Annotated in this window: 50 protein-coding genes, 1 tRNA gene and 1 pseudogene; 40 read left to right on the top strand and 12 right to left on the bottom strand. The window is 64.4% G+C overall.

Annotated elements, in window-relative coordinates:
* Positions 1-208 precede the first annotated feature (208 nt).
* Together B5F19_RS18315 and B5F19_RS09040 are read right to left on the bottom strand one after the other, a co-directional pair.
* Positions 209-346: pseudogene (locus B5F19_RS18315) on the bottom strand (hypothetical protein); the annotation flags it as partial.
* Positions 347-460: 114 nt separating this feature from the next.
* Positions 461-775, bottom strand: coding sequence for a biotin/lipoyl-containing protein (locus tag B5F19_RS09040; RefSeq protein WP_242972762.1), 315 nt, complete (start codon positions 773-775; stop codon positions 461-463).
* Here B5F19_RS09040 and B5F19_RS09035 point away from each other — a divergent pair.
* From B5F19_RS09035 to B5F19_RS09025, 3 genes are all read left to right on the top strand, one after another.
* Complete coding sequence (locus B5F19_RS09035) at positions 762-953, top strand: biotin/lipoyl-containing protein (RefSeq protein ID WP_242972760.1); 192 nt, start codon at positions 762-764, stop codon at positions 951-953. The two genes, B5F19_RS09040 and B5F19_RS09035, sit on opposite strands and share 14 nt — an antisense overlap.
* Positions 954-1,072: 119 nt before the next feature.
* Positions 1,073-2,245: a sodium ion-translocating decarboxylase subunit beta gene (locus B5F19_RS09030; RefSeq protein WP_087289776.1), complete on the top strand. Its 1,173-nt coding sequence runs from the start codon at positions 1,073-1,075 to the stop codon at positions 2,243-2,245.
* A gap of 621 nt (positions 2,246-2,866) precedes the next feature.
* Entirely contained in the window at positions 2,867-7,282 is a 4,416-nt protein-coding gene (locus B5F19_RS09025) for an acyl-CoA dehydratase activase (protein ID WP_087289781.1), read from the top strand.
* 72 nt (positions 7,283-7,354) lie between these two features.
* Here B5F19_RS09025 and B5F19_RS09020 read toward each other — a convergent pair whose 3' ends face one another.
* Positions 7,355-9,067 carry a glutamine--tRNA ligase/YqeY domain fusion protein gene (locus B5F19_RS09020; protein WP_087289775.1) on the bottom strand — a complete coding sequence of 571 codons (1,713 nt, stop codon included), beginning with the start codon at positions 9,065-9,067 and terminating at the stop codon, positions 7,355-7,357.
* A 250-nt stretch (positions 9,068-9,317) separates the two neighbouring features.
* On the opposite strand from B5F19_RS09020, the gene B5F19_RS09015 reads away from it, so the two are divergent.
* The 17 genes from B5F19_RS09015 (at position 9,318) to B5F19_RS08935 (ending at position 25,453) form a co-directional block, all read left to right on the top strand.
* Positions 9,318-10,496 carry a DUF4118 domain-containing protein gene (locus tag B5F19_RS09015; protein WP_087289774.1) on the top strand — a complete coding sequence of 393 codons (1,179 nt, stop codon included), beginning with the start codon at positions 9,318-9,320 and terminating at the stop codon, positions 10,494-10,496.
* Positions 10,489-11,193, top strand: coding sequence for a response regulator transcription factor (locus tag B5F19_RS09010; RefSeq protein WP_191342466.1), 705 nt, complete (start codon positions 10,489-10,491; stop codon positions 11,191-11,193). The genes B5F19_RS09015 and B5F19_RS09010 overlap by 8 nt, the downstream gene beginning before the upstream one ends.
* Before the next feature lie 259 nt (positions 11,194-11,452).
* Positions 11,453-11,689: an acyl carrier protein gene (acpP, locus tag B5F19_RS09005; protein WP_087289772.1), complete on the top strand. Its 237-nt coding sequence runs from the start codon at positions 11,453-11,455 to the stop codon at positions 11,687-11,689.
* Positions 11,690-11,720: 31 nt separating this feature from the next.
* Positions 11,721-12,173: an acetyl-CoA carboxylase biotin carboxyl carrier protein gene (gene accB, locus B5F19_RS09000; RefSeq protein WP_087289771.1), complete on the top strand. Its 453-nt coding sequence runs from the start codon at positions 11,721-11,723 to the stop codon at positions 12,171-12,173.
* Complete coding sequence (gene accC, locus B5F19_RS08995; protein ID WP_087289770.1) at positions 12,173-13,540, top strand: acetyl-CoA carboxylase biotin carboxylase subunit; 1,368 nt, start codon at positions 12,173-12,175, stop codon at positions 13,538-13,540. Before accB ends, accC begins: the two co-directional genes overlap by 1 nt.
* Before the next feature lies 1 nt (position 13,541).
* Positions 13,542-14,426 (top strand): acetyl-CoA carboxylase, carboxyltransferase subunit beta, encoded by an 885-nt coding sequence (gene accD / locus B5F19_RS08990; protein ID WP_087289769.1) that lies wholly within the window; start codon positions 13,542-13,544, stop codon positions 14,424-14,426.
* A complete protein-coding gene (locus B5F19_RS08985) occupies positions 14,423-15,232 on the top strand; it encodes an acetyl-CoA carboxylase carboxyltransferase subunit alpha (protein WP_087289768.1) in 810 nt (269 codons plus the stop codon). The genes accD and B5F19_RS08985 overlap by 4 nt, the downstream gene beginning before the upstream one ends.
* Complete coding sequence (locus tag B5F19_RS08980) at positions 15,229-16,188, top strand: beta-ketoacyl-ACP synthase III (RefSeq protein WP_087289767.1); 960 nt, start codon at positions 15,229-15,231, stop codon at positions 16,186-16,188. Before B5F19_RS08985 ends, B5F19_RS08980 begins: the two co-directional genes overlap by 4 nt.
* A 1-nt stretch (position 16,189) precedes the next feature.
* Positions 16,190-17,128, top strand: coding sequence for a nitronate monooxygenase (locus B5F19_RS08975; RefSeq protein WP_087289766.1), 939 nt, complete (start codon positions 16,190-16,192; stop codon positions 17,126-17,128).
* A gap of 109 nt (positions 17,129-17,237) precedes the next feature.
* A complete protein-coding gene (gene fabD / locus B5F19_RS08970) occupies positions 17,238-18,176 on the top strand; it encodes an ACP S-malonyltransferase (protein ID WP_087289765.1) in 939 nt (312 codons plus the stop codon).
* Positions 18,173-18,916, top strand: a complete 744-nt coding sequence (gene fabG, locus B5F19_RS08965; RefSeq protein ID WP_087289764.1) for a 3-oxoacyl-[acyl-carrier-protein] reductase — start codon at positions 18,173-18,175, stop codon at positions 18,914-18,916. Before fabD ends, fabG begins: the two co-directional genes overlap by 4 nt.
* A gap of 22 nt (positions 18,917-18,938) precedes the next feature.
* Positions 18,939-20,180 carry a beta-ketoacyl-ACP synthase II gene (gene fabF / locus B5F19_RS08960; RefSeq protein ID WP_087289780.1) on the top strand — a complete coding sequence of 414 codons (1,242 nt, stop codon included), beginning with the start codon at positions 18,939-18,941 and terminating at the stop codon, positions 20,178-20,180.
* Between the two features lie 3 nt (positions 20,181-20,183).
* A complete protein-coding gene (fabZ, locus tag B5F19_RS08955; RefSeq protein WP_087289763.1) occupies positions 20,184-20,609 on the top strand; it encodes a 3-hydroxyacyl-ACP dehydratase FabZ in 426 nt (141 codons plus the stop codon).
* A gap of 71 nt (positions 20,610-20,680) precedes the next feature.
* The gene (locus B5F19_RS08950) at positions 20,681-21,148 is read left to right on the top strand and encodes a MarR family transcriptional regulator (RefSeq protein WP_087289762.1); all 468 of its coding nucleotides are present in this window, start codon (positions 20,681-20,683) and stop codon (positions 21,146-21,148) included.
* A gap of 823 nt (positions 21,149-21,971) precedes the next feature.
* Positions 21,972-23,780, top strand: coding sequence for an FtsW/RodA/SpoVE family cell cycle protein (locus B5F19_RS08945; protein WP_343219424.1), 1,809 nt, complete (start codon positions 21,972-21,974; stop codon positions 23,778-23,780).
* Positions 23,767-25,137, top strand: coding sequence for a penicillin-binding transpeptidase domain-containing protein (locus B5F19_RS08940; protein WP_087289760.1), 1,371 nt, complete (start codon positions 23,767-23,769; stop codon positions 25,135-25,137). Before B5F19_RS08945 ends, B5F19_RS08940 begins: the two co-directional genes overlap by 14 nt.
* A 229-nt stretch (positions 25,138-25,366) precedes the next feature.
* Positions 25,367-25,453, top strand: a tRNA-Leu gene (locus B5F19_RS08935).
* Between the two features lie 217 nt (positions 25,454-25,670).
* Here B5F19_RS08935 and B5F19_RS08930 read toward each other — a convergent pair.
* Positions 25,671-25,991 (bottom strand): multidrug efflux SMR transporter, encoded by a 321-nt coding sequence (locus B5F19_RS08930; RefSeq protein WP_087289759.1) that lies wholly within the window; start codon positions 25,989-25,991, stop codon positions 25,671-25,673.
* Between the two features lie 384 nt (positions 25,992-26,375).
* A complete protein-coding gene (locus B5F19_RS08925; protein WP_087289758.1) occupies positions 26,376-27,446 on the bottom strand; it encodes a GntR family transcriptional regulator in 1,071 nt (356 codons plus the stop codon).
* A 550-nt stretch (positions 27,447-27,996) separates the two neighbouring features.
* Here B5F19_RS08925 and B5F19_RS08920 point away from each other — a divergent pair.
* The 11 genes from B5F19_RS08920 (at position 27,997) to B5F19_RS08870 (ending at position 40,826) form a co-directional block, all read left to right on the top strand.
* Positions 27,997-29,085 carry an ABC transporter substrate-binding protein gene (locus B5F19_RS08920; protein WP_087289757.1) on the top strand — a complete coding sequence of 363 codons (1,089 nt, stop codon included), beginning with the start codon at positions 27,997-27,999 and terminating at the stop codon, positions 29,083-29,085.
* Positions 29,086-29,206: 121 nt separating this feature from the next.
* Complete coding sequence (locus tag B5F19_RS08915; protein WP_087289756.1) at positions 29,207-30,730, top strand: sugar ABC transporter ATP-binding protein; 1,524 nt, start codon at positions 29,207-29,209, stop codon at positions 30,728-30,730.
* Positions 30,723-31,799 (top strand): ABC transporter permease, encoded by a 1,077-nt coding sequence (locus B5F19_RS08910; protein ID WP_087289755.1) that lies wholly within the window; start codon positions 30,723-30,725, stop codon positions 31,797-31,799. The genes B5F19_RS08915 and B5F19_RS08910 overlap by 8 nt, the downstream gene beginning before the upstream one ends.
* Positions 31,796-32,842: a sugar ABC transporter permease YjfF gene (locus B5F19_RS08905; RefSeq protein ID WP_087289754.1), complete on the top strand. Its 1,047-nt coding sequence runs from the start codon at positions 31,796-31,798 to the stop codon at positions 32,840-32,842. Before B5F19_RS08910 ends, B5F19_RS08905 begins: the two co-directional genes overlap by 4 nt.
* A 15-nt stretch (positions 32,843-32,857) precedes the next feature.
* Entirely contained in the window at positions 32,858-34,447 is a 1,590-nt protein-coding gene (locus B5F19_RS08900) for an FGGY-family carbohydrate kinase (protein WP_087289753.1), read from the top strand.
* Positions 34,448-34,593: 146 nt separating this feature from the next.
* Entirely contained in the window at positions 34,594-36,075 is a 1,482-nt protein-coding gene (gene araA, locus B5F19_RS08895) for an L-arabinose isomerase (protein WP_087289752.1), read from the top strand.
* 81 nt (positions 36,076-36,156) lie between these two features.
* Positions 36,157-36,855, top strand: coding sequence for an L-ribulose-5-phosphate 4-epimerase (gene araD / locus B5F19_RS08890; protein ID WP_087289751.1), 699 nt, complete (start codon positions 36,157-36,159; stop codon positions 36,853-36,855).
* A gap of 20 nt (positions 36,856-36,875) precedes the next feature.
* Complete coding sequence (locus B5F19_RS08885) at positions 36,876-37,922, top strand: aldose epimerase family protein (RefSeq protein WP_087289750.1); 1,047 nt, start codon at positions 36,876-36,878, stop codon at positions 37,920-37,922.
* A 22-nt stretch (positions 37,923-37,944) separates the two neighbouring features.
* The gene (locus B5F19_RS08880; protein ID WP_087289749.1) at positions 37,945-38,790 is read left to right on the top strand and encodes a transketolase; all 846 of its coding nucleotides are present in this window, start codon (positions 37,945-37,947) and stop codon (positions 38,788-38,790) included.
* Position 38,791: 1 nt separating this feature from the next.
* Positions 38,792-39,727: a transketolase family protein gene (locus B5F19_RS08875; RefSeq protein WP_087289748.1), complete on the top strand. Its 936-nt coding sequence runs from the start codon at positions 38,792-38,794 to the stop codon at positions 39,725-39,727.
* A gap of 598 nt (positions 39,728-40,325) precedes the next feature.
* Positions 40,326-40,826, top strand: coding sequence for a hypothetical protein (locus B5F19_RS08870; RefSeq protein ID WP_242972759.1), 501 nt, complete (start codon positions 40,326-40,328; stop codon positions 40,824-40,826).
* A 489-nt stretch (positions 40,827-41,315) separates the two neighbouring features.
* Here the strand turns inward: B5F19_RS08870 and B5F19_RS08865 are convergent, their stop codons facing one another.
* Positions 41,316-41,843 carry a nucleoside recognition domain-containing protein gene (locus tag B5F19_RS08865; protein ID WP_242972758.1) on the bottom strand — a complete coding sequence of 176 codons (528 nt, stop codon included), beginning with the start codon at positions 41,841-41,843 and terminating at the stop codon, positions 41,316-41,318.
* Between the two features lie 2 nt (positions 41,844-41,845).
* Entirely contained in the window at positions 41,846-42,424 is a 579-nt protein-coding gene (locus tag B5F19_RS08860; RefSeq protein WP_087289746.1) for a nucleoside recognition domain-containing protein, read from the bottom strand.
* A gap of 269 nt (positions 42,425-42,693) precedes the next feature.
* Between B5F19_RS08860 and B5F19_RS08855 the strand changes: the two genes are divergently transcribed.
* Complete coding sequence (locus B5F19_RS08855; RefSeq protein WP_087289745.1) at positions 42,694-42,948, top strand: AbrB/MazE/SpoVT family DNA-binding domain-containing protein; 255 nt, start codon at positions 42,694-42,696, stop codon at positions 42,946-42,948.
* 135 nt (positions 42,949-43,083) lie between these two features.
* Here the strand turns inward: B5F19_RS08855 and purF are convergent, their stop codons facing one another.
* Complete coding sequence (gene purF / locus B5F19_RS08850; protein ID WP_087289744.1) at positions 43,084-44,460, bottom strand: amidophosphoribosyltransferase; 1,377 nt, start codon at positions 44,458-44,460, stop codon at positions 43,084-43,086.
* Between the two features lie 203 nt (positions 44,461-44,663).
* On the opposite strand from purF, the gene B5F19_RS08845 reads away from it, so the two are divergent.
* Complete coding sequence (locus tag B5F19_RS08845) at positions 44,664-45,095, top strand: hypothetical protein (RefSeq protein ID WP_087289743.1); 432 nt, start codon at positions 44,664-44,666, stop codon at positions 45,093-45,095.
* Positions 45,096-45,137: 42 nt separating this feature from the next.
* On the opposite strand, the gene B5F19_RS18195 is transcribed toward B5F19_RS08845, so the two are convergent.
* The 3 genes from B5F19_RS18195 to B5F19_RS08835 all read right to left on the bottom strand — a co-directional run bounded on the left by B5F19_RS18195 (position 45,138) and on the right by B5F19_RS08835 (position 47,988).
* Complete coding sequence (locus B5F19_RS18195; RefSeq protein ID WP_255378400.1) at positions 45,138-45,269, bottom strand: hypothetical protein; 132 nt, start codon at positions 45,267-45,269, stop codon at positions 45,138-45,140.
* 174 nt (positions 45,270-45,443) lie between these two features.
* A complete protein-coding gene (locus tag B5F19_RS08840) occupies positions 45,444-46,763 on the bottom strand; it encodes a putative ABC transporter permease (protein ID WP_087289742.1) in 1,320 nt (439 codons plus the stop codon).
* Positions 46,764-46,836: 73 nt separating this feature from the next.
* A complete protein-coding gene (locus tag B5F19_RS08835; protein ID WP_087289741.1) occupies positions 46,837-47,988 on the bottom strand; it encodes an alanyl-tRNA editing protein in 1,152 nt (383 codons plus the stop codon).
* Between the two features lie 211 nt (positions 47,989-48,199).
* On the opposite strand from B5F19_RS08835, the gene B5F19_RS08830 reads away from it, so the two are divergent.
* The 4 genes from B5F19_RS08830 to B5F19_RS08815 all read left to right on the top strand — a co-directional run bounded on the left by B5F19_RS08830 (position 48,200) and on the right by B5F19_RS08815 (position 52,985).
* A complete protein-coding gene (locus B5F19_RS08830; protein WP_087289740.1) occupies positions 48,200-50,377 on the top strand; it encodes a DUF4261 domain-containing protein in 2,178 nt (725 codons plus the stop codon).
* 97 nt (positions 50,378-50,474) lie between these two features.
* A complete protein-coding gene (locus B5F19_RS08825) occupies positions 50,475-50,756 on the top strand; it encodes a YabP/YqfC family sporulation protein (RefSeq protein WP_087289739.1) in 282 nt (93 codons plus the stop codon).
* Between the two features lie 10 nt (positions 50,757-50,766).
* Positions 50,767-51,996, top strand: a complete 1,230-nt coding sequence (locus B5F19_RS08820) for a sporulation protein YqfD (protein ID WP_087289738.1) — start codon at positions 50,767-50,769, stop codon at positions 51,994-51,996.
* Positions 51,997-52,010: 14 nt separating this feature from the next.
* The gene (locus tag B5F19_RS08815) at positions 52,011-52,985 is read left to right on the top strand and encodes a PhoH family protein (RefSeq protein ID WP_087289737.1); all 975 of its coding nucleotides are present in this window, start codon (positions 52,011-52,013) and stop codon (positions 52,983-52,985) included.
* 873 nt (positions 52,986-53,858) lie between these two features.
* On the opposite strand, the gene B5F19_RS08810 is transcribed toward B5F19_RS08815, so the two are convergent.
* Positions 53,859-54,125 (bottom strand): hypothetical protein, encoded by a 267-nt coding sequence (locus tag B5F19_RS08810; RefSeq protein ID WP_087289736.1) that lies wholly within the window; start codon positions 54,123-54,125, stop codon positions 53,859-53,861.
* A gap of 85 nt (positions 54,126-54,210) precedes the next feature.
* On the opposite strand from B5F19_RS08810, the gene B5F19_RS08805 reads away from it, so the two are divergent.
* The 3 genes from B5F19_RS08805 to B5F19_RS08795 are packed head-to-tail and all read left to right on the top strand — an operon-like array spanning position 54,211 to position 55,975.
* On the top strand, positions 54,211-54,441 hold the full coding sequence (locus B5F19_RS08805; protein ID WP_087289735.1) for a helix-turn-helix transcriptional regulator: 231 nt from the start codon (positions 54,211-54,213) through the stop codon (positions 54,439-54,441).
* A 38-nt stretch (positions 54,442-54,479) separates the two neighbouring features.
* Positions 54,480-55,658 carry a hypothetical protein gene (locus B5F19_RS08800; protein ID WP_087289734.1) on the top strand — a complete coding sequence of 393 codons (1,179 nt, stop codon included), beginning with the start codon at positions 54,480-54,482 and terminating at the stop codon, positions 55,656-55,658.
* Positions 55,655-55,975: a hypothetical protein gene (locus tag B5F19_RS08795; RefSeq protein WP_087289733.1), complete on the top strand. Its 321-nt coding sequence runs from the start codon at positions 55,655-55,657 to the stop codon at positions 55,973-55,975. Before B5F19_RS08800 ends, B5F19_RS08795 begins: the two co-directional genes overlap by 4 nt.
* The last annotated feature ends 322 nt before the right edge of the window (positions 55,976-56,297 follow it).

Here is a 56,297-nt window from a genome sequence, read left to right as displayed (position 1 = left end):
CTGATGTGTATAAGCGACAGGGGGCGGGAGCCGGAGCGGGAGCAGCCGCAGGGGCCGGGGCGGGCGCGGGAGCCGCGGGAGCGGCAGCCACAGGGGCGGCCGCGGGGGCGGCGCTTACATTGGTGATGCGGAAGGAGTTGGGGGACATCCCGGACTCCTCAGCGATGGCGGCCATCATCACGGCCACCAGCTCGCCCTCATCCACCGCGGGGGCGGCGGGCGCGGGGGCGGGAGCGGCAGGCGCATGCTTTGTCACCGGCGCGGGGGCGGGCTCTTCCTTCCGGCCCTCCAGCAGGCTGACCAGCTTGGAGTTGATCCGGATGACCAGGGCCAGAATGGCCAGCATCAGGAAGACGACTACCAGACCGCACACGGCCACCATGATGGCCTCGGTGGGCGCCATGGCGCTAAAGGGATCTAAGATCGCGTTTTCAGCATTCGGCATGGATCATGTACCCCCTTAACCCAGGGTGACCAGCAGATCGTCGGTGTTGACGGTAGCGCCGGTGGACACGGCGATGGCCTTCACGGTGCCGTCCACAGGAGCGGACACCTCGATCTCCATCTTCATGGCCTCCAGAACGATCAGCACGTCGCCGGCCTTCACGCTCTGGCCCACGGTGCACTCGATCTTGAAGATGCTGCCGGGCATGGGGCTGTTCACCGGGGTCTCGCCGGCGCCCACAGAGACAGGAGCGGCGGCAGGAGCGGGAGCAGCTCCCGTCTCTGTGGGCGCCGGCGAGACCCCGGTGAACAGCCCCATGCCCGGCAGCATCTTCAAGGTGGAGTGCACCGTGGGCCAGAGCGTGAAGGCCGGCGACGTGCTGATCGTTCTGGAGGCCATGAAGATGGAGATCGAGGTGTCCGCCCCCGTGGACGGCACTGTCAAGGCCATCGCCGTGTCCACCGGCGCCACCGTCAACACCGACGATCTGCTGGTGACTCTGGGGTAAAAGCGCTTTCCTCCCCCCGCGAACGGCACTGTGAGAGGCAGAACTCTCTCAGTGGGTACATCCGTCTTTGCCGGTGACCGGTCTGGTCACTTCGGTTGAGTTATGAAAAGGAGTATAGAATGGAGTTTTTTTCCGAGGTAATGACTGCGATTTTGGGGAGCTCCGGCTTTGCTGCCATTCCCACAGACTGGCGGCAGCTGCTCATGATCGTAATCGCATGTGTCCTGTTGTATCTTGGTATCGGCAAGGGGTTTGAGCCCCTGCTGCTGGTGCCCATCGCCTTTGGTATGCTACTGGCCAACCTGCCGCTGACCGGACTGTTCAACGAGCCGGTGGTGGATGCAGCTACCCACACAGGCAGCGTTGGCTTTATGTGGGTCATCTATCAGGGCGTCCAGTACGCCATTTACCCGTCCATCATCTTTATGGGGATCGGGGCGATGACGGACTTCGGCCCTCTGCTGGCCAATCCCATGTCCCTGCTGCTGGGCGCGGCCGCCCAGCTGGGCATCTTCACCGCCTTCCTGCTGGCCCTGGTGCTGGGCTTCACCCCGGCTCAGGCGGCGGCCATCGGCGTCATCGGCGGCGCGGACGGCCCCACGGCCATTCTCACCGCCTCCAAGCTGGCGACCAACCCGGTGAATTTGCTCCCGGCCATTGCCATCGCGGCTTACTCGTACATGGCGCTGATTCCCCTGATCCAGCCCCCCATTATGAAGCTGCTCACCACCAAGGAGATGCGCAAGGTCAAAATGACCCAGCTCCGTCCTGTCTCCAAAACCGAAAAGATCATTTTCCCCGTCCTGGTCACGATCTTTGTCATCCTGCTGGTGCCTGACACCGCCCCTCTGATCGGTATGCTCATGCTGGGCAACCTGTTCCGGGAGTGCGGCGTGTGCGACCGCCTGTCCGATACCGCGCAGAACGCGCTGATGAACATTGTCACCATCGCGCTGGGCCTGTCGGTGGGCTTCAAGGCCACCTATGACTCCTTCCTGACCTGGGATACGATCAAGATTATCCTGCTGGGCCTGCTGGCGTTCTGCCTGTCCACGGCCGGCGGCGTGATTTTCGGCGACATCATGTACTTTGCCACCGGCGGCAAGGTGAATCCCCTCATCGGCTCCGCCGGCGTGTCCGCCGTCCCCATGGCCGCCCGTGTGTCTCAGGTAGTGGGCCAGAAGGAGAACCCCTCCAACTTCCTGCTGATGCACGCCATGGGCCCCAACGTGGCCGGCGTCATCGGCTCCGCGGTCGCCGCGGGCTTTATGATCAAGGTCTTTGGCGGCTGACCGCTGGAAGGCAGTCCCGGCACATCCGAAGTCTGATATTGGCTTCCTCCGCTTCTGGGTAACAGAAGCGGGGGAAGCCTTCTTTTTTCAAGCAATGCCGCCAAAATCGGGCCGTTCCCATAGGGCGGCTCTCTGCCAGTATTCAGCGCCGCATGTCCCGGTCCGAGGATCAATTCAAAGCTGCGGGAACGGAAGGGGGAACCAGTTGCGGACTTCCCAAATTTGTATTATAATATGTATTGAAATGAGGGGCGTTTTCCCGGAAAAGCAAAAATTTGACCGGACTATTTTGCCGGACAGCGGAGACAGACGGACCATTTGCCAAGCCGCACCGCCGTGCCGGCGGGGGTGGTCAATTTCCCTAAGGCGGGCGGCTGACGGCCGGGATTCTTTGTCTCAAACAATCATAGCGCCGGAAAACCGTTTTTATGGGAAACAAAAATTTACGCTTTCTGAACACCTGAGGCAGACTCCTTGATGCGATTCTAACGGAAAAGGTATGTAAAATGATATCTAAGCATACATAAAACAGGAACAGGGGAGCGCCCCCTGACGCGCAGTCCAAATACGGTCTGTACCGCCTGAGCGTTTCGGGCGGGCATGAAAGAATTCGAGGGAAACATGAGCAAAGAGAGAACCATTCTTCAAGTTGGTATTGACGTAGGGTCTACCACCACCAAAATCGCCGCCCTGGACGTAAAGTCCCGGCGGGTGATCTATTCCGACTATCAGCGGCACCACGCCGACCAGATCAAGAGCGTCTCCGACGCTCTTTGGAAGCTCTATGGGCGTTTTCCGGACGCCCAGTTCCACCTGGCCCTCACCGGGTCGGGGGCCAAGCGGCTGGGGGACGCCCTGGGCGTGCCCTATGTCCAGGAGGTGGTGGCCAACTCCATCGCCCTGCGCTCCAAGTATGAGGATGTGGGCACCGCCATCGAGCTGGGCGGCCAGGACGCCAAGATCATCTTCTTCCGGAAGAACGCCGGCTCCGGCCAGCTGGAAGTGGCGGACATGCGCATGAACGGCAGCTGCGCCGGAGGCACCGGCGCTTTTATTGACGAGGTGGCCGCCATCCTCCACGTGTCCATCGAGGAGTTTGACGCCCTGGCGGCCAAGGGGGACTGCGTCTACGACGTGTCCGGCCGGTGCGGCGTGTACGCCAAGACCGACATCCAGCCCCTGCTGAACCAGGGGGTGTCCAAGGAGAATCTGGCCCTCTCCGCCTTCCACGCCATCGCCAAGCAGACCATCGGCGGCCTGGCCCAGGGCCTGGAGATCAAAAAGCCGGTGGCCTTTGAGGGCGGCCCCCTCACCTTCAACCCCACCCTGATCCGGGTGTTCGCCCAGCGGCTGGAGCTCGCCCCCGAGGACATCCTGGTCCCGGAGCGCCCGGAGCTGATGATGGCCTACGGCGCGGCCCTGTCCCTGGAGACCCTGTACGCCGGACAGGACACCCAGGTCCGCCCGGAGCGGATCATGGACGGCCTTCAGCATGTAAAAGAGACGGCCGGAGAGGGGGAGAAGGGCCAGCCCTTCTTTGAAAGCCAGGAGGAGCGCCGGGCCTTTGAGGAGAAGCACGCCCTGCCCCTCTGGGAGCCCATCCGGCTCCGCCCGGGACAGAAGGTGCGGGCCTACCTGGGCATCGACTCGGGCAGCACCACCACCAAGTTCGTCCTCATGGACGAGGAGGAGAACATCCTGGACTCCTTCTACTCCCCCAACCAGGGGGCGCCCCTGGACGTGGCGAAAAAGGCCCTGCTGGAGCTGCGGGACCGGTACCGCAGCGCGGGGGCGGAGCTGGAGATCCTGGGGGTGGGCACCACCGGCTACGGGGAGCAGCTCTTTGCCAACGCCTTCTCCGCCGAGTGCCACGTGGTGGAGACGGTGGCCCACGCCCGGGCTGCCGCCAAGTATGTGCCCAACGCCACCTTCCTGCTGGACATCGGCGGCCAGGACATGAAGGCCATCTGGCTCTCTAACGGGGTCATCACCAACATTGTGGTCAACGAGGCCTGCTCCTCCGGCTGCGGCTCCTTTTTGGAGAACTTCGCCGCCTCCCTGCATATCCCGGTGGACCAGATCGCCCAGGCGGCCTTTGACGCCCAGAACCCCGCCCAGCTGGGCAGCCGGTGCACCGTCTTTATGAACAGCAGCATCGTCACCGAGCAGCGCAACGGCAAGCTGCCCGGGGACATCATGGCGGGATTGTGCCGGTCCATCATTGAGAACGTCTTTACCAAGGTCATCCGCATCTCCAACCTGGACTCCCTGGGGGACACCATCGTGGTCCAGGGGGGCACCTTCCGCAACGACGCGGTGCTCCGGGCCCTGGAGCAGTACACCGGCCGCAGCGTCATCCGGGCCCCTTACCCCGGGGTGATGGGGGCCATCGGCGCGGCCCTGCTCACCAAGGAGCGCATGGCGGGGCAGGAGCGCACCTTCATCGGCCTGGACGCCCTGGAGGACTTCGCCTACACCCAGCAGGCCAACTCCCCCTGTCCCTTCTGCGCCAACCACTGCAAGCGCACCATCATCACCTTCTCCAACGGCAGCTCCTGGGTGACCAACAACCGCTGCGAGCGGGGCGAGATCCTGGGCGACCCCAGGGACGAGGCGGTGCGGGAGCAGCTCCAGGCCAAAAACCAGGAGAAGGAGAAGATCCCCAACCTGTTCCAGCTGCGGGAGAAGCTGCTCTTCCAGGAGTACCCCGTTTCCCGGGTCAAGGAGCGGCGGGACACGGTCATCGGCCTGCCCCGGGTGCTGTCCTTCTGGGATACCATGCCCTTCTGGTCCACCTTCTTCCGCGCCCTGGGGTTTGAGGTGAAGCTGTCCCGCCCCAGCACCCGGAAGATGTACGAGAGCGGCCTGTCCGCCGTCACCTCGGACACCGTCTGCTTCCCCGCCAAGCTGGTCCACGGCCACATCCGGGACCTGGTGAAGCAGGGGGTGGACCGGATCTTCATGCCGTCGGTGACCACTGTCCCCTCGGAGAACACCCAGAAGACCAGCGAGTCCATGTGCGCCGTGGTGAAGGGCTATCCCCTCATCATCCGCAACTCCGACGACCCGGAGCGCCAGTGGGGGGTCCCCTTTGACGCCCCCCTGTTCCACTGGTACACCGACGAGGACCGGCTGGAGCAGCTGACCCGATACATGGAGGACGCCTTCCAGATCCCCGCCCAGGAGACCCGCGCCGCCGTCAAGGCGGCGGACCGGGCCCAGTGGATCTTCCGCCACAAGCTGGTCAAGGCTGGGGAGCAGGTCCTCAAGCAGGCGGAGGAGCAGGGCACCTACGCGGTGGTGCTGGCCGCCCGGCCCTACCAGACCGACGCCCTGGTGAACCACGACCTGCCCGCCCTGTTCACCAGCCTGGGGATTCCGGTGCTCACCGTGGACTCGGTGCCCCACGCCAACGAGGTGGACCTGAGCCGGAGCGCCCTGGATATTGTGAACAACTACCACGCCCGCATGCTGTCCACGGCCATCCTGGCCGCCCAGGACCCCCGGATGGAGTATGTGCAGATCGTCAGCTTCGGCTGCGGCCACGACGCCTACCTGTCCGACGAGATCATCCGCCTCATGGGGGAGATCTCGGGCAAGACCCCCCTGGTGCTGAAGCTGGACGAGAGCGACGTGCAGGGGCCCCTGCGCATCCGGGTGCGCTCCTTTGTGGAGACCCTGGCCATGCGCCGGGAGCGGGAGAAGTCCCGCCCGGTCCAGGAGCTGGAGGACCCCTATCCGGTGAAGTTCAGCAGGCGGGACAAGAAGGAGCGCCTGGTGCTCATCCCCAACGTGTCCCACGCCTTCTGCCGGGTCATGTCGGCGGCCATGGGCAAGGACGGCCTGCGCACCGTCCCCCTGGAGGTGGGCCGGGAGGAGGCCATCCGCCTGGGCAAGCAGTACGTCCACAACGACATCTGCTTCCCCGCCCAGGTGGTCATCGGGGAGGCCCTGGCCGCCCTGCGCAGCGGCAAGTACGACCTGGACCACGTGGCCGTGGCCATGGCCAAGTACGTGGGGGACTGCCGCCTCACCCATTACAGCGCCCTGCTGCGCAAGGCCCTGGACGACGCGGGCTTTGCCCAGGTGCCCATCGTCACCAACGACGGGGAGGACAGCCACGACCAGCACCCGGGCTACCGCATGAGCCTGGCCGCCTCCATGCGCATCGCCTTCGCCCTGCCCATGATCGACGTGCTGGAGGAGCTTCTGAGAAAGATCCGGCCCTATGAGACGGTGCCGGGCAGTGCAAATAAAGCCTTTGAACAGGCCATGGACCTGCTCATCGGCGGCCTGGAGCGCCAGGGCATCCGGGGGGCCGAGAAGGGCTTCCGGAGGGCTATCCAGGTGATGAAGGGGGTGGAGTACGACCGCTCCAACCCCCGGCCCACGGTGCTCATTGTGGGCGAGTATCTGCTGAACTTCCACCCGGGCGCCAACCACGACATTGAGGACTACCTGGAGAAAAACGGCTTTGAGATCATCGAGGCCCGCATGACCGACGTGATCCGGAAGCTCTACTACAACAAGGACACCCAGATCAAGGAGTACCACGTCCATAAGCCCATGGGGGAGAAGGCCTGGTACGCCACGGCGGACGCCATCTTCGAGGCGGCCCACGCCATGACCGACCGCATCGCCAGGGAGCACCCCCTTTATGAGCGGGCCACCCGCCTGCCGGAGCTGGTCAAGGCCAGCGACCCCATCATCCACCACACCTTTGACGCCGGCGAGGGCGTGCTCATCCCCGGAGAGATCCTCCACCACGCCGCCCACGGCTGCCGGGCCTTCGTCATCCTGCAGCCCTTCGGCTGCCTGCCCAACCACGTGGTGGGCCGGGGCGTGGCAAAGCGGCTGAAGGAGATGTACCCCGACGCCCAGATCCTGCCCCTGGACTACGACCCGGACGTGAGCTTCGCCAACCTGGAGAACCGCCTCCAGATGCTGGTGATGAACGTGAAGGGCAAGGAGGCCCAGAAGCAGACGCCCGATGTGCAGGAGGAGCGGGACTCCTCCGACATGGCCAAGGCCATGTGATGGACGGAACATAAAAACTCCGCCGCGGGGAAACCATCCTCGCGGCGGAGTTTTTTCAGCTTGAAACAGGGGTTATTTGCCGGGCTTGAAGCTGTCCTTCAGGCTCACCGCCCGGTTGAACACCAGGGCGCCGGGCTTGGAGTCCTTGCTGTCCACGCAGAAGTAGCCCAGACGGAGGAACTGATACTGGGCGGGGGCCTGGGCACCGGCCAGAGAGGCCTCCAGCTTGCAGCCCTCCAGCACCTCCAGGGAGCTGGGGTTCAGGCAGTCCAGGAAGTTCTTGTCCCCGGCGTCGGGGTCGGGGTCGGTGAACAGGTTGTCGTACAGCCGCACCTGGGCGTCCACGGCGGTGGCGGCGTCCACCCAGTGGATGGTGGCCCCCTTCACCTTCCGGCCGTCGGCGGGGTTGCCCCCCCTGGACTCGGGGTCGTATTCGGCCAGCACCTCCACCACATTGCCCTCCGCGTCCTTGACGCAGCCGGTGCAGCGGATCAGGTAGGCCCCCTTCAGGCGGCACTCGGGGCCCTGGGGGTACAGGCGCTTATACTTGGGGATGGGGGTCTCCAGGAAGTCGTCGGACTCGATATACAGGTTCCGGGAGAAGGACACGGTGCGGGTCCCGGCGTTGGGGTCGTTGGGGTTGTTCTCCACCTCCACCATCTCGCTCTCCCCCTCGGGGTAGTTGGTGATGGTGAGCTTGATGGGGCGCAGCACTGCCATGGCCCGCTGGGCGTGCTCGTTCAGGTCCTCCCGCAGGCAGTGCTCCAGGAAGCCGTACTCCACGGTGGAGGTGTTCTTGGCCACGCCGATGCGGTCGCAGAAGTTGCGGATAGAGGCGGGGGTGTAGCCCCGGCGGCGCAGGCCGCACAGGGTGGGCATCCGGGGGTCGTCCCAGCCGGACACATAGCCCTCCTCCACCAGCTTGCGCAGCTTCCGCTTGGACATGACCGTGTAGTTGATGCCCAGGCGGGCAAACTCGATCTGCCGGGGCTTGTTGGGCACGTCGGTGTGGTTGATGACCCAGTCGTACAGGGGCCGGTGGTCCTCATACTCCAGGGAGCACAGGGAGTGGGTGATGCCCTCCAGGGCGTCCTGGATGGGGTGGGCGAAGTCGTACATGGGGAAGATGCACCACTTGGTGCCCTGGCGGTGGTGCTCGATATACCGGATGCGGTAGAGCACCGGGTCCCGCATGTTGAAGTTGCCGCTCTCCAGGTCGATCTTGGCCCGGAGGGTGTACTTGCCCTCGGGGAACTCCCCGTTCTTCATCCGCTCAAACAGGTCCAGGGACTCCTCGATGGGCCGGTCCCGCCAGGGGGAGCGGGCGGGGGTGTTCACGTCGCCCCGGTACTCCTTGAACTGCTCGGGGGTGAGCTCGCACACATAGGCCAGCCCCTTCTTGATGAGGCCCACCGCCAGCTCATAGGTCTTTTCAAAGTAGTCGGAGCCGTAGAAGAACCGGTCCCCCCAGTCGAAGCCCAGCCAGTGGATGTCCTCTTTAATGGCGTCCACGAACTCGGTGTCCTCCTTGGCCGGGTTGGTGTCGTCCATGCGCAGGTTGCAGATGCCGCCGAACTTCTCGGCCGAGCCGAAGTCGATGATCAGCGCCTTGCAGTGGCCGATATGGAGATAGCCGTTGGGCTCGGGCGGGAAACGGGTGTGGACCTGCATGCCGGCGAAGCGTCCGCCGGGGGCGATGTCCTCCGCGATGAATTCATGGATAAAGTTCTGGCTGGGAGCGGGCTCGCCCTTCTCGGGAGCGCCGTTTTTCAATTCTTCCGCCATAGTTTAGCCCTCCTGTCTCTTTGGTGGGATATTAACTTGCTTATTTTACAACAGGTAGCAGCCGGTATGCAAGGCTTTCTTCCGAATTTCCGCGATTTTCGGGGAGAAATCCGGGCGCCCGGGCGCGGACGGCCCGGCCGGGCGGAAAAGTCGCCGGGCCTGCTCTTTACGCGCCACCCGCTTCCTGTTATAATAGATAAAGTTGAGTGACCCTTTGCCCTGAGACGGGGCGGCGGGAGGTGGAACGCAGATGACAGGGCCCTTTATCAAATTATACCACGGCTATCTCTATATAACCCGCGGGCTGCCGCGCACGCCGCGGAATCTGCTGACCACGGTGCTGTTCCTGTGCGCCGCGTGCGTCATCAGCGGGGAGCTTCTGCGGCACACGGGGGGAGAGAATAACTCCGACCTGGTTTTTATTCTGGCGATTATGTGCATCTCCCTGCTCACCGACGGATATGTTTACGGCATCGCCGCCTCGGTGGTGGGGGCGCTGTGCATCAACTACTTTTTCATGTTCCCCTTCCGGGCCTTCTCCCTGAGCATCTCCGGCTATCCGGTCACCATGCTCAGCATGGTGGCCATCTCCGCGGTGATCTGCGCGCTGACCGGGCGGATCAAGGCCCAGGCCATCGAGGCCACCCGGCGGGAGCAGGACACCAAGGCCCTCTACGAGCTCAACGCCAAGCTCAACGCGGAGAAGGCGGCCATTCAGCTCCAGGCGGACCGGGAGACCATCCGGGGCAATATTCTGCGGGCGGTGTCCCACGACCTGCGCACCCCCCTCACCGCCATCTCCGGAGCGGCCTCCGTGCTGCTGTCCAGCGAGGAGATCGCCTCCTCCGAGCGCAGCGCCTCCCTGGTGCGGGACATCAAGAGCGACGCCGACGCCCTGAGCGCCATGGTGGAAAACCTGCTCTCCATCACCAAGATCCGGGACGGGGTCATGCCCCTGAACAAGCAGGAGGAGATGCTGGAGGAGGTGGCGGGGGACGCTCTGCTCACCATGCGCCGCCGGTTTCCCGACTGCCCCATCGCCCTGGAGCTGTCCGACGATATTTTGTATCTCCCCATGGAGCCCATGCTCATCAAGCAGGTGATCGTCAACCTGCTGGAAAACGCCATCCGCCACTCCGGGGACCGGGAGCACATCCGCCTGCGGCTGTTCCGGCAGGAGGACTGGGCTGTGGTGGAGGTGCGGGACCGGGGCAGGGGCATCTCCCCCGAGGTGAGCCAGGCGGTGCAGCTGGGCCGGCCTCTGGAGGACAACCTGTCCGGGGACTCGTCCCGGGGGATGGGCATCGGCCTGTCCGTGTGTCAAAGTATTATAAAAGCCCACGACGGCTTCTTCGCCGCCGGGAACGACCCGGAGGGCGGGGCGGTGTTCCGGTTTGGGCTTCCCATGGAGGAAATCAAGGATGAATGAGAAACGTGTGATCCTGGTTATCGAAGATGAGCGCACCATCAGCAACTTTATCTGCCGGGCGCTGAACGCCAACGACTATAAATCCATTCCGGCCTTCAGCGGGAAGGAGGGGCTCTCCCTGTTTTTCTCCCACAGCCCCGACCTGGTCCTGCTGGACCTGGGGCTGCCCGACATGGACGGCATGGAGATCCTTCAGGAGCTCAGCGGCCTGCCCCAGGAGACCCCGGTCATTATCATCTCCGCCCGGGACCGGGAGTCGGAAAAGGTGAAGGCCCTGGACATGGGGGCGGACGACTACATCGTCAAGCCCTTCGGCGTGTCCGAGATGCTGGCCCGGGTGCGCACCACCCTGCGCCGGTCCGACCGCCTGCGGCTGAGCCAGGGGTCCCAGAAGGACGTCTACCACATCAAGGACCTGACGGTGGACATCGCCAAGCACCAGGTGCTCCTGGACGGGGAGGAGGTCCACTTCACCCAGAACGAGTTCAAGATCCTGGAGCTGCTGTGCATCCACGCCGGCAAGGTGCTCACCTACGACTTCATCCTGGAGCACGTGTGGGGCCCCTACGGCAGCAGCAGCAACCAGATCCTCCGGGTGAACATGGCCAACATCCGCCGCAAGCTCAAGGAGAACCCCTCCGAGCCCAAATATGTCCTCACCGAGCTGGGCATCGGGTACCGGATGCTGGAGGACTGAGGCGGCGGTCTGGGACTCCGGCGGGCGGCGGGGATTCCAGATTATGTGTGTTTTGCCCCTATCCCTGGAAAATTCGACGCGTTTTGCGGAAAAATTCCCCCGGAAGCTAAATAAAAAACGGGCGGTTGTATGTTGTTTGTGAAAAATCCCAGTTGACTTTCTGGTAAAACCTGTTACAATACGCTTGAAATATTTAGTTAAAAAATTTTAACTAAAATATTGGAAGGATTATGAGAGAAGATTTGAGAGGAGAATTCCTATGTTTGAAAAAGTACGTGATATCATTGTGGATACCCTGAGCTGTGAGATGGAGGACGTCACCATGGAGGCCGACCTGGCCGAGGACCTGGGCGCCGACTCTCTGGACGCTGTGGAGCTGAACATCGCCCTGGAGGAGCAGCTGGGCCTGTCCATCGCCGACGACGACCGCCCCAACATGAAGACCGTGGGCGACATCGTCCGCTATCTGGAGGCTCTGGAGAGCAAGGCCGAGTAATTCAAAATTTTAAAAATGAGGTGACTGTTCCATGGATCTGGAATCCATTTACGCGCTGATGGAGCGCTTCGAGCGCTCCTCCCTCACCGGACTGGAGCTGGAGCAGAATGGGACTCGCCTGAAGCTGGACAAGACCGTGGCTGTGGCCGCCGCTCCCGCGGCGGCTGTGGCCGCGGTTTCCGCTGTCCAGACCCCGGCGGCTCCCGCTCCCCAGTCTGAGGCCCAGAGTGGGACTCAGGATGAGGGCGAGTACATTAAGGCCCCCCTGGTGGGCACGTTCTACGCCGCCGCCGGCCCGGACGCCGAGCCCTTTGTGAAGGTGGGCGACCAGGTGAAGAAGGGCCAGACGGTGTGCATCCTGGAGGCCATGAAGATGATGAGCGAAATCCCCGCCCCCATGGACTGCGTGATCGAGGAGATCCTGGTGGAGAACGGAAGTCTGGCGGGCTATGACGCCCCCCTGTTCCGGGTTCGGAGGGTATAATGTTTCAGCGTGTGTTGATCGCCAACCGCGGCGAGATCGCGGTGCGCATCCTTCGTGCCTGCCGGGAGATCGGGGTGGACGCGGTGACGGTGTACTCCGCCGCCGACGCGGACTCCCTCCACGTACAGCTGTCCCCCAACGCCGTGTGCATCGGCCCGGCCAAGGCGGCGGACAGCTATTTGAATGTGGACGCCCTGCTCACCGTGGCCAAAGAGACGGGGTGCGACGCCATCCACCCCGGCTACGGCTTCCTGTCGGAGAACGCGGACTTCGCCCAGCGGTGCGCCGACTTGGGGATTGCCTTCATCGGCCCCTCCGGGGCGGTGATTCAGGCCATGGGCAACAAGGCGGCCGCCCGGGAGCTGATGCAGAAGCACAACGTCCCGGTGGTGCCCGGCTCGGACGGGCCGGTGGAGACCGCCCAGGACGCGGTAGAGATCGCCCGGAAAATCGGATATCCGGTGCTGGTGAAGGCCAGCGCCGGCGGCGGAGGCAGAGGAATGCGCCGGGTGGATCAGCCCGAGGAGCTTGCCGCCAAATTCGAGGAGGCCAGGGCGGAAGCCCTGGCCTGCTTTGGAGATGGCCAGCTCTACCTGGAGAAGCTGATCCTCAACCCCAAGCACATCGAGTTTCAGATCCTGGCCGACCGCCACGGCAATGTGATCCACCTGGGGGAGCGGGACTGCTCCATCCAGCGGAAGAACCAGAAGCTGGTGGAGGAGTCCCCCTCCAAGGTGCTTACCCCCCAGCTGCGGGAGCAGATGGGGGCGGCCGCTGTGGCCGCCGCGAAGGCCGCCGGCTATGAGAACGCCGGCACCATCGAGTTTGTGGTGGACCAGGAGGGACACTTCTACTTCATCGAGATGAACACCCGGATTCAGGTGGAGCACCCGGTGACGGAGATGGTCACCGGTCTGGATCTGGTGCGGGAGCAGCTGCGCATCGCCGCGGGACTGCCCCTGTCCGTCAAGCAGGAGGAGGTGGTCCAGCAGGGCCACGCCATCGAGTGCCGCATCAACGCCGAGGACTTCAAGGCCGGCTTCCGGCCCTGCCCCGGCACCACCAAGTTCCTCCACTTCCCCGGGGGACCCGGGGTGCGGGTGGACTCCCTGCTGTACAACGGCTACTCCGTCTCCCCCTACTACGACTCTCTGGTGGCCAAGGTCATCGTCCACGCCCCCACCCGGCTGGAGGCCATCCGCCGGATGCGCCGGGCGCTGGAGGAGATGATCATCGACGGCTATCCCACCACCGCCGACTTCTGCCACCTGATCATGTACCACCCCGACTTTATCAAGGGCCAGTATGACACCGGCTTTTTGCCCGCCCACATGGACGAGCTTTTGAACTGGGACAAGGAGGAGTAATATGCAGCCACTGTTTCGCTCCCGCCGGGACCGGCTGGACCGACTGCGCCGCCAGCGGGAGGAGGCCGTTGAGGCCGCCGCCCGCCGCTCGGCCATCCCGGAGAACGGGACTCAGACCTGCCCCGGCTGCGGCGCGGAGTGCGCCAACCAGGAGCTGGTGAAAACCGAATATGTCTGCCCCCACTGCGGCTACCATCTGCCCATTGGGGCTTACCTGCGCCTGTCCCTGCTGCTGGACCCCTTCAGCTTCCGGGAGCTGTGGCCCGAGATGACCGCCCCCAACGTGCTGGACTTCCCGGGGTATGAGGGCAAGCTGGCCGCCCAGCGGGAAAAGACCGCCCTGCCCGACGCGGCGGTGGCGGCCACCGGCAAGCTGGACGGGTACCAGGCGGTGTTCGCCGTGCTGGACAGCCGCTTCTTCATGGCCAGCATGGGCGTGGCCGTGGGTGAGAAGATCACCCGGGCGGTGGAGTACGCCCAGAAGCACAAGCTGCCCCTGATCATCTTCTCCGCCAGCGGCGGGGCCCGGATGCAGGAGGGCATTCTCTCTCTGATGCAGATGGCCAAGACCAGCGCCGCCATCGAGCGGTTCTCCGCGGCGGGGGGGCTGTACATCGCGGTCTACACCCACCCCACCACCGGCGGCGTCACCGCCAGCTTCGCCTCCCTGGGGGACATCACCCTGGCGGAACCGGGGGCCCTCATCGGCTTTGCCGGGCCCCGGGTCATCCGGCAGACCATCGGCCAGGAGCTGCCCGAGGGCTTCCAGCGCGCCGAATATCTGGAGGAGCACGGCTTTGTGGATCAGATCGTCCCCCGGCCTCAGCTGCGGGAGACCCTGGCCCAGCTGCTGGCCCTCCATCGAAAGGGGGTCTTCCACAGATGAGCGACGTGACAGCCGCCCAGCGGGTCAAGCTGGCACGGGCAGTATCCCGGCCGGGGGCGATGGACTATATCAACGCCCTGTTTACCGACCTGTTTGTGTGCAAGGGGGACCGCCTCCACCGGGAGGACCCCTGTGTCTTCGGGGCCATCGCCCGCTTCCACGGCAAGCCGGTGACCGTCATCGGCACCCGGAAGGGGCGCACCTTTGAGGAAAAAATGAAATATAACTTCGGCATGCCCAGCCCTGAGGGCTACCGGAAGGCCCAGCGCCTCATGCGCCAGGCGGAGAAGTTCAAGCGGCCCATCATCACCTTTGTAGACACCCCCGGCGCCTACCCCGGCCTGGAGGCCGAGGCGGAGGGGCAGGGGCAGGCCATCGCCGCCTCCCTGGCTCTGATGAGCTCCCTCACCGTCCCGGTGATCGCGGTGGTCATCGGCGAGGCGGGCAGCGGCGGAGCTCTGGCCCTGGCCGTGGGCAACCGGGTGATCCTGATGGAGAACGCCGTCTACTCGGTGCTCTCCCCCGAGGGCTTCGCCTCCATCCTGTGGAAGGACGCCGGGCGGGCCGATGAGGCCGCCGAGGTGATGAAGCTCACCGCCGCCGATCTGCTGCGCCTGGGAGTGGCCGACCAGGTCATTCCGGAGCCCGAGGGGGGCGCCCAGAACGACCCCAAGGCGGTGTTCGCCGCCGTGGACAAGGCCCTGACCCGGCATCTGAACCAGCTGTCCAAGGAGAAGGATCTGGCCGCCCAGCGATATCAAAAATTCCGCGCCATGGGCGTGGTTCGGGAGGAGAACGAGATATGAACGGACTGCAGATCCTTGGCACTGGACGGGCGCTGCCGGAGCACGTCGTCACCAACGACGATCTGGCCAAGATCGTGGACACCAGCGACGAGTGGATCGTCAGCCGCACCGGCATCAAGGAGCGGCGCTTTGCCCGGGAGGGGGAGACTCTCACCCAGTTCGCGGTGGAGGCCGCCCGCCAGGCCATCGCCAGGGCGGGCATCCGGCCGGAGGACCTGGGGCTGTGCCTGATGGGCACCGTCACCTCCGACAACGCCACTCCGGCCCAGTCCTGCCTGGTCCACCAGGCGCTCCGCCTGCCGGAGGACTGCCCGGCCTTTGACCTGAGCGCGGGCTGCTCCGGCTTCCTGTACGCCATGGAGACGGCGGCGGCCCTGCTGCCCCGGATGAGCCGCCCCTACGCCCTGATCCTGGGGGGCGAGCTTCTGAGCCGGATCACCAACATGGAGGACCGCTCCACCTGCATCCTGTTCGGAGACGGGGTGGGGGCCGTGGTGGTCAAGTCCACCCAGGACGCCCCCTGGTACGCCCACCTGGGCGCCCGGGGAGAACGGGATATCCTGTGGTCGGGCGGCATGGGCAGCGAGGAGCGCTATCTCCACATGAACGGCCAGGAGGTCTTCAAGTTCGCCCTGGAGACCGTCCCCCAGGCGGCCCGGACCCTGCTGGCCAAGGCCGGCATGGAGAAGGAGCAGGTGGACTGGTACGTGCTCCATCAGGCCAACCACCGCATCGTGGAGTCGGTGGCCCGGCGTCTGAAGGTGCCTCTGAGCAAGTGCTATGAGAACATTGAGCGCTATGGAAATACATCCGCGGGTACCATCCCCATCGCGCTGGACGAGATGGCGGAGCAGGGACTGCTGAAAGCGGGCCAGTGGATCATGTGTCTGGGCTTTGGCTCCGGAATGACCTGGGGCGGGGCCCTGTTCCAGTGGCAGGATAAGGAGGAGAAATAACATGCAGAAGCTGAACGAATGGCTGGGGATCGAGTTCCCCTTTATCCAGGGCGGTATGGCCAACATCGCCACCGCCGAGTTTGCCGCCGCCGTGTCCAACGCGGGGGCCCTGGGCCTCATCGGCGCGGGCGGCATGCCCCCCGAGGTATTCCAGGAGAGCATCCGCCGCTGCCGCTCCCTCACCGATAAGCCCTTCGGCGTGAACATCATGCTCATGCACCCCCAGGTGGAGCAGCTGGCCGCCATCGCCGCGGAGGAGAAGGTGGCCGTCATCACCACCGGAGCCGGCGATCCCACCCGCTTCATCCCCGCCTGGAAGGAGTCGGGCGCCAAGGTGATCCCCGTGGTGGCCGCCGTGGCCCTGGCCAAGCTGGTGGCCAAGCGGGGCGCCGACGCGGTCATCGCCGAGGGCACCGAGAGCGGCGGCCACGTGGGCGAGACCACCACCATGGCCCTGGTGCCCCAGGTGGTGGACGCGGTGGACATCCCCGTCATCGCCGCCGGCGGCATCGCCAGCGGACGGCAGCTGCTGGCCGCCTACGCCCTGGGTGCCATCGGCGCCCAGGTGGGCACCTGCCTGCTGGTGAGCGAGGAGTGCCCCATCCATGAGAACTACAAGAAGGCCGTCCTCAAGGCCAAGGACCGGGACACCGTGGTCACCGGCCGGTCTGTGGACGCCCCGGTGCGCTGCCTGCGCAACCAGATGACCAACGCCTACATCGCCAAGGAGCGGGAGGGCGCCGACCGCATGGAGCTGGAGCACTTCACTCTGGGCGGCCTGCGGAAGGCCGTGTTCGACGGCGATGTAAAGACCGGCAGCGTCATGGCCGGCCAGGTGGCGGGCATGCTCCACGAAATAAAGCCCCTGCGGCAGATCTTTGAAGAGATGACCGCCCAGTGCGGCCAGACCCTGAAAAAGCTGGAGGGCATGGGCCTGTAAAGAGCCGTATCATTTGGGTAGGGGCGCACATTGTGCGCCCGTGCAAGAAGATCCCCTATGATATCTCGGGGAAGGATGGAAGGACCAACACATTTTTTGGAGGGAAAGCATGAAGCTAGCCTTTTTGTATGCCGGCCAGGGCTCCCAGCACGTGGGCATGGGCCGGGACCTGTATGAGAATTACCCCGCCTTCCGGGCGGTGCTGGACGCCGCCCCGGTGGACTTCGACCTGAAGCAGCTGTGCTTCGAGGGGCCGGAGGAGCAGCTGAACGACACCCGGTACACCCAGCCCTGCATGGTGGCCTTCGCCGCCGGCGTCACCGCGGTGCTCAAGGAGGAGGGGATCACCCCCGCCTACACCGCCGGCCTGAGCCTGGGCGAGTACTCCGCCCTCCACTGTGCCGGGGTGCTGGACGCCCCCACCGCCATCTCCCTGGTGGCCTTCCGGGGGAAGGCCATGGCCGAGGCCGTGGTGGGCCGCCCCTGCGGTATGGCCGCGGTGCTCCAGCTGGACCGGGACGCCCTGAAGAAGGCCTGTGAGGAGGCCTCCGGCCTGGGGGTGGTGGAGTGCACCAACTTCAACTGCCCCGGACAGATCGTCATCTCCGGCGATGCGGCGGCGGTGGACAAGGCCGGGGAGCTGGCCAAGGCGGCGGGGGCCAAGCGGGTCCTGCCCCTGAAGGTGAGCGGCCCCTTCCACACCTCCCTCATGGCCCCCGCCGGAGACGCCCTGCGGGAGAAGTTCAAGAGTGTGGACTTCCATGACATGGAGATCCCCGTCCTCTTCAACTGCCTGGGCCGGGAGATGGGGGAGGGGGACACCATCCCCGCCCTGCTGGAGCGGCAGGTCCAGTCCAGCGTGTACCTGGAGGACACCATCCGCCGTCTGGCCGACCTGGGTGTGGACACCGTGGTGGAGATCGGCCCGGGCAAGGCCCTGTCCGGCTTCGTGCGCAAGACGGCCAAACAGATCAAGTGCTATCCGGTGGAGACGGCCCAGGAGCTTCAGGCCGCCGTCGCCGCCCTGAAAGGAGAGAGCGACACATGAGTCTGCAAGGAAAGAACGCCCTGGTCACCGGCGGGAGCCGGGGGATCGGCCGGGCCATCTGCCTGGAGCTGGCCCGTCAGGGGGCCAACGTGGCGGTAAACTACGCCGGCAACGCCAAGGCCGCCGAGGAGACGGTGGAGGCCTGCAAGGCCCTGGGCGTCCAGGCCGTGGCCATCCAGGCCGACGTGGCCGACGCCGCCGCCTGCGAGGCCATGGTGAAGGAGGTCATCTCCACCTTTGGGAGCCTCCAGATCCTGGTGAACAACGCGGGCATCACCCGGGACAACCTGGCCCTGAGCATCAGCGAGGCCGACTTCGACGCGGTGCTGGACACCAACCTGAAGGGGGCCTTCCACTGCTGCAAGGCGGCCTACCGCCCCATGATGCGCCAGCGCTACGGCCGCATCATCAACATGAGCAGTATCGTGGGCCTGCGGGGCAACGCCGGCCAGGCCAACTACTCCGCCAGCAAGGCGGGCCTCATCGGCCTGACCAAGTCCCTGGCCAAGGAGCTGGCCGCCCGGAAGGTCACCGTCAACGCGGTGGCCCCCGGCTTCATCGATACGGAAATGACCGCCGTTCTGCCCGAGCAGGCCAAGGAGGCCATGCTCAAGACCATCCCCATGGCCCGGCTGGGCCAGCCGGAGGACGTGGCCCGGGCGGTGGCCTTCTTTGCCTCGGACGAGGCCGCCTATATCACCGGCCAGGTGCTGTGTGTGGACGGCGGCATGGCGGTTTGAGCCGCAGAAAGGATTGAACATGATGGAAAAGAGACGAGTTGTCATCACCGGTATGGGCGCTGTCACTCCTCTGGGCCATACCGTTTCGGAGACCTGGGAGGCGGCCCGCGCCGGGGTGTGCGGCGTCGCGCCCATTACCCTGTATGACGCCTCCAGCCAGAAGGTCTCTCTGGCGGCGGAGGTGAAGAACTTCGACCCCACCAAGGTGCTGGACAAGAAGGAGGTCCGCCGGATGGACCGCTTCTCCCAGTTTGCCATGTACGCCGCGGCGGAGGCCATGGCGGACAGCGGCCTGGACCTGGAGCGGGAGGACACGGCCCGCATCGGCGTGTGCGTCTCCAGCGGCGTGGGCGGTATGCAGACCTTCCAGAACTCCTGCGAGGTGGGAGAGAGCCGTGGCTTTGACAAGGTTTCTCCCTTCTTCATCCCCATGATCATCGCCAACCTGGCCGCCGGCCGCATCGCCATCCGGTACGGCCTCCACGGCATGTGCACCTGCCCGGTGACTGCCTGCGCCGGCGGCTCCAACGCGGTGGGCGACGCCTTCCACTACATCCGGGACGGCTATGCCGACGCCATGGTGTCCGGCGGCGCCGAGGCCACCATCACCTCCCTGGCCATCGGCGGCTTCACCTCCATGAGCGCGCTGACCACCGCCGCCGACCCCAAGCGGGCCTCCATCCCCTTTGACAAGGAGCGCAGCGGCTTCGTCATGGGCGAGGGCGCGGGCATTCTGGTGCTGGAGGAGCTGGAGCACGCCAAGGCCCGTGGCGCCAAGATTTATGGCGAAATCGTGGGCTACGGCACCAACTGCGACGCCCACCACATCACCGCCCCCGATCCCACCGGCACCTGGCCGGCGGCCTGCATCCAGCAGGCCCTGAGCGACGCGGGCATCGCCCCGGAGCAGGTGGACTATGTGAACGCCCACGGCACCTCCACCCCTCTGAACGACAGCGGCGAGACCGCCGCCCTGAAGAAGGTGTTCGGGGACCACGCCGGCAAGCTGATGGTCAGCTCCACCAAGTCCATGACCGGCCACATGCTGGGGGCCGGCGGCGCGGTGGAGGCCATCTTCAGCCTGCTGGCCCTGAAGGACGGCTTTGTCCCCGCCACCATCAACTACCAGGTGCCCGACCCCGCCTGTGACCTGGACATCGTCCCCAACCAGGGCCGGGAGGCGGACATCAAGTACGCCATCTCCGATTCTCTGGGCTTCGGCGGCCACAACGCCTGCCTGGTGTTCCACAAGTGGGAGGGCTGAGACATGGAACTGAACATTCAGCAGATCATGGAGATCCTGCCCCACCGTCCCCCCTTCCTGCTGGTGGATAAGATCACCGAGTGCGAGCCGGGGGTGAAGGCCACGGGCGTCAAGTGCGTCACCATGAACGAGCCCTTCTTCACCGGCCACTTCCCCGGGCAGCCCATCATGCCCGGCGTGCTCATCCTGGAGGCTCTGGCCCAGACGGGGGCGGTGGCCGCCCTCTCCCTGCCGGAGAACAAGGGCAAGCTGGCCATCTTCGGCGGCGTGAAAAACTGCCGCTTCAAGCAGCAGGTGGTGCCCGGCGACGTGCTGGAGCTGTCCTGCGAGCTGGTGGAGCAGTACGGTCCGGTGGGATACGGCAAGGCGGTGGCCAAGGTGGGCGGCAAGGTGGCCGCCCGCTGCGAGCTGACTTTCGTCATCCAGTAAGGCGGAGGCCTGAGGTGCTGCCATGAACCTGTTTTGGTCCGAAAAACGGCGCATATGCAGGAGGCATACCCATGCTGGATGAGTCTTTTGACCGCGTGTATACCAAATTCAAGCTCCACTTCTACCGCTCCATCTTCTCCCGCTTCCAGGACCGGGAGGCCAGCCTGACCACGGTGGAGACCTTCTGCGTGGAGATCATCAACGCCCTGGGCCACCCCACGGTGAACGAGTTCTCCAGCTTCGTCAACATCTCGCCCCCCAACGCCGCCTATAAGATCAACAGCCTGATCCAGAAGGGCTACGTCACCAAGGAGCAGTCCCCTGACGACAAGCGGGAGTACCACCTGTCCGTGACCCAGAAGTATTTCGACTACTGCAACATCAGCCAGCGCTATCTCACCACGGTCCTGGACCGGGTGAAGGAGCGCTTTCCCCAGGAGGATGTGGACAAACTGGAGGAGATGCTGGACGTGATCTCCGGCGAGCTCATGCCTGAGCTGGACCCCAATATCCCGCTCCAGTCCCACCCCGCCTCATGAATCAACAGCCCGTCCGCCTCTGCGCGGCCGGGCTGTTTTCCTTTTTGTGCATGGGGATTTTGATGCCTGCTCTTTTTAAGCCTTCCCCCTGGGGGCCGACTCCCCTTATCAAGGGGAGATGTCGCGAAGCGACAGAGGGGATAGGGAAGGTGGCTGGCCGCAAGGCCAGACGGATGAGGGGGCATTTTAAGGAGCGGGCGTCGTTAGAAAAATCCCGTAGGGCGGGGGCTTGCCCCCGCCGACCCTGTTTTTTTTCCGTAAATCCACCCTGGTTCGGATTTTTTGCAGGGGCGGCCCCATGCGGCCGCCCGGTCGGGAGACTCCTGCTTCGGTAGGGCGCGGCGGCCCGCCGAGCCGTTTCTAGAGGTTTTCGCAGAGGGATTTCGCCGCCTTGCGAGCGGCGAGCTTCTTTCTGGATGCCCAGAAAGAAGCCAAAGAGGCACCAGGGGGTGGGCTCAGATGGGCGCTTCGCGCCCATATTCGCCCGCCCCCTGGACCCCCATTACGGGGGACGCCCTCCTGGCAGTCAGTGCGTCGTTTCCGGCGCGCAAAATCTGAGTGGCGGTCCGCGTGTTCTCCCGGGCCACTGGGCCCTGAGTTTGCAAAAATTGCATCTGACGCGGTTCCGCAGCTGCGCCTGACTCTTCCGATCCAACGGTACTGGTACTAAATCCCCCGTAGGGCGGCCCCGTGCGCCCCGCCCGCGCCCTGTATGGCCGCGCCGGGCGAACATTTTGTGCAAAACCGCCCTTGTGCCCCGGAGGCGGATGTAGTATGCTGTATCTATGTCTGTTGTCAATTCCGTGTGAAAGGAGGGGTCTGCTTGAGTTTCCTGCCCGTCTCCCTGCAAGCGGGGCTGACCGCCCTGCGGCAGCTTCCGGTGGATCACCCGGACTTTTACGCCTGGTACACCCTGATCCTCCGGTTTCTCTTTCCCATTCTGGCCATTTTGATGCTGGTGCGGATCATCCGCTCCCTGGTGAAGGCCTCCCCCAAGCCGGAGGTGTGGGCCTACCTGTCCCTGCCCAACGGGGCAACCGAGCCCCTGACCCACTGGGAGAACATTTTAGGGCGGAGCCCCGCCTCCGACGTGGTGCTGAACTACCCCGTGGTCTCGCGGCAGCACGCCGCCCTCATCCGCACCGGGGAGGACCGGTGGACGGTCCACGACCTGGGCTCCAAGAGCGGCACCCTCCTCAACGGCAAACCGGTGGACCCGGCGGGCTCCTCCATGACCCTGGGGGACGTGCTCAGCCTGGGGGGCGTGGACACGGTGCTCCTCCCGGTGTCCGACGAGGAGACCGCCCGCCGGAAGAAAAGCTCCCAGCGGCCCGTGTCCCCCTGGGGCTCCCTGATCCTGCTCACTGTGTTTCAGGCGCTCACCGCCCTGCAGTTCCTGTTTTCCACCGGCGAGGAGCACGTGCTCCTGGTCCCCGCCGCCTTTTTGTGCCTGTGCCTGGTGATGTGGCTCTACTGCCTCACGCTCCGGGCACTGGGGCGGACCGGCTTTGAGATGGAGACCATCGTCTTTTTCCTGTCCACATTGTCCCTGGCGGTGACGGCCTCCTCCGCCCCCGCCTCCGTGCCCAAGCAGCTGCTGGCCGTCTTTTTGGGGATTGTCCTGTTCTTAGTGGTGGGCATTTTCCTCCGGGACCTGGACCGGGTGCGGAAAATCCGGTGGCTCATGGCCGCCGGGGCCGTGGTCCTGCTGAGCCTGTCCCTGGTGGCGGGCCACGAGCGGTACGGGGCGGCCAACTGGATCAGCCTGTTCGGCTTCTCCTTCCAGCCCTCGGAGCTGGCCAAGATCTGCTATATCTTCGCCGGGGCGGCCACCCTGGAGCGGCTGTTCCGCAAGCGGAATCTGGGGCTGTTCATCCTGCTCACCGGGGCGTGTATGGGCTGTCTGGCCCTGATGAGCGACTTCGGCACCGCCGCCGTCTTCTTTGTCACCTTCCTGGTCATCGCCTACCTGCGCTCCGGTGATTACACCACCCTGGCCCTTATCTGCGGGGGGGCGGTGTTCGGGGGGCTGGTGCTGGTGACCATCAAGCCCTATATCCTCCGCCGGTTCGCCGCCTGGGGCCACGTGTGGGAGCAGGCATCCGACGGGGGCTTCCAGCAGACCCGCACCATGTCCGCCGCCGCCTCCGGCGGCCTCATCGGCGTGGGGCCGGGGGAGGGGTGGCTCCACCGGGTGTCCGCCGCCGACACCGACCTGGTGTTCGGCATGCTGTGCGAGGAGTGGGGGCTCATCATCGCGGTGCTGTCGGTGGCCTGCATCGCCGCCCTGGCGGTGTTCGCCGTGCGCAGCTGCCGGGCGGGGCGGTCCAGCTTCTACACCATCGCCGCCTGCGCCGCCACCAGCCTGCTGGTGTTCCAGACCACCCTGAACGTGCTGGGGTCGGTGGACATCCTGCCCCTCACCGGGGTCACCTTCCCCTTTGTGTCCAACGGCGGGTCGTCCATGCTGTCCGCCTGGGGGCTGTTGGCCTTTTTGAAGGCGGCCGACACCCGCAGCAACGCCAGCTTCGCCATCCAGCTCCAGAAGGCCCACGGGGACAAGTGGCTGGGCAACCTGACTCCCCGCCAGGGGAAACGCGCCGGAAAGGAGGTCCGCCGTGAAAAAGATTGAGAAGCGCACCGTGGTGTGCCTGATCCTCACCCTGATCCTGCTGCTGGGGGTGGGCCTGTTTGTGGTGCGGTTCTTCCTGAACGGGGGGAGCTGGGCCTCCTTCGCCGCCAACCGCCACCTGTACAACAGCCAGGGCCAGCTGTCCGTGGGCCGGGTGCTGGACCGGGACGGGGACGTCCTCTCCTGGGTGGACGAGAGCGGAAACCGGCAGTACTACGCCAACCAGACGGTGCGCATGGCCACCCTCCACGCGGTGGGGGACCCCAACGGGGCCATCGGCACCAGCGCCCTGGTGGCCTTTGCCGACCAGCTCTCCGGCTACAACTTCCTCACCGGGGCGGACAACCCATTTGGGCAGGGAAACGACCTGTACCTGACCCTGGACGCCCGGCTGAACTACGAGGCATACCAGGCCCTGGGCGGCCGGCGGGGGGCGGTGGGGGTCTACAACTATGAGACCGGGGAGATCCTGTGCATGGTGTCCACCCCCACCTTCGACCCGGCCGACCCGCCGGACATCCAGGAGGGGGACGAGCGGTACGAGGGCGTGTACGTGAACCGCTTCCTGTCCAGCACCTTCACCCCCGGCTCGGTGTTCAAGACGGTCACCCTGACGGCGGCCATTGAGAATCTGCCCGACCTGTTTGGGCGCACCTTCACCTGCACCGGCTCCACCGTGGTGGGGGGGGAGACCATCACCTGCCCCTCCGCCCACGGCACCATGGATATCGGCGGGGCCTTCGCCAACTCCTGCAACGGGGTGTTTGCCCAGTTGGCCGCCGAGCTGGGGGCGGACACCATGACCGGCTATGTGGAGCAGGCCGGCCTGCTGAGCCGCTACTCGGTGGACGGCATCCAGACCGCCCAGGGGAGCTATAACCTCACCGGGGCCACCCAGGGCCAGCTGGGCTGGTCGGGCGTGGGCCAGTACAACGACCTGGTCAACCCCTGCGCCATGATGGTGTGGATGGGGGCCGTGGCCAACGGGGGGAAGGCCGCCGTGCCCCACCTCATCCAGGAGGTGGACGGGGGGCTGCCCCAGCTCTCCCTCCCCTTCGGAAAGGAGACGGGGACCCTGATCCAGTCCGGCACGGCCCGGACCCTGGCCGACATGATGGCCCAGAACGTGGTCCAGACCTACGGCTCCGGCCGGTTCCCCAACATGGACATCTGCGCCAAGTCGGGCACCGCCGAGGTGGGGGGCGATAAGCGGCCCAACGCCTGGTTTGTGGGCTTCCTGCGCAACGAGGACGCCCCCTACGCCTTCGCCGTGGTGGTGGAGGAGGGGGGCAGCGGCGCCGGCGCGGCGGGCAATGTGGCCGCCCAGGTGCTGAACGCCCTGGTCAACGGATATTGAATACAGCCTGCGCGGAAGAAAATTTCCGTCTGCGCAGGGAGAGTACAGGGGCCTGTTTTGCCGGGCAAACCGGCAGAGCGGGTCCCTTCTGCCTGCGGCTGAGCAAACGGCGGCGGAAAAAAATATTTTACGGAGGAAAGAAAAATTTTTTTCAAAACCGGTTGACAGGGAAAGATTCCTGTGGTAAAATCTCATTCGTTCTGAGCGATACATAAGAACAGCCCCACTTGCGCGAGTGGTGGAATTGGTAGACTCGCTGGCTTCAGGTGCCAGTGCTCGCAAGGGCGTGCGGGTTCGACTCCCGCCTCGCGCACCACAAAAAAGGACACGACGTAAGTCGTGTCCTTTTTTGTGGACTCCGCGGGCCGAGGGCCCGCTCCGCCCTTCGGGATTTTAATGCTCGGGGCGGCGGAGCCGCCCCTGCGCCGAGGTTTTGCCTGGGGCAAAACGCTCGTACGGCGCACTCGCGCAGCGAGGACTTTTCCGCCGCGCGGCGGCGGGAAAGTAACGGCATTTTTCAGGAAGAGGGCCGCTCAGTGTCCGGACGTGGCCTTCAGGCCCAGGATGCCCACCAGGAGCAGGGCGGCGAAGAAGAGCCGGGCGGGGGCGGCCGGTTCCTTGAACAGGATGATACCGGCGATCAGGGCCCCCAGGGCGCCGATCCCCGTCCAGACGGCGTAGGCGGTCCCCAGCGGGAGCACCTTGGTGGCCTGGGAGAGAAAGGCGAAGCTGACGATCATCCCCACGATGGTCAAAACGGAGAACTTCAGATCGGTAAATCCGTGGGAAAATTTCATGCAGGTGGACCAGAATACCTCCATCACCCCTGCGATGCATAAGTAGAGCCATGCCATGCGGAACATTCCTCCTTGAACATAAAAAAATGCATTTACCGATGTATCTACCAAAGGCCTATCGATACATCAATAAATGCCTTCCACCTACTCGGCAGCAGATGGAGCGTCCTATACTATACCAGATGGTCGGAAAAAGTCAATCCCTGATTTTCCAAGAATGCCGGTACTTTCCCGCCGCTGTGCGGCGGAAAAGTCCTCGCTGCGCTCGCTGAACGCCTTGCCAAGCAAGGCATTCAGGGCATTCGATCCCATTCGAGGCGGGCTGTCGCCCCCTCGAGCTCCCCCGCCCCAACGTGAGCGGATTCATTTCTACGGAGGTTTTTGACAAGCTGGAACCGGGAGGCGGCTAAAAACCGCCTCCCGGTTTGTCATCTGCAATGTTCAGCTGCTCTCCTTCTGGACCAGCGTCCAGGGGGCCACCTGGGACTGGCAGGGGACCCCTTCAAACAGGTGCATCAGAAGTTCGGCCGCCATTCGGCCCACGTTGTGGGTGCCGTGGGACAGGGAGGTGATGCGGGGGGTGGTCATCTCGCTGTACTGGCTGTTGTCAAAGCTGACCACGGCCATATCCTCCGGAATGGAGACGCCCCGCTTCACCAGCTGGGCCACCAGGCGGCTGGCGATCTCGTCGTTGTAGCACACCACCGCGGTGTAGCCGGGGAGGACCTGCTCCAGGTATTTGACCCCTGTTCCGTCCAGAAACAGGGACTCCTTGGCCTCCGTGCTGTACCAGAAGACCTGCTGGTCCTCGAAGGGGAGGCCCAGGGTGCGCAGGGCTCCGGCATAGCCGGCGTAGCGCTGGTGGCCCTGGATGTCGTCGTTTTTGAAGATGCCCGCGATGCGCTGGTGGCCCTTCTGGTGGAGATAGTCCACCAGCATCCGGCCGCCTGTGGCGTTGTCATCCAGCACCGAGAGGCTGTCGGTGAGCTCGGGGTAGTTGCCGTTCATAAAGACCAGTGGGACCCCCCGGTCGATCAGCCGGCGGTACAGGTCCAGGTTGGGGTTGGGCAGGCCGGTCTTGGTCCCCTCCACCAGCACCCCGTCCAGGGAGGTCAGGTCCAGAAGGGTATTGAGCACCTTCCGCTCGTTGGACACCTGGTTCTGGGTGGCAAAGAGCAGGGGGGCGCTGTTGTGGTCGGAGAGGACGTTTTCCACCTCTCTCAAAATGCTGGGGAAGATGTAGTCGCTGATGTAGGTGGTGATGACCGCAATGGAGCGGTGGGGCATGGGGGCCGGCTTGGACCGGTCCCGGATGTGGGAGCCGCTGCCCTGCCGGCGCTCAATCAGCCCCTCCGAGACCAGCAGGGCCAGGGCCTGCCGCACGGTCTGGCGGCTGACCTGAAACTGCTGGCACAGGAGCTGTTCGGTGGGCAGAAGCATGCGCTTTTGGTAGACTCCGTCCAGAATATCGGTCCGGAGCGAGTCCGCCACCATCTGATATTTGGGTGCCATGGGACAAGTCCCTCCAGTCGTGGCTTTCAGTTAAATCCAGCATAGCATATTTGCCTGCTCTTTTCAATACAATTTTCAGATTTGTCTGGAGAGAAAACGCTGGTCCCGGAGCGAGCGGCCTCCGGACGGGGAGAGGATTGCCCAGGAGGCCCTCACATTTTCTTCTAATTTTTTGTGCTATTTGTCAAATGTGCCGGAGAATAATCCGTCGGAATTTCGAACTTGTCCATTTTTACAAAGAGTTTTTAACAAACTATTAACTAAAATTGCAAGAAAAATGCGGGAAAAAAGTAAACAAAAATCGTACTTTCAATGGAAAAATAGAACGAAAAAAGAGAATTTACAAAATTGTACTGGTTTTTGACGGCGGTTTTGACACGATTTGTATTGTTTGTTCGGATGAAAACACAAATTATACGAACAAATTATTGACAGCGGGGGGGTTCTGGGAGTATACTTCGGTCAAGAAGTCCGGACAACCTGCAATACAACATGCGAGCGAATCCGGTTCGGGCTTAATCCTGGAAAATCGAAAAAGGAGCGATTCAGAATGAAAAAGAAAGTTCTTGCCCTGACCCTGGGCCTGACGATGGCTCTCTCCCTGGCTGCCTGCGGCGGCAACACCGGTTCTTCCACTTCCGGCTCCGGCGCCGCCTCCGGCTCCGGTGCGGACGCCTCCACCTCCGGCTCCGGTTCCAGCGGCGACCTGATCACCGTGGGCTTCGCTCAGGTGGGCCACGAGTCCGACTGGCGCACCGCCTCCACCCAGTCCGCTCAGGACGTGTTCAGCGAGGAGAACGGCTATCAGCTGAGCTTCATCGACTGTGACAACGACTCCGCCACCCAGCTGGAGGCCGTCCGCGGCTTCATTCAGCAGGGCGTGGACTACATCATCATTGACCCCATCGTCTCCACCGGCTGGGACGCCGTGCTGACCGAGTGTGAGGACGCCGGCATCCCCGTCATCGTCATCGACCGTACCATCGACGACTCCGACAAGTATGTGACCTGGGTGGGCTCCGACTTTAAGACCGAGGGTCTCGCCTGCGGCGAGTGGCTGAAGGCCTACGCCGAGGCCAAGGGCATCACCGAGATCAACGCCCTGGTCATCGAGGGCTCCACCGGCGCCTCCGCCACCATCGGCCGTACCGAGGGCTTCAAGGAGGTCGCTGACCGTGAGGGCTGGACCATCCTGGACAGCCAGAACGGCGACTTCACCGAGGCCGGCGGCCAGGAAGTCATGGAGTCCTACTGCCAGAGCTATGAGGGCCAGTTCAACGTGGTCATCTGCCAGAACGATAACGAGGCCTACGGCGCTATGACCGCCATGGACGCCGCCGGCGTGAGCTACGGCGTGGACGGCGACGTGATCATCGTCTCCTTCGACTCCAACAAGCCCGCTGTGCAGCACGTTCTGGAGGGCAACATGAACGCCACCTTCGAGTGCAACCCCATGGCCGCTCCCTTCGTGGAGGAAGTCATCCAGCAGCTGGAGGCCGGCGAGACTCCTGAGAAGGAGATCTACATGGACGAGTCCTGGTTCGCCGCTGAGGACATCGTGTCCAGCATCACGGTGGACGGCACTGAGATGCCCATCATCCATGTGACCCAGGAGGTCCTGGACGCCCGTCCCTACTAATTCCTCCCAGTTGCTGTGAGGAGGCCTTTATAGGACCCCAGAGGGAGGACCCCATACAATTCAACGTGGGGTCCTCCCTATTTCATTCTGAATTTCCGAATTTTAACAGAGGTGACGCGAGATGGAAGACAACATTGTATTGACGATGCGGGGAATCTGCATGACCTTCCCCGGCGTCAAGGCGCTGGACAATGTGGACTTCACCCTGCGCAAGGGGGAGATTCACGCCCTCATGGGGGAGAACGGCGCTGGAAAATCCACCCTGATCAAGTGCCTCACCGGCATCAACGACTTTGAGGCCGGCGAGATCCGGGTGAACGGGATCGAGGGACCGGTGAAAAACCACTCCACCCTGGATGCCCAGAAGGTGGGCATCTCCACCGTGTATCAGGAGGTCAACCTGTGCCCCAACCTGAGCGTGGCGGAAAACCTGTACATCGGCCGGGAGCCCATGACCCCCTTCCACACCATCGACCGCCGGACCATGAACAAGAAGGCGGACGAGCTGTGCAAGCGGCTGGACATCAAGGTGGACGTGACCCAGAACCTGGAGAACTACTCCCTGGCCCTTCAGCAGATGATCGCCATCGCCCGGGCGGTGGACATGGACTGTAAGGCCCTGATTCTGGACGAGCCCACCTCCTCCCTGGACGACAGCGAGGTGGAGAAGCTCTTTAAGATGATGCTCCAGCTGAAGGAGCAGGGGGTGGGCATCGTGTTCGTCACCCACTTCCTGGAGCAGGTGTACGCCGTATGCGACCGGATCACCGTGCTGCGCAACGGCACCCTGGTGGGCGAGTACCCGGTGGCCGAGCTGCCCCGGGTGAAGCTGGTGGCCGCCATGATGGGCAAGGACTTCGACGACCTGGCCTCCATCAAGCCCGAGGGCTTCACCTACGACAAGGAGGCCCCCCTGGAGATCTCCGCCCGGGGCCTGAGCCACAAGGGCACGATAAAACCCTTCGACCTGGATATCCACAAGGGCGAGGTCATCGGCCTCACCGGCCTGCTGGGCTCCGGCCGCAGCGAGCTGGCCCGGTCCATCTACGGCGCCGACAAGGCCCAGACCGGCACCCTGAAGGTGAAGGGCAAGGAGGTCAAGATCAACCAGCCCATCGACGCCATGAATCTGGGCATGGGCCTGCTGCCCGACGACCGGAAGGCGGAGGGCATCATCGGCGACCTGTCCGTGCGGGAGAACATCATCCTGGCCCTCCAGGCCAAGCGGGGCACCTTCAACCAGCTGTCCCGTGCCAAGCAGGAGGAGATCGCCGACCGATACATCGACCTGCTCCAGATCAAGACCGCCAGCCGGGAGACCCCCATCAAGCAGCTCTCCGGCGGCAACCAGCAGAAGGCCATCCTGGCCCGGTGGCTGGCCACCGACCCCAACTTCCTGATCCTGGACGAGCCCACCCGGGGCATCGACATCGGGACCAAGACCGAAATTCAAAAGCTGATTATCCAGCTGGCCGGCGAGGGAAAGAGCATCATGTTCATCTCCTCCGAGATCGAGGAGATGCTCCGGACCTGCAACCGGATGGCGGTCCTCCGGGACGGCGCCAAGGTGGGCGAGCTGGACGGCGAGCTGACCCAGGAGCGGGTCATGGCCGCCATTGCGGGAGGTGCGAGTGAACATGAGTAAGCTAAAGAAACTCACCCAGCAGCAGCTGTTCCTGCCCATTTTCTGCATGATCCTGGTGCTGTGTGTCAACATGATCTACGACGTGTCCCAGGGCCGGGATTTTTATGAGTTCTTCAAAATCGGAATCCAGAACGAGCTGCTCAGCGGCCGTCTGGTGAACATCCTGAACCGGGGCAGCGAGGTGGCCATCCTGGCCATCGGCATGACCCTGGTGGTCTCCTCCTCCGCCGGTACCGACATCTCCGTGGGCTCCGTCATGGCCCTGAGCGCCGGCGTGTGCTGCACCCTGCTGGCGGGCGCGGCGGCCCCCCAGGCCACCGAGCTGGCCGTCCCCCTGATCGTGGGCGTGCTGGCCGCCCTGGTGGTGGGCTGCGTCTGCGGCGCCTTCAACGGCGCCCTGGTGGCCTATCTGAACATCCAGCCCATGGTGGCCACCCTGATTCTGTGGACGGCCGCCCGGGCCATCGGCCTGCTGGTGTGCAACAACCTGATCGTCTATGTGCGCAACGACGCCTTTGCCATGTTCGGCGGCTACATCGGCCCCGTGCCCACACCCCTGATCATCGCGGCGGTGTGCATCGCGGTGGTCACCGTCGTGCTGAAAAAGAGCGCCCTGGGCCTGTACATCCAGTCCGTGGGCATCAATAAGAAGGCCAGCCGCATCGCCGGCCTGAACTCCCAGAAGATCATCTTCCTGTGCTATGTGCTGTGCGGCCTGTGCGCCGGCATCGCCGGCGTGGTGGCCTCCTCCCGCATCACCAGCGCCGACACCAACAACATCGGCCTGAACTTCGAGCTGGACGCCATCCTGGCGGTGGCCCTGGGCGGCAACAGCCTGGCCGGCGGCAAGTTCAACCTGGCCGGCTCCATCATCGGGGCCTACACCATCCAGGCCATCACCACCACCATGTACAACCTGGGCGTGTCCAGCGCCGTCAACCCGGTGTTCAAGGCGGTCATCGTCATTGTTATCGTGGCGGTCCAGGCGCCTCCGGTGAAGGCGTTCTTTAAAAAGCTGTCCGCCAAGCGGCAGGCGGAGAAAGAAGTAAAGGGGGCGGTGGGCGTATGAAACCGGCAAACGCGCTGAAAGAGCGCAAGCAGATGAACAGCAACACCACGCTGCTGCTGATCACCATCGTACTGTTTTTCGTTCTGTATGCGGCGGGCTGCGTGGCTTACGCCAGCAAGGGCTTTACCACGGTCCAGACCTTTTTGAACGTATTCCGCAGCAACGCGGGCCTGATCTGCGTGGCCTGCGGCATGACCTGCGTCATGCTCACCGGCGGCATCGACATCTCGGTGGGCTCCCTCATCGCCATGGACTGCATGATCATTGCCTACGGCCTGAACAACTGGGGCTGGGCCAGCGCCCCCACCATCATCCTGCTGGTGCTGGCCATCGGCATCGTCTTCGGCCTGGTGCAGGGCTTCTGCGTGGGCTATCTGGAGATTCAGCCCTTCATCGTCAGCATGGCGGGCATGTTCTTTGCCCGGGGCATGACGGCGGTCATCTCCACCGAGCAGCTGTCCATCACCGCCGAGGCGGACCAGACCTTCTATGACATGGCCAACTTCCGCATCTACCTGCCCTTCGGCGGCACCATCAACCGGGCGGGCAAGCTGATCATGCCCTATGTGGGCATCGGCGTGGTCATCGCCCTGGCGGTGCTGGTGGTTATCTTCCTGATGCTCCGCTACACCAAGTTCGGCCGGGCCCTGTACGCCGTGGGCGGCAGCGAGCAGTCGGCGGCCATGATGGGCCTGAACGTGAAGGCCACCAAGATGAAGGCCTATGTGCTCTCCTCCTTCCTGTGCTCCATCGGCGGCATCTGCTACTGCATGAACACCATGTCCGCCAGCGTGAATCAGGCCACCGGCCTGGAGATGGACGCCATCGCCTCCTCGGTCATCGGCGGCACCCTGCTCACCGGCGGCGTGGGCAACGTGATCGGCACCCTGTTCGGCGTGCTCATCAACGGCACCATCGCCTCCATCGTCCAGTTCAACGGCAAGCTGGCCTCGTCCTGGCCCAACGTGCTCACCGCCGCTCTGCTGTGCTTCTTCATCGTCCTCCAGAGCATCTTTGCCAAGATCAAAGAGCGCAATAAGTAAAGGGGGCGTACCGCTATGGAAATGAAAGAAATCATCGCATCCGGACAGGCCGTCCTGGGTATCGAGCTGGGCTCCACCCGGATCAAGGCGGTCCTCATCGGGCCGGACCACGCCCCCATCGCCTCCGGCGACCACGGGTGGGAGAACTGGTATGAGAACGGGGTTTGGACCTACCACATGGACGACGTGTGGGAGGGGCTCCGGGACGCCTATGCCAGCCTGTGTGCCGGCGTAGAGGAGAAGTACGGGGTCAAACTGACCAAGGTAGCCGCTATGGGCTTCTCCGCCATGATGCACGGCTACCTGCCCCTGGACGGAAACGGGGAGCTGCTCTCCCCCTTCCGCACCTGGCGCAACACCATGACCGCCCAGGCGGCGGAGGAGCTGACCGCCCGTTTCGGCTTCAACATCCCCCAGCGGTGGTCCATCGCCCACCTGTACCAGGCCATCCTCAACGGGGAGGAGCACGTGAAGGACATCGTGTCCCTCACCACCCTGGCGGGCTACGTCCACTACAAGCTCACCGGCGTGAAGGCCCTGGGCGTGGGCGAGGCCAGCGGCATGTTCCCCATCGACAGCGACTCCTGCGACTATGACCAGGCCATGGTGGACTCCTTCGACGCCTTGGTGGCGGACAGGGGCTACCCCTGGAAGCTGCGGGACATCCTGCCCAAGGTGCTCCCCGCCGGGGCGGACGCGGGCTCCCTCACCCCCGAGGGGGCCAAGCTGCTGGACCCCGCCGGGACCCTGGAGCCCGGCTGCCCGGTGGCCCCTCCCGAGGGGGACGCGGGCACCGGCATGGCGGCCACCAACGCGGTGGCCCCCCGCACCGGCAACGTGTCCGCCGGCACCTCGGTGTTCGCCATGATCGTGCTGGAGAAGGCCCTCTCCAAGGTCTACCCGGAGATCGACATGGTGACCACCCCCACCGGCAAGCCGGTGGCCATGGTCCACTGCAACAACTGCACCAATGAGATCAACGCCTGGGCCAAGGTTTTCAAGGGCTTCCTGGAGGCCCTGGGCCAGAAGCCCGATATGAACGCGGTGTTCACCGCCATGTTTGAATCCGCCGCCAAGGGGGCGGCGGACGGCGGCGGACTGCTGCTGTACAACTACCTGTCCGGCGAGCCCATCACCGGCATGGAGGAGGGCCGTCCCCTTCTGTGCCGCGCCCCGGAGGGGGAGCTCAGCTTCCCCAACCTGATGCGCGCCCAGCTCCTGTCCGCCCTGGCCACCCTGAAGATCGGCCTGGACATCCTGGCGGGGGAGCAGGTGGCGGTGGACCGGCTGCTGGGCCACGGCGGCTTCTTCAAGACCCCCAAGGTGGGCCAGAGCATCCTGGCCGCGGCGGCGGGGGCCCCGGTGTCCGTCATGGAGACCGCCGGCGAGGGCGGCCCCTGGGGCATGGCCCTGCTGGCCGCCTACCGGGTGGAGAAGAGGGACGGGCAGTCCCTGGAGGACTACCTGGAGCAGAACGTGTTCGCCGGCGCCCAGGTGTCCACCCTGGCCCCGGAGCAGGCCGACGTGGACGGCTTCGAGGCCTTCATGGCCCGCTACCGCAAGGGGCTGGCCATCGAGCGCTCCGCCGTGGACAACTTGGGATAACACCCCCGGAACGGGGCGTGGATGGGGCCTTTCAACGGCCCCGCAGTGTAAGGAGAAATGGGTTGGAACGCCGGGCGGGGGACGCCCCCGCCCGGCCGGTTCCAGACGCGGCGAAACATGAATGACGAATTTGGAGGTCATTTCCCATGGATATGAAAAATTGCGAATTTTGGTTTGTGGTAGGCAGCCAGTTCCTGTACGGCCCCGAGGTGCTGGAGACCGTGGCCCAGCGGGCCGCCGAGATGGCGGACGCCCTGAACAAGAGCGGAAACCTGCCCTGCAAGGTGGTGTACAAGGCCACCGTCAAGACCGACGCGGAGATCACCCAGGTGATGAAGGACGCCAACTACGACGAGAGCTGCTACGGCGTCATCACCTGGTGCCACACCTTCTCCCCCAGCAAGATGTGGATTCACGGCTTCGGCCTGCTGCAGAAGCCCTACTGCCACCTGGCCACCCAGTACAACCGGAAGATCCCCAACGAGGAGATCGACATGGACTTCATGAATCTGAACCAGGCCGCCCACGGCGACCGGGAGCACGGCTTCATCGGGGCCCGGATGCGCCTGCCCCGGAAGGTGATCGCCGGCTACTGGCAGGACAAGCCGGTGCAGGACGAGCTGGCCGCCTGGATGCGGGCGGCGGTGGGCTACGCCTTCTCCCACAAACTGCGGATCGTCCGCTTCGGCGACAACATGCGGGACGTGGCCGTCACCGAGGGCGACAAGGTGGAGACCCAGATCAAGCTGGGCTGGCAGGTGGACTACTGGCCGGTGGGCCATCTGGTGGAGACCATGGACGCCGTCACCGAGGCGGAGATCGACGCGCAGATGGCGCAGTACAAGGACCGCTACGACTTCGCCACCGACGATCTGGACACCGTGCGCTACCAGGCCAAGGAAGAGGTGGCCATGCGGAAGATCCTGGAGCGGGAGGGGGCTCAGGCCTTCATCAACAACTTCCAGGACCTGTACGGCATGGAGCAGCTGCCCGGCCTGGCCAGCCAGAACATGATGGCCGACGGCATCGGCTACGGCGGCGAGGGCGACTGGAAGGTGGCCGGCATGACCGCCATCATGAAGCAGATGGCCCAGGGCCTGGAGGGCGGCACCCTGTTCATGGAGGACTACACCTATGATCTGGAGCCCGGCCAGGAGGTCTCTCTGGGGGCCCACATGCTGGAGGTGTGCCCCTCCATCGCGGCGGAAAAGCCCCGCATCGAGGTCCACCCCCTGGGCATCGGCGACCGCCAGCCCCCCGCCCGTCTGGTGTTTGAGGGCAAGGAGGGCCCCGGCATCGTGGTCTCCCTCATCGACATGGGTGGCCGCCTGCGCATGATCATCCAGGACATCGAGGTCATCAAGCCCATCCTGGAGATGCCCAACCTGCCCGTGGCCCGGGTCATGTGGAAGCCCGCCCCCGACCTGCTCACCGGCGTCAAGTGCTGGATCGAGGCCGGCGGCGCCCACCACACGGTGCTGTCCACCGCCCTCACCGCCGAGGTGATGGAGGACTGGTGCGAGATGATGCAGATCGAGTGCGTCCATATCACCAAGGACACCAAGCTGGCGGACTTTAAGAAAGAATTGTTCTATAATGATATTGCCTGGAAGCTGAAAAACCTGTAAAATGGAGAGAGGCCGCCGGGGAGGGCAGCCCCTCCCCGGCGGCTTTGCCTTGGAGCATTGGATAAGGAGTGATTGCGGATCATGTTGGAAGAACTGAAACGAGAGGTCTGCGAAGCGAACCTGCTGCTTCCCAAGTACGGGATGGTGACCTTTACCTGGGGCAACGTGTCCGGCGTGGACCGGGAGAAGGGCCTGATGGTCATTAAGCCCTCCGGCGTGGAGTACGACGATATGAAGCCCGAGGACATGGTGGTGGTCAGCCTGGAGACCGGCGAGCGGGTGGAGGGCAAGTATAAGCCCTCCAGCGACACCGACACCCACCTGATTTTGTACAAGACCTTCCCGGAGCTGGGCGGAGTGGTCCACACCCACAGCCGCTGGGCCACCTCCTTCGCCCAGGCGGGCAAGGGGATTCCCGCCTTCGGCACCACCCAGGGGGACTACTTCTATGGGGAGATCCCCTGCACCCGGAAGATGACCCCGGAGGAGATCGCCGGCAAGTACGAGCTGGAGACCGGCAACGTGATCATCGAGACCTTCCAGTCCCGGAAGATCGACCCGGCCCAGGTGCCCGCGGTGCTGGTGCACAGCCACGGCCCATTTGCCTGGGGCGCCGACCCCCACAACGCGGTGCACAACGCGGTGGTGCTGGAGGAGGTAGCGTTCATGGCCTTCCACGCCATGGCCCTCACCCCCGGCCTGCCCCCCATGCAGCAGGAGCTGCTGGACAAGCACTACCTGCGCAAGCACGGCCCCGGGGCCTACTACGGCCAGGGCTGATTGGAAGGAGCGCGGAGCGTATGGAACAGCAGGCGCGGGTCCCCTTTGGGACCATGCCCGACGGCACGGCGGCAGAGGCCGTCACCCTGGAGAAGGGGCAGCTCTCCTGCCGCATCCTCACCTACGGCGGGGCGGTCCAGTCCCTGGTCGTCCCCGACCGGGACGGAAATCCGGTGGACGTGGTGCTGGGGTTTGACGCCCTGGAGGACTACCGGAAGCAGGACAAGTACATCGGCGCCCTCATCGGCCGGTACGGCAACCGCATCGGCGGGGCCTCCTTCTCCCTGAACGGGACGGAGTACCCTCTGGCGGCCAACGACGGGGAGAACCACCTCCACGGCGGCCCCGGGGGCTTTGACAAACAGGTGTGGACGGTGGAGGAGCAGGCGGAGGACCGCCTCACCCTGTCCCTCCAGAGCCCCGACGGCCAGGAGGGCTACCCCGGAAACCTGTCCGTCCAGGTGACCTACACCCTGACGGAGGCCGGGCTGACCATCGGCTACCGGGCCAAGTGCGACCGGGACACCCTGTGCAACCTGACCAATCACACCTACTTCAATCTGTCGGGCCACCAGAGCGGCCCGGTGACGGGACAGTACATCCAGCTGGCGGCCTCGCGCTACACCCCCACGGTCCCCGGCTCCATCCCCACCGGGGAGCTCTCTCCGGTGGAGGGCACCCCCATGGACCTGCGGGAGGGCCTGCCCATCGGACAGCGGGTGGACGAGGACTTCCCGCAGCTCACCATGGCCGGGGGCTATGACCACAACTGGTGCATCGACGGTTCGGACGGCTCCCTCCGTCTGGCGGCCCGGGCCTGGAGCCGGGAGACGGGCGTCGTCATGGAGACCTGGACCACCCAGCCCGGGGTGCAGTTCTACTCGGGCAACTACTTAGACGGCTGTCCCGCCGGCAAGGGCGGGGCGCCCTACGCCAAGCGGTGGGGCTTCTGCCTGGAGACCCAGCACTACCCCGATTCGCCCCACCACCCCAATTTCCCAAGCACCGTGCTCCCGGCGGGAGCGGAGTACCGGCAGACCACCGAGTACCGCTTCGCCGCGGAGTGATTCGGAGAGGAGGAATACAAACATGACCAAAGAAGAAAAAAAGCAGCTGATGGCCACCGCCTGTAAGGTCCGGATGGGGGTCATCAAGGGGACCCACGCCGCCAAGGCGGGCCACCCCGGCGGCAGCCTGTCCGCCGCCGACCTGTTCACCTACCTGTACTGCAAGGAGCTGAATGTGGACCCCAAGAACCCCAAGTGGGAGGACCGGGACCGCTTTGTCCTGTCCAAGGGCCACACCGCCCCCGGCCTGTACGCCGCGCTGGCCCAGCGGGGCTTCTTCCCGGAGGAGGACCTGCTCACCCTGCGCCAGATCGGCAGCCACCTCCAGGGCCACCCCAACATGAACCTGACCCCCGGCGTGGACATGTCCACCGGCTCTCTGGGCCAGGGCGTCTCCGCCGCCGCCGGCATGGCTCTGGCCGCCAAGTACCAGGGCAAGAGCTGCCGGGTGTACACCCTTCTGGGCGACGGCGAGATCCAGGAGGGCCAGGTGTGGGAGGCCTTCATGTTCGCCCACCACTACAAGCTGGACAACCTGTGCGTCATCATCGACAACAACGGCCTGCAGATCGACGGCGCCGTGGACAAGGTGATGAGCCCCTACCCCATCCCCGACAAGCTGAAGGCCTTCGGCTTTGCGGTGAAGGAGATCGACGGTCACGACTTTGACCAGATGGAGGCCGCCTTTGCCGAGGCCAAGGCCACCAAGGGCGTGCCCTTTGCCATCGTGATGAAGACCACCAAGGGCAAGGGCGTGAGCTACATGGAGAACCAGGCGGGCTGGCACGGCAAGGCCCCCAACGACGAGGAATACAAGATCGCCATGGATGAGCTTACCGCTCAGCTGGCGGAAGTGGAGGCGATGTAAGATGGCGGATGTGAAGAAGATCGCGACCCGGGACAGCTACGGCAACGCCCTGAAGGAGCTGGGCGCGGAGCATGACGATCTGATTGTGTTTGACGCGGACCTGGCGGGGGCCACCAAGACCGGCACCTTCCAGAAGGCCTTCCCGGAGCGCCACTTTGACTGCGGCATCGCCGAGGGCAATATGATGGCGGTGGCCGCCGGCGCGGCGGCCATGGGGCTGGTGCCCTTTGCCTCCAGCTTCGCCATGTTTGCCGCCGGCCGCGCCTTTGAGCAGGTGCGCAACTCCATCGGCTACCCCCACCTGAACGTGAAGATCGGCGCCACCCACGGCGGCATCTCCGTGGGCGAGGACGGGGCCTCTCACCAGTGCTGCGAGGACTTCGCCCTGATGCGCTCCATCCCCGGCATGGTGGTCATGTCCCCCGCCGACGACGTGGAGGCCAAGGCCATGGTGAAGGCCGCCTATGAGCATGTGGGCCCCGTCTACATGCGCTTCGGCCGCTCCGGCGTGCCCGTGTTCCACGACGGGGAGAACTTCCAGTTCCAGATCGGCAAGGGCGAGGTGCTCACCGAAGGAAATGACGTGGCCATCATCGCCAACGGCCTGCTGGTGGCCGAGGCCCTGGAGGCCGCCAAGACCCTGAAGGAGGAGGGCATCTCCGCCCGGGTCATCAACATGGCCACCATCAAGCCCCTGGACGAGGAGCTGGTGCTGAAGGCGGCCCAGGAGTGCGGCAAGGTCATCACCTGCGAGGAGCACAACATCCTGGGCGGCCTGGGCGAGGCCGTGTGCGGCGTGCTGAGCGAGAAGCTGCCCACCCCCGTGCGCCGCATCGGCGTCAACGACGAGTTCGGCCACTCCGGCCCCGCCGGAGCCCTCCTCAAGCAGTTCGGCCTGTCCGCCGAGCACATCGTTGAGGTGGCCAAGAGTTTTTAAAGCGCTCCATCTGACAAATAAAAGAAAAAGGCAGGACCGGGTACGGTCCTGCCTTTCAGGCTGCCGGAAAAGTCTAAAGACTTTTCCGGCAGCCTGAAAAAATGCCGTTACTTTCCCGCCGCTGCGCGGCGGAAAAGTCCTCGCTGCGCTCGCTGAACGCCTTGCCATGCAAGGCATTCAGGGCATTCGATCCCACTCGAGGCGGGCTGCCGCCCCCTCGAGCTCCCCCGCCAACACTCGGGCGGATTCGTCTGAACAGAGGTTTTTCGACAAGCTGAAAGGCAGGACCGTACCCGGTCCTGCCTTTTTGACAGTCTGCGAATCGGGAGCGCGGTTCCCGGAACTTGCGCTTTTGCTGTGCGCCTGCTATAATTTATTTTATCACGTATCACCTGTCTGGAGACCAGTTTTCAGAAATTCCTCACAATCGTACCGTTCAGAAGGAATCGCCTTGCGGCGACGAAGAAAGGAGCTTCCTATGAAACGAAACGCGGCCCTTGCAGCCATAGCTCTGCTTGCGTCCTTCGCATGTTCCGCCTGCGCACCCGCATCCCCCAGCGGCCAAACGCCTGAATTTTTCCATGACATTGGAAAAACATTGAGCGAATTAAAAACCGAGCATCCGGAAGGGGAATTTATAGTAAATCTGGACGGCTTCCCGGATCATGCCGCCATCTGCTTTGGGGACCCGGGGGCGGAATATTTCTACTATTTTTTTGGAACACAGAGCGGTGATGCAGAAAAGGCCATGGACGAGCTGGGGGACCAGCTGAAATGCGCCGGCGCCATTACAACCGCAAATGTCCTTTTTCCAGATATGGAAGAGGACATGTCCTTTGCCGATTTCTTCTCCCTGATCGGGGTTGAGGAGTATGAGTATCTGGGAGCGGACACGGTCGCGGAGGGTTGGATCAGATTTCTGTACCGGGATATGGAGGTCATGGTGAGTCCAACGGGAGATGGTCCCGACGGCGATTGGGACGTCACAGGGGAAGAGCTTGTAAAGTATAATGCCGCCGTGTCTGTGATGGACCCAGAGATCGAATCTGCCAACAGTGACCTGGCTGACGCGGTGATGTTCGATGAAACTGCGGCGTGAGAACACGATACTCCGCTGGCGTGTGCATGTATTTCCTGCGGGGCTGCCGGAAGAGCAGCAATTTCTGAATCGGTAAGACAGGGAGGGAGCATCGCTTAGCGATGCTCCCTCCCTCAGCTTGTCAAAAAACCGCTGTTGAGTAGAACTCGCCTCAGTTTTGGCGGGGGAGCTCGAGGGGGCGGCCGCCCGCCTCGAATGGGATCAAATGCCCCCGCCCTGTGCGTTATTCCTGCTCCAACTTGTCCTGAGGCCGCTGTCCTTCCGCGCCCCTCAAAAAAACACTCTTTCTCTCTCCCCCGCGTCCCCGCGGGCGCCGCGCCGGAGGCGGCACTGTAACTATAACAGTGACAATAACATTTACTCTGACTATTACAGTAACAGTTACTGTAACTGTAACTGTAACTGTAACTGTTACTGTAACGCAGCCCTATTTGCACGGAAACGTACAACTTCGGCCCCAGTTTCTCCCATGGTTGGAGGGAGAATTTCTCAGCCCGTGCCGAAGCACAGCCGCACCGCCCAGGCGGCGGCCAGAAAGCCGGTGAGGTCGGCGCACAGGGCGGCCGGGATGGCGTACCGGGTGCGGGAGACGCCCACCGACCCGAAGTAGACGGCGATGGTGTAGAAGGTGGTCTCGGTGGAGCCCAGCATCACCGCCGCCACCCGGCCCAGGTAGGAGTCCGGGCCCCAGGACTGGATGAGCTCCGCCCCCACCCCCAGGGCGGCGGAGCCGCTGATGGGCCGCACCAGCATCAGGGGCAGGAGCTGGGCGGGGACGCCCGCCCGGTCCAGCAGGGGGGCCAGGACCTGAGCGGCCAGCTCCAGGGCTCCGGAGGCCCGGAGCATATACACCGCCGTCATCAGGGCGATGAGGGAGGGGACGATGCGCAGGAGGACCTCCAGCCCCTCCCCGCCCCCGTGGATCAGCGCGTCGTACACGTCCACGCCCCGCCCCACGCCGTACAGGGCCACGCCGGCGATGATCAGGGGGGCGGTCATGGCAAAGAGCAGTCCCAAGTTCAATCCCTCCAGATCCGGGCGAAGAGCTTGCAGGCGGCGATCCCCACCCCCACCGACAGGGCGGAGGCCAGCCAAACGGCGGGGAGAATGTCGAAGGGGGCCGTACTCCCCGCCGCCGCCCGCACCGAGGCCACGGTGGTGGGGATCAGCTGGATGGAGGCGGTGTTGCACACCACCAGCATGCACATGGCGTCCGACGCCGTTCCGGGGCTCTTTCGCTCCATCCGCCGCACCGCCTCAATGCCCAGGGGGGTGGCGGCGTTGCCCAGCCCCAGCAGATTGGCGGACACGTTGGCGGAGATGCTGTCCATCACCCCCCGGTCCCCGGACACCTGGGGAAACAGGAGAGACAGCACCGGCCGCAGCAGCCGGGACAGCCCCTCCGCCAGACCGGAGCGGCGCATGACCTCCATCACCCCGGTCCAAAGGCACAGCATGCCCGTGATGGACACGCACAGCTCCACCGCCGCCTGAGCCCCCTCCACCGCGGCGGCGGCCACCAGCTCCCCCCGGCCCGTGGCCAGGCCGCACAGAATGGACAGGACTGCCATTCCCGTCCAGATCCACGCCATCGTCATCCGGCCAGCCCCCCTCTCGTCCCATTTATACGGAGGTGATTTCGGAAATAATACCCAATTCCGTTCGACAAAATTTGTTGGTATTTTTTGATTTAAGGAGAGCATAAGAAATAATTTGTCGGTTTTTGCAATATTTTCACATATGTGGTTGACAGAATCAATCTTTGTAGTATAATTAGATTTGCCGTTTTCGGTATTCTTTTACAGATTCCGTGCCGTCTCGATGGTTCTCTCATTGACGACTGGCGACAAGGAAAGGATGGTTTAACTTGAAATCTACCGGTATTGTGCGAAAAGTGGACGAATTAGGCCGTATCGTACTCCCGATTGAGCTGCGCCGCACCCTGGACATTGCGGAGAAGGATTCCCTGGAAATTTACATGGATGGTCCTGCCATCGTGTTGAAGAAGTATCAGCCCGCCTGTATCTTCTGCGACGACGCCAAGGACGTGATCGTCTACCACGGGAAAAATATCTGTCCCAAGTGCATCAAGGCCCTTCAGGAGGCGCTGGCCAGCGAGTGAGCCGGCGGACAAGATCACAAAGATTACATACAAATTGGCTTACGGTGTGATACTCCGTTCCACGAGGGACGGAGTCTCCTTTTGCACAAAAAACGCCCGCATGTGGAATGCGGGCGTTTTTTGTATGCCGGCCCGTCAGACCGGAATGGGGTAGCGCTCGGTGAAGCAGCCGTCGCAGAAGCCGCACCGGGCGTCGGGGGCCAGCTGGTGGAGGTGCTCCAGGGAGAGGTAGCCCAGGCTGTCCGCCCCGGTGAGCTCCCGGATCTCCTCCACCGTGTGGCTGCATGCGATGAGCCGGTCCTTGTTGGGGATGTCGGTGCCGAAGTAGCAGGGGGAGACGAAGGGGGGCGCGGAGATACGCATATGGACCTCTTTGGCCCCCGCCTCCCGCAGCAGGGTGATGATCTGGCGGCTGGTGGTCCCCCGGACGATGGAGTCGTCCACCATGACCACCCGCTTGCCCTCCACCTCGCTGGCCAGGGCGGCGAGCTTGATGCGCACCGCCTGCTCCCGGCTGGCCTGGTCGGGGGTGATGAAGGTGCGGCCCACGTAGCGGTTTTTCACAAATCCCACCCCGTAGGGGATGCCGCTCTCCTGGGCGTAGCCCTGGGCGGCGTCCAGGCCGGAGTCGGGCACCCCGATGACCAGGTCGGCCTCCACCGGGTGCTCCTGAGCCAGGAGCTTTCCCGCGTTCACCCGGGCCTGGTGGACCGACTGCCCGGCGATCACCGAGTCGGGGCGGGCGAAGTAGATATACTCAAAGATACACATGTGGGACAGCCCCCGGCAGTTGTCCCGGATGGAGCGCACCTGGCCGTCCTCCACCACTACGATCTCCCCGGGCTCCAGCTCCCGCTCCAGCTCGCCCCCCACGCTGGCGATGGCGCAGGACTCGGAGGCGAACAGGACGGCGTCCCCCTTCCGGCCCATGCACAGGGGGCGGAAGCCCCAGGGGTCCCGGCAGGCAATCAGTTTCCGGGGGGACATGACCAGCAGGGAGAAGGCCCCCTTCAAATTCCGGGCGGCATAGCACACCGCGTCCTCCACGCTGCGGCAGTGGAGCCGGGCCTGGGCGATGGCGTAGGCGATGAGCTCGGAGTCGCTGGTGGTGTGGAAGATGGCCCCCTTGTACTCAAAGTCCCGGCGGAGCTGGTCCACCCCCACCAGATTGCCGTTGTGGACCACCGCCAGGGTGCCCTTCACGTATTTGATGGTCAGGGGCTGGGCGTTCTCCCGCTCACCGGCCCCGGTGGTGGCGTAGCGCACATGGCCCACCGCCATGGTGCCGTTGAGCCTGTCCAGGGTCTCCTTGTCAAAGACCTCGCTCACCAGACCCACGTCCTTGTAAAAGGACTGCTCCCGGCCGTTGATGGCCGCGATGCCGCAGGCCTCCTGCCCCCGGTGCTGGAGGGCGTACAGCCCGTAATAGGTGGTTTGGGCGCACCCGCCCTTTGGATCGTAGACGCCGAATACCCCGCACTCCTCGTGCAGGCCGCTCAGTATGGGTTCCATCCCCGCGCACTTCCTTCCTGAAAAAGACAAGGCGGCGCTCTCCATGAGCGCCGTCGTTCACAAACTTATTATACTCCCGCACAGCCGTCCGATGCAAGGGAGAGAGGATTGGCTGCTCCGCCTATATCTTCCTTGAATTCCGGAACTTTCTCGTATGATATGTCCATTTCGACACAATCTAGCCCGGAGAGGAGGGGTGTGCTGTGAACGACGAACGGACATTTTTGGCCTTTATCCACAAAACCGCGGCCATGGGGGTGGGCACGCTGCCCCAGGCCATGGGCCTGCCCCAGAGCCGGGCCATGGTGCCGGCCCTCCAGGACCAGCTGCGGGAGTGCCGCACCATCGCCGCCCGGGCCCAGGCCTATGCCAGAGCGCACGGGGAGGCGCTGAGGGGGCCGGGGAGCGCCGCCCTGGCCCTGGCGGGGGCCGCCCTCCGGACGCGGGCGGTGCTGGACCCCTCCACCTCCACACTGGCGGAGCGGCTCATCCGGGAGAGCACCGGGGGCGCGGTGGAGACGGTCCGGCGGCTCCACCAGTGCACCCGGGACACGGACCCGGCGCTGGTGGAGCTGGGCCGCCGCCTGCTGGCGGCCCAGGAGCGGACCATCCAGGAGATGAAGCGGTTTTTGTAGCGGGAAAATGCGGGCGGCCCGGTGAGGGCCGCCCGCAGGCTGTCAAAAAAGTCCAAAGACTTTTCCGACAGCCTGAAAAATGCCAATACTTTCCCGCCGCTGCGCGGCGGAAAAGTCCTCGCTGCGCTCGCTGAACGCCTTGCCAAGCAAGCCATTCAGGGCATTTGATTCCATTCGAGGCGGGCTGCCGCCCCCTCGAGCTCCCCCGCCCTAACTTGAGTGGATTCATCTCAACAGAGGTTCTTTGACAAACTGCGGGCGGCCCGGTAAGGGCCGCCCGCGGATGTACAGAAGATTCAGAGAAAAAAGAGTGGGGACTTGAGGGGGAAGAAAGCACTTTTCCGAAACTCAGTCCACAAATTTCGCGCTGGGGTAGACCCGCTCGATGCGCTCATCCGGGTAGTGGCCGTCCAGAAACCGGGCGACGCTGTTCTGGGCGGGGACGTCCATGCTGCGCTCCACATAGCGGCCGAAGGCCAGGGCGGAGACGGCCATGTTCAGCACCATAAGGACCACCAGCAGCCAGGTGAGGATTTTTCCCGGCTTCATGGGCAGCCGCTCGATCAGATTGGACAGCCGGGGGTAGAGCACCTTGATCCACACCACCGTGGCGATGCCCCAGAAGAAGCAGTAGAGTAGGTTGATCCGGCCGCCCAGGTTGAAGGGGATATGGCTGTAATCCCAGAAGACCGTGCCGAACATCAGCTCGGAGAGGACGGAACAGCCATACTCATAGGCGCCCCCCAGCACGGTGCCGAACAGGAACAGAAAGCCGTCCCGGCGGTCCCGGTAGCGGTAGAGCAGAACGGTGAGGATCACCGCGCCGAAGCCCCACACGATGGAGAAGGGGCCGTAGAGCAGGCTGCTGCGGCTCTGCCACTCCCCCATGGAGAAGCGGCAGAAGACGGTCTCGAAGAGGTCGCCCAGCAGGGCGGCGATCACAAAGATCCAGGTTAGCTTGTAGAAGCCGCAGCCCTGGGCGAACACCTGGGCGCGGACCTTCTCTTTGTACCGCTCCCGCTTCAGGCGCTCCTTGTCCAGGCTGGGGTAGGCCCGGGCCATACGACGCTGGATGTACCGGGTGACCGCGTTGTCCAGGGCGTTGGACACCGCCCGCCACCGCCGGGAGACCTCGCTGGGCTCCTTCAGGCTGCCGTTGAGCTGGAGCAGCGCGGCGCCCGAACCGGCAAAGTCCGCCGCCAGCAGGATCAGCACCGCGACGGCGATGATCCGTCCCACCGACTGGGGAATCCAGTTGGTGAGGGTTACCAGAAGGGGGTTGCCCAAAAACAGGCAGAACAGGGCCAGAACGCCCCAAACCAGGGAGTATTTCAGACAGATGTGGCCGTTGAAGTTCCAGGGCTCCTGGGAGTAGTCCCACCACTTCTGCCCAAAAATGCGCTCCAGCAGGGCGCCGGTGACCAGCTCCAGGGCGGTGGCCAGCAGCATGCCGCCCACAAACAGGAAGAAGGGGGCGCTTTTCAGCTCTGGGAGGAACACGGCGAACAGCACGGCGGCCTCGCCGTAAACGGGGGAGAAGGGGGCGTTCAGAAAGCCGCGGTTGAGCAGCTTGCCCTTTTTCGCCGCCGCGGCGGCGGTCTCCATCAGCCAGCCCAGGAACGAGTAGACCAGAAAGAACCAGAGCAGTTGGTAGAGTGTGTATTCCATAAAAGCTCCTTATGTAGTATGACGTGGTTCAGGAGAGGCGCGCAGCGCGCCCCCGGATATGCGGCCGGTGTCCTTATGGGGTGTGCGTCTGAAAGAAATACTCGATCTCCGCCCGGCCGGCGGCCACGGACCCCTGGACGAAGTCGGGCTTGCCGCCGCCCCGGCCCTGGAGGGCCTGATTCAGCTCCTTGACCAGAGGGCGCAGCTCGCCCCCCGGCTGGCCGATGGCGTACTGGTACCCCTGGCCGTCCCGGCCGGAGAAGCAGGCGCAACGGCCGCCGCAGGCCGCCTGGACGGCGGCGGTGAGACGGCGCAGGCCGTCCGGCTTCAAATCCTCCTCAAAGAGGACCACGTCCCCCGCACCCTGGTACTGTTGGGCCAGGGCGGCAAAATGGGCGTCCTCCAGGGTGAGGATGCGGGACTTGAGGGCCTGGTTCTCCCCCAGCAGCCGCTCCACCGCCGGGGCGGTCTCCAGCAGCTTGGCGGAGGTGAGGTTGGAGATCTGGCGGTTCTGCTCCCATACTTTGGACAGATGGGCGAAGGCCCGGCCGCCGCACACCAGCTCGATGCGCACGCCGGAGCGGAATTTTTGGCAGGAGAGCAGCTTCACCAGCCCAACCTGGCCGGAGGAGGACACGTGGGTGCCGCAGCAGGCGCAGGTGTCCGCCCCGGGGAAGGAGACGATGCGCACCTGCCCCTCAATGGCCTTTTTGCTCCGGTACTCCAGATGGGCCAGCTCCTCCGGGGAGGGGTAGGTGATCTGGACCGGGCGGTCCTCCCAGATGTACCGGTTGGCCGCCGCCTCCAACTCCCGCACCTGGTCCTGGGTGAGCTCCACACTGAGATCAATGGTGATCACGTCGGCCCCCATGTGGAAGCCCATATTGTCGCAGCCGTACATGCTGTGGGCCAGGCCGGAGACGATGTGCTCCCCGGAGTGGTGCTGCATCAGGTCGAAGCGGCGGGCCCAGTCGATCTGCCCCTCCACGGCGCTCCCAACCTCCAGGGGGGCGGAGCAGGTGTGGACCACATGGCCCTCCCGCTCGTGGACCTCCAGCACCTGGACCCCGCCCAGGACGCCCAGGTCATAGGGCTGGCCGCCCCCCTCGGGGTAGAAGGCGGTCTGGTCCAGAATCACGTCCCACCCCCTCCTGCCCTGGGCGCAGGAGCGCACCCGGGCGGTGAACCGGGTGAGAAACGGGTTTTCCTCATACAGCTTTTCCATGGCAGAAACCTCACGTTTTTAAATCTTTCACGGTGGTGGAGAGCATTATAGCACAACTGGGCCGGAAAGGTAAAGCCCGCAAAAAGTCCGGAAAATACATTTGTCAAGGGCGGGGCGCTGTATTATACTGGAGGTGATACGGCGCGCCCGGCGGCGGGACGGTCCCGGGCGTGCGGATGGAAAAAAGAGATGATTCGAGGAGGACGCCCCTATGGAGCTGCTGGAGCAGTGCCGGATCTGGCATGAGAACGACGAGTATCAGAAGATCATTGACGCCCTGGAGGCCATTCCGGAGGGAGAGCGCACTCCGGAGCAGGATCTGGAACTGGCCCGGGCCTGCAACAACCAGGGGGACCCCGGCACGCCGGAGGGCCGGGCGCTGTTTCAGCGGGCAATCGGGCTGATGGAGTCTCACAGGGCAGCCATGGAGGGGGAGTACAGCTGGAACTTCCGCATGGGCTACGCTCACTACTATCTGGACCAGGAGGAACAGGCCCTGGGCTATTTCCAAAAAGCCCTGGAGCTCCACCCGGGGGACGGCCCTCAGTATAACACGGAGGAGGAAATTCGATTTTTCATCGACGACTGCCGCCGCTGGATCGCCGTACAGGGCGGGGAGGGGATCGTGCTGACCCCGGAGGACGTGGAGGAGCTGGAGGGGATGTGCGAGGGGCCGTCCGGCTACTTCTATAAAATGCTGTCCTACCTGGAGGAGACCATCCGGGCCGGGGTCCGGGAGGGCCGCTTCTCCGCGGCCCAGGCCAGGGCCGACCTGGAGGTGGCCCTGTGGTACTCCTACGCCTGCAACAATGTGGACGAGTACGAGTACTACTACCGGGCGGCGGACTGGATGTCCGATTCGGAACAGGCGGCGGAGGCAGCCGGGAGCGGCATCTGGTACTACCGGTATGCCTGTGCTCTGACCTACTGTTCCCGGCTGGAGGAGGCCCTGGTCTACGCCCGGAAGGGTGTGGAGCTGGACCCGGGCTACGTGTGGGGCTACCTCCAGTACGCCAAGCTTCTCAGCCACTTCGGAAAACAGCAGGAGGCCCTGGCGGCGGTGGACCGGGGGCTGGAGCTGGAGCCCGGGGACTATGAGTTCACCACCCTCCGCCGGGAGATTCTGGAGGGCCGGAACCTGGAGGAGATGGAGTTCCACTGGATCGACCCGGAGTGCGACCGGCGGCTCCAGGAGGGGCTGGACGAGGGGGAGGCGGACAAGCGCCGCTCCATCTCCCACATCCTCTGCGACCGGGAAAATCTGGCGGCCATCCGGGCGGCCCTGGCCCCTACGGAGTGGGAGGCGGACGCCCCCTACTGCACCTTCGCCATCCCCTATGGGGAGCGGACCGTCACCGGCCGCTTCTTTGGCAACGAGGCCGCCCTGTCCAAGCTGCCCGCCCTCTGGTTCCAGGCCCTGGTCCGCCGCCTGCCCGAGCTGGAGCGCCGGGGGAGGACCTTCCTGTCCGCCCGGGCGGGCCTGGGCACCGAGGGGCTGGAGCTGGACCGGTTCTCCATCGGCCTGGACCGGAAGATCGGCCTGATCTACCGGCGGGAGGAGAGCCAGGTGGTCCGCTTCGAGCCCGATTTCTCCCTGAGCGAGGACCAGATGGCCCTGGAACAGCCGGAGGGGGGCGCCTTCCTGGCCTTCGTCCTGCTGGAGCAGCCGGAGTGGGACGGGGAGCAGTTCAAGCGGGACCTGCGGGACCTGTGGGGCATCCCCTGCTTCACCCGGGAGACCGGCGGCGAAGATGGGGAGGGCGCCCTGGTGTTTGAGGCAGACGGCATGACGGCGGCCGTCCACCTCTACCCCTTCCCGGTGCCCCACGGGGAGGCCGAGGAGAACGCCGCTCACAATTACCTGTGGCCCGAGGCTCAGGAGACGGCCCGGCGGCACCGGGGCCAGCTCCTGGTCTCCGTCCTGGCCGGGGAGGAGGACCCCCTGGAGGCGGCCCGGCTCCAGGTGAAGCTGGTGTGCGCCGCCTGCCGGCAGGCGGGGGTGCTGGGGGTCTACGCCAACGGCACGGTCTATCAGCCGGAGTTCTATGAGGGGGCGGCGGGGATGATGGAGGACGGGAGCCTGCCCCTGCTGAACCTGGTCTGGCCCGGCCTCTACCGCCGGGAGGGGGGCCTGTGCGCCTACACCGATGGCATGCGCGCCTTCGGCCGGGACGAGATGGAGGTGCTGGACGCCGGCGCGGAGCCCGGGGACCTGCGGGGCTTCCTGCTGGACATCGCCGACTATGTGCTGGAAAACGGAGTGGCCCTCCAGGACGGGGAGACCATCGGCTTCGGCGAGGACCAGCGCCTGGCCATCACCCGCAGCGCCGGGGTGTGGCACCAGGGCATGACGCTGAAAATCCAGTACGCCCCCATGCCGGAGGACTGAGCCGGAGGAGGGAAGGAGATCTTCTTCCGGGAGAACCCGTCCGCCCCCGCATGTTCGCGCCCGTTTCCGCATAGACATAGCGGGAAAGGGTGATGGTATGGGGACCAAAGGGAGGCGCGAGGGACTGCTGGAGCGCACCGCCCAGTTCTTTGACCTGCCGGCGGACGTGGTGGCCGGGGTGCCCCGGCTGGAGCTGGTGGGGACGGGGGAGCTGCGCATGGAGCACCACAAGGGCATCCTGGCCTATGGGGACCGGGAAATCCACATCAGCGGCGGGAGCTATGTGGTGAAGGTGACCGGCGAGGGGCTGGAGCTGCGGGCCATGACCGGCATGGAGCTGCTCATCACCGGGCGCATCGCCGGCGTCGAGCTGACTTAGGGGGGCGGCGATGAAGCGGGCCATGAACTATGTGCGGGGGACGGTGACCCTGACGGCCCGGGGCCTGTTCCCGGAGCGGCTTTTGAACCTGTGCGCCCAGGAGGGGGCGCCCTGCTGGGGGGTGGAGTGGAGGGATGAGCACACCTTACGCCTGACCACCTTCCGGCACAAGCTCTCCCTGGTGAAAAAGCTGGCCCAGCGGGCGGGGTGCGAGATCTCCGTGGAGGGCCGGCGGGGGCTGCCGGATTTCCTGGGGCGGTTCCGCCGGCGGTACGCCTTTCTCATCGGGCTGGCCCTCTCCCTGCTGGCGGTGTGCGTCCTGTCAAAATTTGTGCTCACCATCGACGTGACTGGAAATGAGACGGTGCCCACCGCCCGCATCCTCTCCCAGCTGCGGCTGGAGGGGGTGCGCCCCGGGGTGTACGGCCCCGCCCTGGACCGGAAGGCCATCGCCCAGCGGGCCCTGCGGGGGCTGGAGGAGCTGTCCTGGATGTCCATCAACCTGTACGGCACCCGGCTGGAGGTGGTGGTGCGGGAGGCGGTGGAGTCCCCGGAGATCGTGGACGACGAGGGGTTCTACGACGTGATCTCCGAGGCGGACGGCATCATCACCCAGGTGGAGCCCCTGGCGGGGGAGGCCGCCGTCCAGGAGGGGGACACGGTGGCCAGGGGGGAAGTGCTCATCTCCGGCCTCATCTCCATCCAGCCGCCCCGGTACAGCGACCAGCCGGTGCGGTACTACCCCGTCCACGCCCGGGGGCGGGTGTTCGCCCGCACCTGGCGGACCTTTGAGGCGGCCATCCCCCTGGAGGCCCGGGTGAAGCGGTACACCGGGGAGGAGCGCACCCTCTGGTCCCTGCGCTGTCTGGACTTTGGGGTGGATTTTTATAAAAACAGTAGCATTCCCGGGGATGGATATGATAAAATAACCACGGTACACCAGCTGACCCTGCCGGGAGGGCGGAGCCTGCCTATGATGCTTACGGCGGAGCAATACCGCGCCTATGAAACCGAAACCGTCTCGGTGGACCCGGAGGCCGCCCAGGCCCTGCTGGAGGACCGGCTGTTCTCCTATCTGCTGGAACAGATCGGGGAGGACGGCCAGGTGATCGACGCCAGCTATACCGCCCGGGTGTCGGAGGGGCAGCTGCGTGTGACGCTGACCGCGGAGTGCCGGGAGGAGATCGGCGTGGAGATCCCCAGTACCCGCGAGTTCCCGGGGGAGACCCCGGCGGAGTAGGAGAACCAATACCAATGACAGAATTAAGCATCAACCTGGAGCGTCTGGAGGACGCCATCAGCGTCTTTGGCTCCTTTGACGAGAATATCCGTCTGATCGAACATGAGCTGGGGGTCTCGGTGGTGAGCCGGGACTCCCAGCTGAAGGTGTCCGGGGAGGACCCGGAGCAGGTGATGTACGCCGTAAAGGCCATTGAGAACCTGATGGCCCTGGCCGCCCGGGGCGAGCCCATCCAGGAGCAGAACGTGCGCTATGTGCTCCAGCTGGTCCGGACCGGGCAGGAGGAGCAGGTCCAGCACCTGGCCGCCGACGTGCTGTGCATCACCGCCAAGGGCAAGCCCATCAAGGCCAAGACCCTGGGCCAGAAGAAGTATATTGACGCGATCAAAAAGAATGTGGTCACCCTGGGGGTGGGCCCCGCCGGCACCGGCAAGACCTATCTGGCGGTGGCCGCCGCCGTGGCCGCCTTCCGCTCCAAGGAGGTCAACCGGATCATCCTCACCCGCCCGGCGGTGGAGGCGGGAGAGCGGCTGGGCTTCCTGCCCGGCGACCTCCAGTCCAAGGTGGACCCCTACCTGCGGCCTCTGTACGACGCCCTGTTTGACATGCTGGGCCCGGAGACCTATCAGAAGTACCTGGAGCGGGGCAACATCGAGGTGGCCCCCCTGGCCTATATGCGGGGCCGCACCCTGGACGACTCCTTTATCATTTTGGACGAGGCACAGAATACCTCCCGGGAGCAGATGAAAATGTTCCTCACCCGTCTGGGCTTCGGGTCGAAAATCGTCATCACCGGCGATATCACCCAGATCGACCTGCCGGCGGACAAGGTCTCCGGCCTGAAGGAGGCCATGCGGGTGCTCAAGGGCGTGGAGGATGTCGCCATCATGCGCCTCACCGAGTCCGACGTGGTCCGACACGCCCTGGTGCAGCGGATCATCAAGGCCTATGAGGTGGATGAGGAGCGGAGGAATAAAAAGAAGCCCTGATTTTTGGCGGTTCGCCGCCTGCTCTTTATAAGCCTTCCCCCTGGGGGAAGGTGTCACGCGAAGCGTGACGGATGAGGGGACAGATTTCGGATTGGTTCGTTGTACGCAGGGGGATTTCGCCGCCTGCGGGCGGCGAGTTCCTTTGCCCGCGGCGGCAAAGGAACCAAAACGCCGCCGGGGACGGCTCCAGATGAGCACTTCGTGCTCATAGTCGCCCACCCTATCCCCTCTGTCGCTACGCGACATCTCCCCCTGACAGGGGGAGTCGGCCCCGGACCCCATTTACGGGGGTTACCCCTTGGGGTGGGCAGAATCCTTCCGGCGCGCGGAATCAGGAGTGCTTGGGTGCGGTCCCGTCCGGCCCCACTGGGGGCCTGTGTTTTGAGAAAATCGAAGCTGCTGCGGTCCCGCGTCTGCGCCTGGGTTTCCGAACCAACGCTCCTGGTCCGTTTTCCGCCGTAGGGGCGCACAGTGTGCGCCCGCGGGCCGGTCTGGGACCGGCCCCTGCGAATAGGAGGGAGAGACTCAGCACCCGCCCGCCAGATTTCAGGCAAGGCTTCCGTAAAGCCGCAGGGGCGGCCCTAGCGGTCGCCCGGGATGGATACGGAATCAGGTTTCGGTCCCCTTTGCAGGGGCGGCTGTCAGCCGCCCGCAAGCCTTCCCCCTCCAAGGGGGCCGACTCCCCTTATCAAGGGGAGATGTCGCGCAGCGACAGAGGGGATAGGGACAGGTGCCCCCGAAGGGGGCGGATGAGGGTGGGCTCCGGAATGACAGAAGCTCCTCGACGGGCCGGCCAGTGTCCGGCCCCTGCGAAAGAGGGGGAAGGCTGAGAGGGGAGAGGGGCGGAACCCTGCTATAAAACGCCCCATCCAATCATTCCCGCCCCAGCGCCCAAAGAACCTCTTGACGCAGGCCCAGGCCGAAGAGATAATAGGCTTGTACCAGCCGGGCGGAGTAGCGCAGGAAGCAGTCCTCGATCTCCTGCATCCGGGCGTAGCCCAGGGTCTGCTCCAGGGACTGGAGCAGGGCGTCGTACTCCGCCTCGGCCTCCATAAATTCCGGATTGGTCTTGCAGTATGTATAGATCTGGTGGGACAAGTCTGGATTACTGCAAAAAAGCGATTCAATAGCTCCGTTCATAACACTGCCCTCCAATATGCGTTTATTACGCGTTTTCTTTATAATATACGCGTTTAATACGCATGTCAAGGGGCGGGAGGTAATTATGGCAAATTTTTCTGAACGCCTCCGGGAGCTCCGCCGGGAACGCGGTTTAAAACAGCGGGAAATGGCGGAGATCTGTGGATTAAAGCTGCGTGGTTATCAACAATACGAATACAATGAGGGCTATCCCGAGGTCCCCGGCCTGGTGGCCATCGCCGACTACTTCGGCGTGAGTTTGGACTATCTGATGGGCCGCACCGACGTGCGGGAGATCAACCGGGGACAGCCCTGAACCTGTCCATACCCCACCGAGAGGAGGGACCTATTTCCATGAAACGCCGACTGCGCCGGCTGCTGGCGCTGGTGTGCGCCCTGGCCCTGGCTCTGAGCCTGTCCGGGCCGGTCTCCGCCGCCGGAGACATCTATTTTACCGTCCTCAACGACAGTGTGGTGAGCCTCAGCGACAGCACCATGCCCACCTGGTCGGGGGGCGTGCTCTATGTCCATTATTCTGCGTTTGACGGCAGCAACACCGCCCGCATCGGCTTTGATATCTCCTTCAGCTACAACCGAAGCTCCGGCATGGCCACATTGTTCAACACCCGGCAGTTCCTTACCTTCAACATGAACAACAACACCAGCTACAATGCCCTGACCGGGGAGTACCTCAACGGCCGGGCCATTCTCCGCAACGGGCAGGTCTTTGTGCCGGTGGCTCTGGTATGCAGCTTTTTCGGCCTGAGCTACTCCGTGATCTCTATTGACGAGGGCTATATTGTCCGAATCAAAGACAACTCCGTGGTGCTCAGCGACCCTGATTTTGTGGAGGCGGCTACCCTCTCCATCTCCCGCGAGCTGCGGTCGTACAACCAGGCCAACCAGAGCACGGCCACGCCCGGCGTCCGCCCCCCCACCGGCGGCAGCGGGGAGACGGAGACCAACGACCTGCCCATTGAGGAGGAGCCGGACACAGCAGACAGCATTCCGGTCTATCTGGCCTTCCGATGCGACGATGACCAGGGGCTCAGCGATATTCTGGACATACTGGACGAGAGAAACCGGGCCGCAGTGTTTTTCTTCCCGGCGGAGGAGCTGGAGCGGCAGGACGATCTGCTCTACCGCATTCTGGGCAGCGGCCACAGCGTGGGGCTGCTGGCGGAGGGGAGCTCCCTGGCCGCCACCCGCCAGCTGCTGGAGGAGGGCGGCCAGGTCCTGGAGCGGGTGGGCTACACCCGTACCACCCTGGCTCTGGTGCCTGAGCGTCAGCGGTCCGCCCTGGAGGCGGAGGGCTGGGTCTGCTGGGATGAGACGGCGTCCGCCATCCCCGAGGCGGGGACGGGAGCCAGCTCCCACGCCAACGCGGTCATCCGCGCCATCCCGGCCGGCAGCCAGCGGGCCTACCTTACTCTGGACGCTGGGACCGAGTCGGCCCGGGTGCTCCCCACGCTGCTGACGCGGCTGGAGGCCCGGTCCTACGCGGTGAGCGTCCCGTTGGAGACGAGACTATGAGACAGATTGATTTGACCCGGGCCGCCGGGGGAGACCGGGACCCGGCCCGCATCGCCCGGCTCACCCGGCATCTAAAGGCCCGGCTGGAGGACTTCGGCCCCGGCGGGCCCCAGGTGGTCTCCGCTGATGAGGAGACGGGCGCTGTGACCGCCCGCTTTCCCGGCCACGATACCGCTCAGGTACTCCAGCGCCTGGAGAAGCAGTGCGGCGTCCGGGCCGTCCAGGAGGGGGAGCTGGCCCTGTTCCGGTTGACCCCCCAGGTGCGGTTTGAGGACCTGGACTACGTGTGGGGCTGCCTGTTTGACATTTTAGGCTGAGATGCGCCGGGCCGCCGCCCGGCGCATTTTTATGTTTCCATAGGGGCCGGACACAGGCCGGCCCGACAGCATACGCACTGGGAGCGTTGGTTCGGCAAACTCAGGCGCATTCATAGAGCTGCACCAGTCCTAATTTTCCTCCCAATCAGGCCCCCAGTGGGGCCGGACGGAATGGCACCCAATCATTCAGATTTTGCGCGCCGAAAATTTTTGCCTGGTTCAAGGGGTAACCCCCGTAAATGGGGTCCGGGGAAAGGCGAATATGAGCGCGGAGCGCTCATCCTGAGCCGTCCCCGGCGGCGTTTTGGTTCCTTTGCCGCCG

It is taken from the genome of Pseudoflavonifractor sp. An184 (genome assembly GCF_002160305.1).
GTDB lineage: Bacteria > Bacillota > Clostridia > Oscillospirales > Oscillospiraceae > Lawsonibacter > Lawsonibacter pullicola.
The sequence above is the reverse complement of the archived record's forward strand: the minus strand, read 5'-3'. Positions and strand labels throughout refer to the sequence as shown.

Coding starts and splice junctions, on each gene's coding strand:
- B5F19_RS08825 (WP_087289739.1), top strand. CDS start 50,475: ATGGGGACCAAAGGGAGGCGCGAGGGACTGCTGGAGCGCACCGCCCAG.
- araA (WP_087289752.1), top strand. CDS start 34,594: ATGGATATGAAAAATTGCGAATTTTGGTTTGTGGTAGGCAGCCAGTTC.
- B5F19_RS08915 (WP_087289756.1), top strand. CDS start 29,207: ATGGAAGACAACATTGTATTGACGATGCGGGGAATCTGCATGACCTTC.
- accD (WP_087289769.1), top strand. CDS start 13,542: ATGCAGCCACTGTTTCGCTCCCGCCGGGACCGGCTGGACCGACTGCGC.
- B5F19_RS08975 (WP_087289766.1), top strand. CDS start 16,190: ATGCAGAAGCTGAACGAATGGCTGGGGATCGAGTTCCCCTTTATCCAG.
- B5F19_RS08980 (WP_087289767.1), top strand. CDS start 15,229: ATGAACGGACTGCAGATCCTTGGCACTGGACGGGCGCTGCCGGAGCAC.
- B5F19_RS09035 (WP_242972760.1), top strand. CDS start 762: ATGCCCGGCAGCATCTTCAAGGTGGAGTGCACCGTGGGCCAGAGCGTG.
- B5F19_RS08835 (WP_087289741.1), bottom strand. CDS start 47,988: ATGGAAAAGCTGTATGAGGAAAACCCGTTTCTCACCCGGTTCACCGCC.
- B5F19_RS08920 (WP_087289757.1), top strand. CDS start 27,997: ATGAAAAAGAAAGTTCTTGCCCTGACCCTGGGCCTGACGATGGCTCTC.
- B5F19_RS09020 (WP_087289775.1), bottom strand. CDS start 9,067: ATGGCGGAAGAATTGAAAAACGGCGCTCCCGAGAAGGGCGAGCCCGCT.
- B5F19_RS08840 (WP_087289742.1), bottom strand. CDS start 46,763: ATGGAATACACACTCTACCAACTGCTCTGGTTCTTTCTGGTCTACTCG.
- B5F19_RS08885 (WP_087289750.1), top strand. CDS start 36,876: ATGGAACAGCAGGCGCGGGTCCCCTTTGGGACCATGCCCGACGGCACG.
- B5F19_RS08880 (WP_087289749.1), top strand. CDS start 37,945: ATGACCAAAGAAGAAAAAAAGCAGCTGATGGCCACCGCCTGTAAGGTC.
- B5F19_RS08805 (WP_087289735.1), top strand. CDS start 54,211: ATGGCAAATTTTTCTGAACGCCTCCGGGAGCTCCGCCGGGAACGCGGT.
- B5F19_RS08830 (WP_087289740.1), top strand. CDS start 48,200: ATGGAGCTGCTGGAGCAGTGCCGGATCTGGCATGAGAACGACGAGTAT.
- accB (WP_087289771.1), top strand. CDS start 11,721: ATGGATCTGGAATCCATTTACGCGCTGATGGAGCGCTTCGAGCGCTCC.
- fabF (WP_087289780.1), top strand. CDS start 18,939: ATGGAAAAGAGACGAGTTGTCATCACCGGTATGGGCGCTGTCACTCCT.
- fabZ (WP_087289763.1), top strand. CDS start 20,184: ATGGAACTGAACATTCAGCAGATCATGGAGATCCTGCCCCACCGTCCC.
- fabD (WP_087289765.1), top strand. CDS start 17,238: ATGAAGCTAGCCTTTTTGTATGCCGGCCAGGGCTCCCAGCACGTGGGC.
- B5F19_RS09010 (WP_191342466.1), top strand. CDS start 10,489: ATGAATGAGAAACGTGTGATCCTGGTTATCGAAGATGAGCGCACCATC.
- B5F19_RS08930 (WP_087289759.1), bottom strand. CDS start 25,991: ATGGCATGGCTCTACTTATGCATCGCAGGGGTGATGGAGGTATTCTGG.
- accC (WP_087289770.1), top strand. CDS start 12,173: ATGTTTCAGCGTGTGTTGATCGCCAACCGCGGCGAGATCGCGGTGCGC.
- acpP (WP_087289772.1), top strand. CDS start 11,453: ATGTTTGAAAAAGTACGTGATATCATTGTGGATACCCTGAGCTGTGAG.
- B5F19_RS09030 (WP_087289776.1), top strand. CDS start 1,073: ATGGAGTTTTTTTCCGAGGTAATGACTGCGATTTTGGGGAGCTCCGGC.
- B5F19_RS09025 (WP_087289781.1), top strand. CDS start 2,867: ATGAGCAAAGAGAGAACCATTCTTCAAGTTGGTATTGACGTAGGGTCT.
- B5F19_RS09040 (WP_242972762.1), bottom strand. CDS start 775: ATGCTGCCGGGCATGGGGCTGTTCACCGGGGTCTCGCCGGCGCCCACA.
- B5F19_RS08910 (WP_087289755.1), top strand. CDS start 30,723: ATGAGTAAGCTAAAGAAACTCACCCAGCAGCAGCTGTTCCTGCCCATT.
- B5F19_RS08810 (WP_087289736.1), bottom strand. CDS start 54,125: ATGAACGGAGCTATTGAATCGCTTTTTTGCAGTAATCCAGACTTGTCC.
- B5F19_RS08795 (WP_087289733.1), top strand. CDS start 55,655: ATGAGACAGATTGATTTGACCCGGGCCGCCGGGGGAGACCGGGACCCG.
- purF (WP_087289744.1), bottom strand. CDS start 44,460: ATGGAACCCATACTGAGCGGCCTGCACGAGGAGTGCGGGGTATTCGGC.
- fabG (WP_087289764.1), top strand. CDS start 18,173: ATGAGTCTGCAAGGAAAGAACGCCCTGGTCACCGGCGGGAGCCGGGGG.
- B5F19_RS18195 (WP_255378400.1), bottom strand. CDS start 45,269: ATGGAATCAAATGCCCTGAATGGCTTGCTTGGCAAGGCGTTCAGCGAG.
- B5F19_RS08875 (WP_087289748.1), top strand. CDS start 38,792: ATGGCGGATGTGAAGAAGATCGCGACCCGGGACAGCTACGGCAACGCC.
- B5F19_RS08905 (WP_087289754.1), top strand. CDS start 31,796: ATGAAACCGGCAAACGCGCTGAAAGAGCGCAAGCAGATGAACAGCAAC.
- B5F19_RS08950 (WP_087289762.1), top strand. CDS start 20,681: ATGCTGGATGAGTCTTTTGACCGCGTGTATACCAAATTCAAGCTCCAC.
- B5F19_RS08900 (WP_087289753.1), top strand. CDS start 32,858: ATGGAAATGAAAGAAATCATCGCATCCGGACAGGCCGTCCTGGGTATC.
- B5F19_RS08860 (WP_087289746.1), bottom strand. CDS start 42,424: ATGACGATGGCGTGGATCTGGACGGGAATGGCAGTCCTGTCCATTCTG.
- B5F19_RS08820 (WP_087289738.1), top strand. CDS start 50,767: ATGAAGCGGGCCATGAACTATGTGCGGGGGACGGTGACCCTGACGGCC.
- B5F19_RS08925 (WP_087289758.1), bottom strand. CDS start 27,446: ATGGCACCCAAATATCAGATGGTGGCGGACTCGCTCCGGACCGATATT.
- araD (WP_087289751.1), top strand. CDS start 36,157: ATGTTGGAAGAACTGAAACGAGAGGTCTGCGAAGCGAACCTGCTGCTT.
- B5F19_RS08800 (WP_087289734.1), top strand. CDS start 54,480: ATGAAACGCCGACTGCGCCGGCTGCTGGCGCTGGTGTGCGCCCTGGCC.
- B5F19_RS08985 (WP_087289768.1), top strand. CDS start 14,423: ATGAGCGACGTGACAGCCGCCCAGCGGGTCAAGCTGGCACGGGCAGTA.
- B5F19_RS08815 (WP_087289737.1), top strand. CDS start 52,011: ATGACAGAATTAAGCATCAACCTGGAGCGTCTGGAGGACGCCATCAGC.
- B5F19_RS09015 (WP_087289774.1), top strand. CDS start 9,318: ATGACAGGGCCCTTTATCAAATTATACCACGGCTATCTCTATATAACC.